This window comes from Paenibacillus sp. FSL H3-0310, from assembly GCF_038002785.1.
GTDB classification, from domain to species: Bacteria; Bacillota; Bacilli; order Paenibacillales; family Paenibacillaceae; genus Paenibacillus_AQ; species Paenibacillus_AQ odorifer.
In genome coordinates this window covers 3,055,881-3,113,551 of record NZ_JBBODC010000001.1, presented here as the reverse complement: position 1 = coordinate 3,113,551, position 57,671 = coordinate 3,055,881, and the positions used below count along the sequence as shown (strand labels likewise).

Genomic DNA, 57,671 nt, shown 5'->3' with positions numbered 1-57,671 from the left:
CTTTAGGAACACTTTTGAAGGAATTAGTACCGGAATGGAAAATTAAAGTATTTGAAAAGCTTGAAAAAGCAGGGGAAGAAAGCTCTAATGAATGGAATAATGCAGGAACCGGGCATGCGGCGCTCTGTGAGCTTAATTATACTGTTGAAAAGCCAGACGGATCTATAGATATTAGCAAAGCTATTCAGATTAATGAACAGTTTCAGCTTTCGATGCAGTTTTGGTCTTATCTTGTAAATCGCAAGCTGATACATACTCCCCAGGACTTTATTATGCCGTTACCTCATATGAGTTTGGTGCAAGGGGAGAAGGATATAGCTTTTTTAAAGAAAAGATTTGAAGCGCTCTCAAAAAACCCATTATTCCAAGGGATGGAATTTTCTGCTGACTCTAAAAAACTGATGGAATGGATTCCGCTTATTATACAAAATCGTCCTGCGAACGAATCCATTGCGGCTACAAAAATTGACTCTGGAACGGATGTTAACTTTGGTGCTTTAACGCGTATCTTATTTGAGCATTTAAAGAGTAAAAACGTCGATCTTCACTACAAACATAGTGTCAATAGTATGAAGCGCAACAGTGCTGGCTTATGGGATCTAAAAATCAGAAATGCCAGCGGTAACATTGAACAACATACAGCGAAATTTGTGTTCATTGGTGGCGGGGGAGGAAGTCTGCACTTACTGCAGAAATCCGGTATTCCTGAAGGAAAACATATCGGTGGATTCCCAGTAAGTGGTATTTTTATGGTGTGTAATAATCCGGAAGTTATTGCGCAGCATCATGCCAAAGTATACGGCAAAGCTAAAGTTGGAGCCCCTCCAATGTCCGTACCGCACTTAGACACAAGATTTATCGACAATAAAAAATCACTGCTATTTGGACCATTTGCCGGCTTCTCACCTAAATTTTTAAAAACGGGCTCAATGTTTGATTTAATAACTTCTGTGAAACCGGATAACCTCATAACAATGCTGTCGGCAGGTGCTAAAAACATGTCATTAACAAAATACCTGATCGAACAAGTGCTGTTATCGAAAGAAAAACGTCTGGAAGAACTGAAAGAGTTTATCCCCAATGCCAAAATTGAAGATTGGGATCTTGTTGTAGCTGGTCAGCGTGTGCAAGTTATCAAAGATACAGAAGCTGGCAAAGGCACACTTCAATTTGGTACGGAGGTTATTAGTGCCGCTGATGGTTCGGTCGCAGCATTGTTAGGGGCTTCCCCTGGAGCTTCTACGGCTGTTCACGTGATGCTTGAAGTGCTTAACAAATGTTTCCCTCAATATATAAAAGAATGGGAACCCAAAATAAAAGAAATGATTCCTTCTTATGGCTTGTCACTAATGGATAATCCCGTGCTTCTGCAGAAAATTCACACTACAACAGCAGATACACTGGGTTTAGGTGGAAAAGAACATGTTTTTAATCAAAAGGTGTTTTAGTAATAAAGGAGCTGCCGAGAGGCAGTTTTTTTTTTGCTCAAATCTGAACTATTGACACAAAAGTGTATTACACGTATAGTACATAAATGAGATGTATGAACCACTTAGTACACACACTTAGTATATGGAGTTGGTTGTATGACAGAAGAACAGAAATCAGGCGTCAGCTTTAATATTCGTGAGCCGGTATATATTCAAGTTGTGCGTCATTTCAAGGAACAGATCGCCACAGGGCAAATCGGAGCGGGAGACAAAATTCCTTCACGGCGTGAACTGGCATCAGTAATGAAGATTAATGCGAACACGGCGCAGAAGGCATATAAGGAAATGGAGGAACAGGGTTTGATCGTAACAGAAGGGAATTCCCCGAGCCGAATTACACAGGATCAGCAAATACTAAACTCGATTCGAGCTGAATTAATCGAAAGTGCAGTGGATATATTCATCAGCTCCATTCAGAATATTCAAATTCCAGTTGAAGAACTGGTAGAGATCATAAAGACAAAATATACATCCGAGCGCAAGTTATCTCCAGAGGGTGGTGACACAAGATGATCCAAGTGAATCAGATGGTAAAGAATTATGGATTCAAGAAGGTACTAAATGGCGTTAGCTTCACTGCTGCCAAGGGAGAGATTACCTGCCTGATCGGAATCAATGGTGCCGGGAAGTCAACAGTGCTGAAGTCCATCATGGGACTGACACCATTCAAAGGGGAAGTTTTAATCGATAATGTATCACTAACACCTGCGATGTATGAGAAAATCACTTTCATTCCAGATTCGTTAACGATGCCCTCTAATATGCGAATTGCTGATTGCTTGAGCTTTATGGCTGACTTTTATCGGAATTGGAACGCTGAACGTGCAAAGGAAATGCTTAAGTTCTTCCGACTGAGCTCTTCAGATCGCGTATCCTCATTGTCGAAAGGGATGGCTGCGAAGGTGAATTTGTTGCTGGGACTTGCCTTGGATTGTGATTACATCCTAATGGACGAGCCGTTCTCGGGAATTGATATGTTCAGCCGCGAGCAAATTACTGATGTGTTCACGAGTGAATTGATCGAGGATCGTGGTGTGATTATTACAACTCATGAAATTAACGATATTGAGCATTTAATTGATAAAGCGGTCTTGCTACAGCACGGGAAGGTAGAACGTGAATTCTACTGTGAAGAAGTTCGCGAGCAGGAAGGTAAGTCCATTACGGACGTAATGAGAGAGGTGTACTTGAAATGAGAGCTTTTGTGAAGCTATTGAATTTTGAAATGAACCGATTTGCCAAAATATATATTGGACTCATGGTGCTGACAGTTGCCTTGCAGCTTGCAGCAGTCACCATCGGTGCTAATCATTGGCTGGATTCTGCGAATGAGGCAATGAGAGTGAATCAATGGACGCTTGAGCAATATCACAATGTGACTGGATATATTCAGCTAAACAGTATGATGTATGCTCGCTATAATGGACTTCTATATTTCGGACCCATATTTTTGAGCATAACAGTGTTGCTAATATATAGCTGCTTCATCTGGTACCGTGACTGGAGAGGTAAAAATACGATAGTATATCGCCTGCTCACCTTGCCATCCAATCGGGCGAATTTGTATTTTGCCAAGCTGGTTACGATCTTGCTATTCGCATTTGGACTTGTTGCCCTGCAAATTGTGCTTGTGCCACTGGAGCGTTTGATAGCACAGTCGATTCTTCCTGCTGAACTATATCGGAACATCTCGGTATTTGATTATTTGAAGTATCCTACTGTGCTTAAAGTTCTGGTTCCGCCCTACTTTTCTGAGTTTGTTCTATATTATGGACTGGGCATTACGGGCTTGATCGTCTTGTTCACAGCGATTCTAATGGAGCGGAGCTACAGACTGAAAGGGATCGGCTTTATCATATTATACTTAGCGGTTCTGGCCGGATTAGCCTCAATACCCTATCTTATGGGTTATAGCAGATATGATAGCTACTTCTATCCCGGAGAGATCATAGGTGCTTGTCTCGGATTAATAGTGATTATTGCTGGAGGTTCGCTTTGGTACAGCTTATATCTATTGCGTAAGAAAATATCGGTATAATTGAAGGGGTATGGAGGTTAAGGAATGAGAAAATATATGGTTACCGCCGTTCTTGTAGTGTTCTCGGTTGTTACAATCGGGACGTATTATGTACAGGCCTCACAAGAGACACTACCTAATTATAAGCTGACGATGGTTCAAGGGGATGCTTCCCTCGTTGAAGGTATAGCCTTATACGGAAATTATCTGACTAAGGATAGTGTTTTTGGCATCAAACGAGCTAATATCACTACAAATGGTACAGATTATCCAGATGAAAAGTTAACGATCAGCCAAAGCTTAAACCGAAGACCAGTGAACACACAATTGGATAAATGGAGGGATCAGCATCGTCAGTTCATGCGTGGGAAGAAGAACTTAGCTGGGTTCTATGAAAATCAGGATATGCTTGCTTACGTGAATTGGACCGTAGATAAGCAGCAATCAAATGATCCATCAGCGAAGAAAAATGCTAGACTCAGTATTTCTGTGCTTAATAAGCAAAAGGATAATACGCAGGAAATCAGATCCGATATCAATGTGGATCATGATATTTCAGATATCTATGTACAAAATGTACAGCTTGTTGATCAAGAGCTTGTTGCAATGGTGTTTTTGAATCACGGCGCCAAAGGTTATGTAACTGAACCGCAGATTATCCGTGTTAATCTAACAACAAAGGAGATTACGAATGAGCCGCTCGTATTACCAGGAGCTAAATCTGAAGCAGCAAATGGGGATAATCAATTCGTTAGGTTAGCCAATCAAAATCTGGATCACTCGGATCAATGGATTTTAACGGTTAGTAAAGATAATCATAAAAAGGCATATCAAGTAGATGTTGCAACAGGACAAATCTCGCCGCTCGCGTTCCAAGGGCATGAAATGTTATTGAATAATATTATGAATGCGTATGGACAGAAAATTTATTTCCTGCAAAAAGCTGTATCGGGTAAGGAGAATATAGGATTTACTGTTATTTCTTACGATCTCGTGAGTAAAGAATATGAGACTACTCTGAAGAATACAAATATAGATTTAAGTGAAAACATTACCTATGATTTTAAACAAGACTATCTCTATATTGTGGGTTATAAGAATATGGATAATAAGTACTTCAAAGGTAATCGTCTATATGTATTCAATTTGACAAGCGGTAACCTTGAATACGAAGGAAAAGCAGTATCTACAGAGGCTGCAAATCAGGCTGAAGATGAAGCTAACATGGATTTGAATTTTATCGATCTTGGTCAGTATTAGAATTACTTGTAGAATAGAAAAATAGAGATAAAGAGATATGAAAAGGTGAAATAAGCCGAGCTAGTGACTTCAAAAGTCAATTAGCTCGGCTTTTTAGTCGAAAGTTATAAAACAACCAATAATAACTGTATATCGATTAAAATATATTGTAAAACGATAAATAATATGATAAATTCAATTCACAATAAATCTGTGAGGTGTGTTTATTATGGAAAGAGGATCAACACTTTTTTTAAGGGCAGCGGTTATTCTTATTGGTATCCCGGTGCTTGCCTTGTGCATATTTGTGGTGCCGGAAATAGCGAGTTTCGCAGCAGAACTGTATCCGGATTATAGTTTATTGAAATATCTCATTGCCATTGATTTGTATGCCTCGGCGATACCTTTTTACTTTGCACTGTATCAAGCTTTTAAACTGTTAGGCTATATTGACAAGAACAATGCTTTCTCGGAAATGTCTGTACAGGTTTTAAAGAAAATAAAATATTGTGCAATCATCATCAGTTGCTTGTATGTAGTTGGTATGCCACTCTTTTACCTCATGGCGGAGAAAGATGATGCCCCAGGGATTATAGTCATCGGCTTGATTATCATTTTTGCCTCCATGGTGATTGCCGTTTTTGCTGCAGTTCTACAAAAGCTTTTAAAAGAAGCTATTGATATAAAATCAGAAAATGACTTAACTGTCTGAGGTGAAAACAATGGCGATTATAATTAATATCGACGTGATGCTGGCCAAAAGAAAAATGAGTGTTACTGAGCTTTCGGAGAGAGTTGGAATAACAATGGCTAATCTTTCTATATTGAAAAATGGAAAAGCAAAAGCGGTGCGATTATCAACGTTAGAGGCAATTTGTAAGGCTTTGGAATGTCAGCCTGGAGATCTATTAGAATACAAAAATGATGAGGAAACATAAGAATGAAGTCAATAACACAATTGCTGCATTTCGGATATCATCAGGCGATGAGTTGCATATTTCCAGTTGCGATTTTTGGGACTTTAGCTCTTTCTAACATAATAGAAATGCCTTTTCTTTACCGTTATGATGCCATTCTTCTAATACTGCTTACAGTGCAGTACCTCATGTACCGTACTGGATTAGAGACGCTGGATGAAATAAAAGTAATCTGTGTGTTCCACGTTATTGGTTTATTGCTGGAAATCTATAAAGTAAAGATGGGTTCATGGGCATACCCTGAGCCAGGGTTTACGAAGGTGTTTGGTGTACCCCTCTATAGTGGATTTATGTATGCAAGTGTCGCAAGCTTTATGTGCCAGATATGGCGAAGATTGAAAATGGATATGACCGGTTGGCCGGGGCTTGCTTCAGCGGGATTGTTGGGAGGAGCCATCTATTTAAATTTTTTCACACATCATTTCATTCCTGATTTTCGTTGGTGGCTGACAGCGCTTGTGGTTGTTGTCTTCTGGAAAACATGGATCATTTATAGGGTACGGACGGTTACCTATCGAATGCCCTTGACACTGGCCTTTTTTATTGTAGGATTTTTTATCTGGTTAGCTGAAAATATCGCTACATTTTTTAATGCATGGAAATATCCTGATCAATATCAAACGTGGCAACTGGTTAGTTTCAGTAAGATCAGTTCGTGGTTCCTTCTAGTGATCATTAGCGTCATTATAGTTGCCCAGCTTAAACATGTTAAGGCTAGCCGTAATCCGATAAATTCATAATTGAGCTGAGTTGGGACAATACGGTTGATTTGACGAATAAATCATTCGTTTGTTACAATGACGGCATCAATTAGGAAAAGGATGAGGACGATGGTTCGTCGTTTGAAAAGGTTTAAGAATGTCGCTACTGCATCAAGCTTCTAAGTATAAATGAATTACATTACTTAGAAGCGAGGGAAAGAAAATGAAACAACATCAGTTCAGCCACTGGTCTGAAATTAAGTATTTAAAGGATATTGTCACCAACCCAATGATTGAGGTAGGAGAGTACTCTTACTACTCTGGTTATTACGATAATCTTGATTTTGAAGATGGGTGTGTCAGATACATTTGGGGTGATGAACAATCAAGAAAGTTGTTTAATCCCAGTGAAGATTATGGTTGGCATTTAGATAAATTGATTATAGGAAATTATGTTTGTATTGCTAGTGGTGTAATTATTCTCATGGGTGGGAATCACAATCATCATCCTGAATGGATTACCGTGTATCCTTTTGTAGACCAGATTGCAAACTCTTACGAATCCAAAGGGGATACAATCATTGCTAGTGATGCCTGGATTGGGATGAATGCAATGATTATGCCCGGTGTGAAAATAGGCGAAGGTGCTATTGTTGCGGCAGGATCAGTTGTTGTAAAGGATGTCCCACCGTATACGATAGTAGGCGGCAATCCTGCTAAAGTGATCAAGCAACGGTTTACAGATCAAGAAATCGAAAAGTTAAAGGAAATGCGCTGGTTCGATTGGAAACGTGAGAAAATTGAACAAGCCACGTCTATCTTTTCCAGTTCATCTGTTGATCAATTATATGACTTTTACCTTAAAGAAATAAAAAAATAACAAAATCAGAACAGGCTGCCGGTATATTCGGCAGCCTGTTCTTTTATCTGACAGGTTCGTTTAACAATAATTGTTTTTTACCAGATTAATCCTAATTAGTATGTTAATATAGGAATGGACTCATTTAATAAGTTAGGAGGAAATTATATTATGGCCTTACCTTTACAAATCCGTCGAATGACACAAAACGATATTGATATTATACATATGGGGTTATCTGAGCATGACGTAAGCCAACCTCTTGATTATGTCCAACGTTGTTGGCAAGAAAATCAAAATGAAAAGCGAGTTACACTTTTAGCTTTTTGTGAAAATGAGTTTGTTGGATGGGGACATGTGGTATACAGGTCGGAATATCCTTATTTTGCAGAGAATAATATACCTGAAATTCAAAACTTTGACGTCATCCCGCCATTTAGGAAACGTAGGGTAGGAAGTGTATTAATTGAAGCTCTTGAAAAAGATGCTTTTACTATATCTAATACTATTGGTATTGGATTTGGATTATACGCTGACTATGGAACCGCACAACGGATGTATATAAAGCGTGGTTTTATCCCTGATGGGCGAGGAATCATGTACGATAATAAGCCTATTGAGCCTGGGGCACATGTTTGTGTGGACGATGATCTCTGCCTTTATCTTATAAAAACTATTGAGCAATAAAAGCAGCTCTTGTACGGGGGGAGATAGATTCTGAAGTATATCGAATTTGGTATCGGCAATACATGGCTTATTAGAACTGAAACGGAGTTAGAGGATGGAACGGAATATGAAGAAAAAGGCATAGTGACACCGGTAAAGTTCCGCTCGTTATATTTTAGGATTTGGATTGGCAAAACTGTAATCATTCTAGACTTAAAACAAGGCTTGAAAATATGTAAGAAGAGTCGTAAAACGTTGAAGATTATTTTTGGTATAACAAGTCTTTAGGTTAAGTATGACAAGGTTGCCGTCTAAATGAACAAATGGAGGAGACCTGACACGAGACTTAGTGCTCTACCTGAGAATTATTAAAAACTCAAAATATAACGACAAGCGAGGTTTAAATGGATAATCCAGAGAATTTGACCCAAGCGCTGTCTAAGTTTTATGAAGAACTTGAACGATCTGATTTACCGGTTAATACTTTTATGCTATTACGTAAGGGAGAAGTTATTACCGAGTTTTATCGTCAACCGTACCGCAAAAACGTTCCCCAGGTTTTATTTTCTCTAAGTAAGAGCTTTACATCTATTGCAGCAGGCATAGCATGGGATAACGGTTATTTTGAATTAACGGATAAAGTGGTTTCTTTTTTCCCGGATCAGCTTCCTAGCTCAATTTCACCTAATTTAGAGAAGATGACGATACATCATCTTCTTTCCATGAATACAGGACATAACAATAGTATCTATGGTGCGATAGCCAAGCAAAATGATTGGGTTCGTGCCTTTTTAGCTTTGGACGTAGAAGATGAACCGGGAAGTTATTACAATTACAATACACACGCCACTTATATGGTTTCGGCTATTATCGAAAAGACGACTGGAGAAAATCTTGTTGATTTTTTAATGCCAAGATTATTTACGCCATTGGACATAGAAAGACCAGAATGGGAGACTTGCCCGTTAGGAATTGTTGCTGGTGGAATGGGACTAAGCATACCAACAGATGGAATCGCGAAATTTGGCCAGATGCTCCTCAATCAAGGGGTTTACAATAGTCGTAGAATTGTTTCGAAAGATTATTTAAAGCTGGCGCTAAATGAACAAAGCGATAATCGTTGGGGACAAAATAAGGCTGACTGGTCAAACGGATATGGTTATCAGTTCTTTATGTGCAGGAATGGATGTAAGATGGGGAATGGAGCTTTTGGTCAATTGTGTTTCATTGATCCGAGTCAAGAGATTGTGATTGCTGCAACTTCAAGTTTTACCGAGATGAAGAAGTTACAGGATTTTTTAGATATCATATATGCAAAATTACTGAACTTTGATTGGCCAACGGTTGCATCTAACATTATAAAACCTCCTACATTTACCTCCTTAGTAAACAGGATAGTTAAAGTAGATTATAGATCGTACAGTGGAATTTATATCTTTGAAGATAATAAGCATAAAATCAAAGAATTAACACTGAAGTTTGAAGATGAGCACCTTAGTTTTTCTTTACTTTACGACGATCATTTAGATGAATTTCCGTTCGATTTTTTAAGGCCTACCCATGCAAAAAGTTTATTTATTAAAGACTTATCCCTTAGTGAGCAGGAAGTTTGTACATCTGCAAGCTGGCAATATGATGATTCCAAATTAATCCTCACGGTAAATTACATTGAAACCCCTTACGTAGTTGATTACACTTTGAGTTTTAGCGGTAAAAAAATTGAACTGCATATGCATAGGAATCTTTCCTTAGAGGATAGAGAAGACATAACTGTTATTGGTTGGGAGGGATGAAATGACCAAGGGTAAAGGTTGGATAGCTGTTTTATTTTTGCTGTTTTCTTTAGTTTTTGTGGGAATCACACATCAGGGTACTATGTTTGGGGATTACCTCTTCAGAACCATTGGAATTCCGCCTTGGAGCGAACCTGCGACAAACCATGGTTTACATTATTCAGCAATATTCGGGATCATTTTGTTAATTTTCAGTGGGAGTTTAACTATAAAGCACTTTAGACAGTGTTATAAAAAATATGTAGGCAGAACCGTTTTGCTTGCTATCATCATTTTCATTATATTATATCCATTTCTAACAGAACGATTGTATTATCTTGTGAATATGAACAATGATGGAATTGAAGTTGTGGATTTTCTGGAAAAAGATTCGCACTGTATGTACGGTACTCAAGAGGATATTGTGCAGGTTCAATGTACAATCAGGCTAATCAACTATGGCGGGCAAAATGAAACCGTTATGATCCGTCCAATCTTTCGAGAGTACGGTAATCCTCAAGGGATCTGGTCATTCGCAGAGGTTCAGCCGCAAGAGATTACCTTGTTACCAAGATCTAATATTAAACATAACATTCACTTTGAGAGTAAGTCTGACGCTCGGATTGCTGAATTCGGGGCGAACGGTAATACCGATTATTTTGGTGTGGAGTTCGTCAAGGATGGACATAAAAAGGAAGTCATTAGGGACTGAATTAATAAAAAGATTCATGTCAGTATTAGTTTTGATATTATTACAGCTGAGTAGTAACGGAAGGGAAGGTTTCCAGTGACTCAACGACTGATAACAAAAGTGAACCAGCGCCTCGATAGTGTGCGTGTGCTGGTTCAAGAAATGATCATGTCTATAGGTAGCGAACAATGGAAACAGGAAGCGTGTGTTCACCTGTACGGAGTGTCTAGTTTCGCTTCATTGCTTGCCATGAAAAGAGAACAAAATCAGGAATTGGCAGCCATTATAGGACTGCTTCATAATTATTATTTCTTCAAAACCGGAGTCAAGGAATTTCCAGGTCCCAACAGTGCTGATACCGTAAGGCCTTTATTAAGAGACTTGAATATGTTTACCAAAGAAGAGCTGACTCAAATTCTAAAGGCAATCTTCCATCAAGGGGACAGGAATAAAGTTCAGGGTCCCTATGAAGAGATTCTAAAGGATGCTCAAGTTCTACAATCATATTATCAGAATAGGAATTGTATCTTAATGCCTCAGGACAATACTAGACTTCGGAATTTACTTCGTGAAATGACGATTCCAGAGGATTTTTTGGAAGAGATAGATTACAGTAGCGGGGCTGAAGTTCTCCAGCCTACGGATAAACGAGGTAAGTTAGCTAATATTGCTGAAACATTTGGAAAAGAAAACATTGTTGGAATACCAGGAAACGAACGATATCAAGAAATCTGTAAATATTGGCCTGACCAAGGGATTTATAAAGTATTACAAAATAATTGGTGCGCAGCATTTGTATATTACTGCTGCATGCAAGCTGGATTTCTGCTGCCGATTCGATATCCGAATGCTGATTTTCGATTAGCTGGCGTAGGGGCTTGGTTAGAGTGGGCGCAACTACCTGAGACCGCATTTTTTTATTTTGACGGGCAAGAGGGGTTTACTCCTCAGCGTGGTGATATTGTGATTTATGAAAAATTGCTAACTAATGACCCTCACGATCATACAGGTATTGTTTTAGCATGCGATGACAAGGAGATCTTAGTTGCTGAAGGAAATAGGGATAATCAGAATTATTCCAGTGTTTTCTACAGAGATCGCTGGCATTGCGTATATGGCTATATCCGTATCGCTAATGACTATGAATTTGAGTTTAATGGTGAGTATACTCCAATTAGTTGAGGGGAGTTCATTCGGATGATCACAGTTAAGAATATTATGGCTGAGTATTTATTAATGTCTAACCCTAATTTTGAATTGTTTTCAGAACAAGCTCTGGAAAAAAAATACGCTGCAACAGCAAAAACATCTATATAAAACTCCGGTTTTTATCGTTACTTTTGAAGCAAAAAATGAGCCAGCTTGGGACAAAGATTCTTGAGCTTCTTCTCTTTTAAAAAGCGAACAAACTTGCCTTTTAGCAATGTTAGAGTTATCATAGATTTCTAAAGTCGTTAATGGAGGTGCTGAATGAAATATTCCCAAGCGACAGATTATGCACTTCATGCAATGCTCTATATGGTGACGGTGGCGTCTGATAAGCCGGTGGGTGTTCAATTGCTTGCTGAGAAGTTAGGTGTTTCCCAAACCTATCTGTCCAAAATGATGACTAAGCTAGTGAAGGCTGGATTGATTCAATCTGCACCTGGTGCTAATGGCGGTTATCGTCTCAGACGCAAGTCGGAAGAAATCTCTTTTTTGGATATTATCCATGCAATCGAAGGAACGGCTTCCTTTTTTGAATGCAGTCTAGATCACGGAAGTGAATGTCTGATTCAACAGGTTGTGATTGACGCTGAGCGACAGATGGAGCAGTACTTAGAGAACACGAAAATTGCAGATTTGGCAAAAACGATGAAGGCGGAGTAAAGATCCGTTCTTTTTTCGGGGTTATTAGAGACAATATAAATCCGTAATGACTTTAATGTGGGTTTTGATACTAAAATGTGAAGTTTAAAACAATGGAGGATGATTACATTGACTGAAGAGCAAAAATTAAATGCCAAGAGGGCAACCTATGAAAAAACCACTCATATTTCGATTCCCTCTTATGATTCATTATTTTCAATGATCCAATCTTATTTTCGCTTCGAATTAGGTGACATCCCTGTATCTATGCTCGTGGTCGGTGCGGGGGGAGGAAATGAATTTTCGGCATGGGGGCCTTCTAACCCAAACTGGACATTTACTGGAGTGGATCCTTCGGAAGATATGCTTAAGATCGCGAAATTAAAGATAGATGAACTGGGCTTAGAGAGCCGTGTCAGTCTGATTTCTGGGACAATTGATGATCTTCCTCAGCAGGACTCAAAGTTCGATGTGGCAAGTTGTATTTTGGTCCTTCATTTCATCCATGATGTTCAAGAAAAATTGAAATTGCTTCGCTCCATAAAGGATAATCTGAAACCGGGTGCTCCATTTGTTCTCGTAAGTGCATATGGAGATTTGGATGATCCTGAACTCCACGACAGAATAAACGTATGGAAAAGCTTTTGGGTTGCAGGGTATGAATCTCCCGAAGCGTTTGATAATGTAAGTAGCAATATTACGAAAATCTCTTTCCTTCCTGAAAAACAAATTGAAGAGTTATTGAAAGAATCAGGCTTCAGGAGAATCACTCGATTTTATTCTACTGGAATTATGGCAGGCTGGATGTGTCACGCGGAGTGACTTGAATACTTTCGGACCCAGATGACGTTATTTGTATATATTTAGGCGTTGGAGCATGATTTCGGACTCCAGTGCTGCTATTCCTTAAATAGAGGGTGATATATGGTGATTATCATGCTCATAGCGACTATGGAGTCCGCGAGCACCCTTAATATAGGAAAAAGTAGCGTATAAGGTCAACTGTGTCCTATAGTGCGATTCATAAGTGTGATTAGTACTTAATTAAACCAAGTTTAAGGATTAGATCAGCGATCAGGTAGCTTCAAAAAGTAGGGGGTGCCCAACAGCCATTGTATGGCTATGGACACCTCATTGTTTTTAACGAAAGTGACTAATCTATACATGAAGCTTGTAACGATTTGCTTTGCTTATCCGCTGAATGTCTGCAAGTTCCTCCGAAGTGAGTGGAGCTACATCAGCAGCCATTACATTGCTTTTTAATTGCTCCAGACTGCTTGCCCCAGGAATAATAACAGCTACAGATGGATTAGCTAGTGGATAATGAAGCGCTGTTTGTGCAAGATTGCGAGAGTCACTAGTTTCCTGCGAAAGCTGATCATGCAAATTCAGAAGTTCCTCACTACTGTAATCTAAGTAATTCTTCTCCGCCTTGCTGCGACCACGCTCTGATAGAATGCCCCCTGCTAGAGGCCCGCGTGCGATCATGCTAATTCCATGCTTTGCTAGCAGAGGAAGGATTTCTTCCTCAGGACGTCGATCTAAAATGCTATATTGGCTCATAACACTTACGATATTTGATTTTTTCACATATTCTCTAATTACATTAGGACGAATAGAAGAGATCCCATAATAGCGGATAAGACCCTCTTGCTTAAGTTCTTCAAAAGCTTCAATCGTTTCGTCAATTGGATCTTCAATAGTGCCGCCATGCAGCTGGTATAGATCGATGTAATCGGTTTGCAGCCGTTTAAGACTATCTTTGACTGCATTTTTAATATAGGCTTTTGAAGGGTCCCAGCTCCAGCCTTCTTGGCCGGGAATTCTGCGGTTGCCAACTTTTGTGGTCAGGATTACATCCTGTCGACGTTGACGAATGGCTTGGCCAATAATTTCTTCATTACGGCCCTCATCATAAAGATCTGCTGTATCAACAAAATTGATTCCTTGATCGAGTGCTTCATGAACAATGGAAATGGCTTTCGCCTCATCCGTACCCAAAGACATACAGCCAAGTCCTATCTCACTTACATACAAATCGGATTGTCCTAAACGATTTTTTCTCATAGCGCATTCCTTTCTACTTCTGTTGTTGTTATATTATAACGTTTTGGAGAATTGAATTCTAATGGTGCTTCGGACTTCCATTGACTTTATGATCTTTTGGCTTTATCGTCATAGCATATATTCTTAATTAGATGAAGATAGATAGGGAGAGATTGGATCATATGGAACAAGCGATGTTTGCAGGCGGATGTTTTTGGTGCATGGTGACACCGTTTGAGGAATTACCAGGCATTCATGGAATTGTATCGGGATATGCGGGAGGGATAACTGAGAATCCAACCTACGAAGAAGTCAAAACCGGAACAACGGGGCATTACGAGGTTGTGCAGATTACGTTTGATCCAGCGCTTTTTTCATACGAGAAGCTGCTTGAATTATATTGGCCTCAGATTGACCCTACCGATGATGGTGGGCAATTCCAGGATCGAGGAACTCAGTACCGGACAGCGATCTTCTATTATAATGAAGAACAGCGTTTAGCAGCTCTTGCCTCGAAGGAACAGGTTGCGGTCAGTGGCAGATTCTCCGGTCCAGTCGTTACGGAAATTCTTCCGGCGCCAACTTTTTATCGTGCAGAAGAGTACCATCAGGATTATCATCATAAGAATCCCAAGCACTACAAAGAAGATCGGGAGCAATCCGGTCGGGATACTTTTATCGCTAAACACTGGTAAGTGTTGAAAAAACTTTAAACCAAGAGCATCCTGAGTCATTCATGGCTTACGGGATGCTCTTTTTGCATTATATACAAATTTTATTTATTTTAAATTCTACATACTTTCCACACATTTGTAGACTAAACTACTCTAAATCAAGCGAGAACATCATACAGGAGGGTTTAGGATGAAAAAAATCATACCATTTGTTGCCGTTAGTTTGCTTTTGAGTACAGTGTTAACAAGCTGCCAATCAGGCAATAATGTTCCATCTAAGGTTAATTCGCAAGCTAGTTCTGCAACGGTGGAGCAACCATGGATAGCTACGAAGAATACTACTCGTATTAACACTTCAGATCCGATTCAAGCCGCAGTGTTAGTTTCTCAGACTTTATGGACTGCGCAAACAAAGAATAATAGACCTTCAAGTGTAGTTTTGACGGATGTGAGTAATTGGCAGATCGCCGCAGTTAGTGCAGATTTGATTCATCATCCCAGTAATGGGCCTGTACTGTATACTACAAAAGAAGGGGTTCCTGAGGTTACTCTCGCTGAACTTAAGCGACTGAATCCAATAGGTGCTGAAGGCAATAAAGGGGTTCAGGTAGTGCTTGTTGGGCCTATGGCATCCAATGTCGAACAACAATTAAAGGCCATTGATTTAAAAGTAGACCGGATAGAAGGGGATGAGCCAGCGGCAGTAGCTCAGGCTATAGATACTTATTACGCCAAAGCAGCGGGTGAACTTCCAAAGTCGGTCATTATTGGTTCTATGGATAGCCCTGAGTACACGTTGCCAGCAGTGAATTGGATCGCACATATGCCTGAACCTCTTCTCTTTGTAACCAAAGACGAAATTCCTAACTCAACGGTCGAGGCTTTAAAAGAACGTGGAGGTAGCGCAACCATTTACATCCTAGGACCAGAAGACATTGTCTCAGCAGATGTAGAAAAGCAATTAAAAGAATACGGAACAGTTCTCCGTATAGCTGGAGAAGATGTTTTTAAGAACGCTATAGCTTTTGCAAGTTTTAAGGATGCCAATAACGGATTCGGCTGGGGAATCAATACACCCGGTCATAACCTGTCTTTGTTAACCACGGATTCAACGATGCTCGCTATCGCCGCTGCGCCTTTTTCTCATTTGGGGAAACATGCGCCGCTTATTTTTACGGAAAAAGACGGGCTGCCAGATTCAGTAATGGAGTATATGATGGAGCTTCAACCTAAATTTCAAGATTCACCAGCAGAAGGTCCTTACAATCATGCTTGGATAAGTGGGGATAACCTTACAATAAATGAGCGAGCACAAAGTGAAATCGATGACATGCTAGAAATCTCACCTGCTGCAGGAGGCAATCCGCATTCCGGTCACTAACCATCATCAGAGGCTGGCATCATTTAGGGATGATGTCGGCTTGTTCTGTGTTTTTTTTGTATAATGAGAAGAACTAGGTCATAAAGAGGGTGAACGGCTTGAATAAGCTACAGATACTGATCGTAGATGATGAATGGAACATGCGGAATTTATTGCGGATTTATTTAAGTAAAGAAGGGATGTCTACAAAAGAGGCGTCAACGGGTCATGAGGCACTCCAACTGTTGAAACAACACAGCTTTGACCTAATCTTGCTGGATGTGATGATGCCGGATATGGATGGCTGGCAGGTCTGCAAGCTGGTGAGGGAGTCAAGCTCTATCCCAATTCTAATGCTAACCGCACGTTCTGAAACCAAGGATAAGGTACGTGGTCTCGGTATAGGCGCAGATGATTATCTTACTAAACCGTTTGAGCCGGAAGAATTAGTGGCTAGGATTTATTCTCTGCTGCGGCGTTCAGCACTTACTTTTGTTCAACAACCTCAGGAAAAGGTGCTCACATACCCTGATTTTAAAATATACCCAGAAGCTAGGGAGGTACATATTCAGGATACATCCATTGAATTCACGCTCAAGGAGTTTGATCTACTGGCCACTTTGGCGCAAAACACTACCCGGGTTTTTACGAGAGAAGAACTGGTGGAGCGATTATGGGGGAATAATTATGAGGGGGAGAATCGTGTTATTGACACTCATATTAAGAATATCCGCGAGAAACTACATAAAGCAGGCCTAGCCTATAATCCGGTTCAGACGGTGTGGGGATTAGGTTATAAATTTCATGCTCCCGGTAATCAGGTATGAAAAATAACATCATCGGACTTAAGCTCGGTTTTGTTATTATGTCTGTTTTTGTGGTTGTTTTGCTTGTTCTTGGAATTACTATAGACCGGATGTTTACAAGCTTCTATTACAACGAGATGCAAAAAGAGACGGAGGAACTCACCTCACATTTTATTGGAATGGCGGAATCGCAGGATAGTTCAAACGAGCAGATGATGAGTACCTTTGCAGAATTTTCGGATGTCAGTATCTTTAATATCTCGAAGGATGGCCATGTGATACTCCACTCGGGTGCACATGATCGTATGGATCGTTCATTCATCCAAGCTTCGGATGTTAGCCGGATTTTCGCTGGGAAAAGTGTTGATTTTGAGTATAAAGATCCTGCTGGATATTCTTATTTTATCATTGGAAAACCAATAATGGAGGGGGATACAACTCAGTCTGCACTTTATGTAATGTCCTCTACAGAGAGTATGAAGCAATCTTTGGCTTCCATCCGGAACCTGCTGCTGATTGCAGGAATAGGGGCTTTTATATTGGCTTTAGGGATCACTGGTGTGATCGCCATGATTTTGTCCAGACCTCTGATCAAGATGCAAAAGGCAACCCGGAAAATCGCGGCTGGCGAGCTGGAAACGAGACTGTCTATACGTAGTAACGATGAGATTGGTTTTTTGGCAGAGGCCATAAATGATCTGGCTGTCGATCTGCAACGATACAGGGATACAAGGCAGGAATTTCTGGCAAATATCTCACATGAGCTGAGAACGCCCATTACATATTTGGAGGGGTACACCAAGGTTATAAAAGATGGACTTTACGAGACCGAAGGGGAAAGAGATCTATACCTGGACATCATTCATCAGGAAGCACATCGGCTCCAGCATCTGGTGGATGATTTATTTGAACTGGCAAAGATGGAGGAAGGAAAGGTTACACTTACCCAAGAGTGGATCGATCTCAGTAAGCTAGCGGAACAAGCCGTGCGCAGAGTTGAACTGAAAGCAAAAGAGAAGGGATTACACCTGAAGCTTCAGCTTAGCGGAGATGCGTATATGATCCGTGGAGATCAAAAACGTATGGAACAGATTATAATGAACCTTCTGGAAAATGCAATTCGTTATACGGATGAAGGCGAGATTATTGTTCATGTGGAATTTGCAGCGGATGCTGCAACTCTAATAGTTGAAGATACAGGAATAGGTATTCCTGAGAAAGAGCTTCCCTATATCTTCGAACGTTTCTACCGGGTAGAGAAATCACGTTCAAGACAATACGGTGGTTCAGGTCTGGGGCTTTCCATTGTTAAAAAGCTGGTGGAATTGCATGGAGGCAAGATTCGAATGATGAGTCAGCCTGGAGCGGGTACTCGTTGCGAGGTGCAACTATTTAATCTATCTAAATCCGAATAAATGTAAGTAAAAAGAGACTTCAGATACAAAATGAGGTCTCTTTTTTGCTTGTTTATAATGTTATTGATTCGACTCAAGCTCTTCAAGTGCCCATTCGCAAAATTGTATAGAGCTCTCCATATCAAGCACACGTTTGTGGATCAGTAAATAACGTCCAAAAGTGGTGGCTTTTAACTCACGAGTCTCACCGCATTCATCACGCAAGACTTCGTTTGCTTTGAGCAAAACCTTGTATCGCTCCAGCTCACTTTTACAAAACTCTGCACGTTTTAGCAATAGGTCCTTGGCTTCTTCCGGGTTGGATAGCCATAAGCTATACAGCTTAAAATGCAGCTCATCCCGCAGCACCGGAGGCTCTGCAGTAGTTTCCACCCATTGCCGCAATTGCTCCAGTCCTGCTTTCGTAATGGAGTATTCTTTTTTATCCGGTTTATCGGTCTGTTCAATGAGCTTAAAGGTGATATAACCTTGCTGCTCCATGCTCATTAATAGAGGGTAGATCTGACTATGTCCAGCACGCCAGAGCGGCTTGATATTCTGAGTTAATTCATATCCAGACAATGAGTTAGCGCTAAGTAAAGCTAGAAGTCCATAAGACAGTGTATTCATTACTATAAAGCCCTCCAGTTATTATAAATCCGTTTTCATTGAATTTTTCGGGCATATGTCATCATTGACATATTGATCGTACGATTATAACATTATTCAAGTCACCTTATATATGTAAAAGTAGACATATAAAAAATAATGAGGAGGGGAAGCATGGAAGAAAATCAAGCAAGCAAAATACATTTTTGGCCGATCATGATTGCCATATTCTTCGGAAATTTCGTCTCTGTCTTAAGTACAACGACGATCAACATTGCTGTTCCTCTTTTAATGGATCATTTCAATACGAGTCTGAACACCATGCAATGGATGGTCACGGGTTTTATGCTGGCGACAGGAGTAACCGCACCACTCGCGGGATATCTCGGAGGAAGATTCAGCTATAAAAGGCTTTATCTTTTCGCCTTGATGGGATTTACCATGTTCTCTTTGCTTTGTGCTTTGGCATGGGATCCAACATCATTAATTGTATTTCGGATGCTTCAGGGTTCGTGCAGCGGTCTCATCATGGCTTGTACGATGACCATCATATTTCAAGTAATACCGGGAGAGCGCAGACCTTTTGCAGTAAGCCTCTGGTCGCTATCCGCGATGGTCGCGCCAGCCATAGGACCAACGTTTAGCGGGTGGCTGCTCCAATATGCCAGCTGGCATTGGTTATTCTTAATTAACATCCCTATTGGAATCATAGCTGTTATTCTAACCCTAACGTTAATTCCATATTATCGAATGAATATTCCGAAGTCATTTGATATTCCTGGTTTCCTTACCGTTGTCCTCGGTAGTTTATCATTATTAACTGCATTTAGCCAAGGCAATAGCTGGGGATGGACTTCGTGGAAAACCTTATCGTTAATCCTTTTGGGAGTTGTGTTGTTAGTTTTGTTTGTTTTGCGCGAGCTGAAGGCGGAGGTACCTCTGCTGAATTTGCGTGTATTCCGTAATCGCCGTTTTACCGCCATGCTAAGTATCTATAGTTTGGTTACGATTGCGATGTATGCCGGAACCTATTTAACCCCTTTGTTCTTACAAACGGTAGAAGGGGCTACAACGCTTAAAACAGGGCTGATTTTATTGCCGTCCTCGATCCTCCTTGCCTTGCTGAGTCCAATCGTAGGTAAGCTGTATCCAAAGTTCGGACCTGTGAAGTTGATTTCTGCGGGTATTTTATTTATATTCATCGGTTTATTCATGCTTAGTCGGCTGCAAACGAACATATCTTATAGCTTTATTATGTGGGCGATGGTCGTTCGTAATCTCGGCATTGGACTAGCCAATGTTCCAAGCAGTACAGCCTCAATGGAGGAAATTCCTGTCGAATGGTCTGGGCATGCTACGTCGATCAACAACTGGGTTCGCAATGTGTTAAGCTCACTTGGGATTGCAGTATTCACCTCACTGCTGTCGAGTAGATCCTTACTCCACTCTAAAGAGTTGATCAGCTCCGGTGCAAGTAATACAGATTCGATACGTTTGCTATCGTTCACGATGGGTGTGAATGATGTTTTTGTGGTAGGTTCCATTATTGTGTTGTTTGGATTTCCACTGATGTTTTTATTACGCAAGAAGCGTACTGTGGTAACTGTACAAAACGCAGGATAACCGGTACGATACAAAAAGCAGATCAAGGTTTTATCCTTGATCTGCTTTTTGTCTTAGATTACGTTTTGTTAATAAACTTTAATGCATCATATCGCCCATTCCACCCATACTCCCTACAATTTCCGGATTAATCATCCCGAATATCATCGCGATATGCGCCACGACCAAGAATCCACTAATAAGCAGAAAATGCAGCTTCATCTTGTGCTCTTCCGATCGTTTACGGGCAATCAGACCAAGATCTAACAAAGCCAGTGGCAATAAGAAGAGTACTCCGCTTAAATAGAAGCCCACGGCTACGATATCAACCCATGTGTGCCATTCCCCATTCACAGACAAAGGAATAAACGCAGTTGGGAACAAGTAGAGGAATACACCTGTGAAATATATCCCTGCGAGTATGCTGCAGACTTTGTTGAAGGATCGTAGTGGGCCTGTTAGATTCTTGGTGAACAAAATAATAAACTCTGTAATGGTAATCGTCTCAGCAAAAATCACGGGGATGGCCATGAATATAATCAAATTCCAAGGCTGGTTGTCCGCTAGCAAAGACATGTAATGCGTCATGTTCATAAGATACTCCTCCGATAATATGTAATAGCTTCAGTTACTTATCGTATTCGAGAAGTATGTGGAAAGTATGTGGAAACGAAGGTATGATAAATATATGCAATAATAACAGTCGAGGGGAGCAAGACAACCGTGGGAAGAGGATTACAAAACATTTTATTTGATTTAGATGGTACTTTAACAGACCCCAAAGAAGGCATCACCAAAAGCGTAGAATACGCTTTGAACAAATTTGATATACAGATCGAGCATTTGGATGAGCTTCTTCCTTACATAGGTCCTCCGTTATATGATTCATTTATCGAGCTGCACCATTTCACTGAGGAACAAGCGCTTCAAGCGGTTGCTTTTTACCGGGAGCGTTACAGTGCCACGGGATTATTTGAGAATATGGTGATTGAAGGTATACCCCAATTGCTGGAGGGACTTAAGATGAATGGATACTCATTGTATGTAGCAACCTCCAAACCGACTGTTTTTGCAGCACAGATTCTTGAGCATTATAAGCTCAATCATTATTTCAAACATATCGGAGGAAGTAATCTGGACGGTACCCGTTCTAAGAAGCAAGAGGTTATTCAGTACGTGCTTGATGAGAATGACATACATCCAGAGGAAGCGGTAATGATAGGAGATCGTAAGCATGATATCATCGGTGCTATTGGCTGTAGTGTTGAATCCATTGGAGTGACTTTTGGTTATGGTCCCAAGGAAGAGCTTGAACAAGCCGGAGCAGACCATATCGCCTTTCGTGTGGAAGAAATTGCAGATATCATTCAGCATATTTCATTGAGAGAACGGTGCACCAAATGAGTGTTATGAATACTGAAATACTTGACGGGAAATCGATTAAGCTGGTTCCAATAGATGAAAGTCATGCAGAAGGATTGGCGAGAGTGTTAAGAAATCCAGACATCTGGGAATTTACCTGGCGAAAAATAACGTCGGACGAGCAGGTGCAAGGATTAATCTCAACAGCTTTAGCGAATCAAAAGAACGGTTCACAAATTACCTTTACTATCATTGATAAAGCAACGGAGCGAATTATCGGAACCACTCGTATTATGCATCCGGATTTGGTTCATCGTAACGCTGAAATTGGATGTACCTGGATCTCACCAGACTATTGGAGAACTAGTGTGAACACAGAAGGCAAGTCGCTGCTGCTACACTATTGTTTTGAAGAACTAAAGCTGATCCGCGTAGAATTTACAGTGGTCGCGAACAACTTGAGGTCACAAAGAGCAGTAGAACGAATAGGGGCGGTTAAAGAAGGGGTTCTGCGTAAGCATAGAATCAAGTCTGACGGATCGATTCATGATAATGTGGTCTTTAGCATATTGGATACCGAATGGCCTGCTGTAAAAGAGAATCTGCATTATCTGATAAATGATAAATACGCATAAGTATAGATGAAGCAAACAAACGGGCTAGGGGCCGTTCCATAGGGAGCTACACTTCATCTATAATTGATGAATCAGAGTGATGACGGAAGCAATTTGTTAAAGCAGAGTGAGCGTTTAATTGTATTTTGTACAACTATAATTCCTTAATTGGTCGGGGCATAGATATAACTGTATTTAGTACATCTATATTCCTCATTTAATTCCTTATAGGTGGATTTTCAGGGTTTTAATTGTACAGAATACAATTAAAACAAGAATAGTTACTTTTGCATACGGAATAAGTGTACAGAATGCAGTTATTTCGCATTTACCCTATATCACTCTCCATTATCTCATTCGAATCCTTTAATTTCGGTACCAGAAGTATACCAAGAGGGAATGACCGGAAGCTACGTTCTGTCTGAAAGGATTTCTTCAAGGCATCAGACTTGCAACTCCTGCTTAGTGAGGATGAATATACTTGGTGGATCAGCGGATGATTAAGCGAGTTAAGCCAGAGCGTATAAGGATTTGCCCATAAATTTGCTTAAACACCCCCCACAGATCAAAAACACCAGGCAGTGATACTCCAATCCCGGAGAATCGCTACCTGGTTTTTTTTAATAACAGAGACCGCTACAAATTCTAGAAAGAGCTGCTTGGAGCAGCGCCTTCTTTTATGATTCAGCCAATAGGCTGCTTATGGTTATTGTTTAGGACTTACAAGGATTTTCACTTGATTTTTTTCTTTCAAAAGAGCCTCAAACCCGTGATCAATCACTTCATTCAGTTTAATTCTCTTAGTAACAAGTTTTTCAGCAGGGAAGTACCCTTGTTCCATCAAGCTAATTACAGCTGGGAAAACATCACGGTAACCAATGATACCAGTTAAGTTGCGTTCTTTAAGTACGATATTGTTTGGAGTAATCGTAGCATCTTTTTCGAAAATACTAACGATCATGATTTGTCCACTCAATTTAGTGGAATTAATGGCTTGGGTTAGAACGGGAGGTACACCTGTCACTTCAAACGCAACATCTACGCCACCATCGGTACGTTTTTGAATTTCTTCGACCACATCATATTGTTTAGGATCGATTACAATACCACCAAGTTCTTCAGCTTTACTCTTACGTTCCTCGGAAAGTTCTACCACATAGATTTCAGCTGCGCCGGATGCTTTCAAAGCTTCAATGACCAGCAAACCGATTGGGCCAGCACCGAATACTACAGCTTTATCTCCAACCTTCAGTTGACTGGAACGAACAGCGTGTAGAGCAACGGCAGAAGGTTCCACCAGAGCACCTTGTTCATAGGATAAGCTGTCTGGAATTTTGTGCACCATATGTTGGTCTGCTGCGACGTATTCTGAGAATCCACCGCCACCACCAGCCAAACCTAGGAAGCCCATTTTTTCACAAAGATTATATTTACCTTGTCGACAAGCCACACATTCACCACATGCAAAAACAGGCTCGACGACGACGCGATCACCAACATTAAACTTGCTAACGCCTTGACCTACTTCTACGATTTGTCCAGAGAATTCATGTCCCATTACGACTGGAGCTTTTTCACCAGTAAGGGGATGATCTGTTCCTTGGGGAATGAAAATAGGGCCGGCTACATATTCGTGAAGATCGCTGCCACAAATTCCGCACCATTCGATTTTGATTTTCACTTTTCCTTCAAGGGCTGCTGGTTCTTCAATCGTTTCTAACCGTAGATCTTTGACGTTATGCCATCTTAATGCTTGCATATCATTCATCTCCTAGATTAATAATTAAATAATAAATAGTATTTTATTTCTGGAAAAGAGGAAACGTTTCCGAGAACAAATATGTCACATAATTTTCATATTGTCAAATTTAAATAATGAAAATATTAATATCGAAAATTAGTGAAATATTTCACTAAAACAGAGTTATATCAAGCCTTTAGGCTCACAGTGGCAGCTGAGATAAGTATTCTTCTATGTACTATTATGTTATAATCTATACATTGGAATTTTGATTTTAGATGAGTGGAATAGAGATAAATACGAAAACGATTCCGGAAATAAGGGGACTATCAGAGTGGCTAATAAAAACAAAGTAACCATAGAGGATGTAGCGAAACGGGCGGGGGTAGGTATTGCTACTGTCTCAAGAGCCATTAATAATTCAGAGGGAATTAGTTCCAAGACTAAGGCGCTAGTACTGCAAGTGATTGAGGAGATGGGTTTCACTCCAAATACCTCTGCGCAAAGCCTCAAAATCCGCCAAACGAAGCAGATTGCTCTGGCCGTTCCTGACATTCGCAACGCAATTATTCCGGATATCGCCTGGTCCGTAGAGCAAGCCGCCAAACAACATAGCTATCGGGTAATTCAAATTAATACTTCTGGCAACCCGCGCACTGAGCTCGAAACGATTCGTGAGGTCAAAAAATTACATGTAGATGGACTCATTATCATGCCTCTTGCTTATCCAAAGACCATGGTAGAGTTAATTAATAAATCGAGTGTTCCGGTCTCCATCATTAACTACGGGAAAAGAATCACAGAAAATGTGAAAGCTGACGTCGTTAGTTTGTCACGTTTTGAAGGACAATTAGTGATGGAGCATTTAATCAATATCGGTCGTTCTAGAATTGCATATGCAGGGGCACAAAAAGATCTTATTGAAGATCGTTATCTTGCTTATCAGCAAGCTTTAAATCAAGTGGATATTTCGCTTGTTTATTTTGGAGAAGACTTTTCCTTGCAAACTGGACTACAAGCCGCTGACTATTTCTACAGCCTGACGCATATGCCAGACGCTATTTATGCAGTGAATGACATGGTGGCCATAGGTATTGTGAATCGGTTTAAAGAATTAGGCGTTCGTGTTCCAGAAGATGTGGCGGTGGTTGGGGTAGATAATAACGCATGGACTACTATCACAACGCCTCAGATTAGTTCAGTTTCCATCATGGGGAATGAAGTGGCACGATTAGCCACACAGCTTCTTTTGCAACGTATTCAGGATAATATTACCGGGGAGTATCAAAGGGTGCAGCTTGATCCGCGATTAATCGTGCGAGAGTCAAGTGTTTCGGTTAGACGTAGTACGAATTAAAGACCTTAAGTTTGCGACTACTAAGAATGAATAGGTTGTAAATCCTTTAAATCCTGCTAGACTTAATACAGAGTAATTTGATTGGAAATTAAGAAATGAGGTGCGGATCATTATGGCTAATATTTATAAGAGCTTAACCGATCTGATCGGAAATACACCGTTATTAGAGATTTCAAAGTATAGTAAAACCCAAAACGTAGAAGCAAGGGTTCTTGCCAAGCTGGAATCTTTTAATCCTGCAGGTAGTGTTAAAGATCGTATTGGATATGCAATGATCAAAGATGCGGAAGAGAGAGGTCTCATTAATAAAGATTCTGTCATTATTGAGCCTACTAGTGGAAACACTGGGATAGGACTTGCTTTTGCAGCTGCTAGCTTAGGGTATTCACTGATCATCGTCCTACCAGATACATTTAGTATTGAACGCCGTAAATTAATGCTGGCATTAGGTGCTGAGCTTGTGTTAACACCGGGAACTGAAGGAATGAGCGGAGCTGTAAGAAAGGCAGAACAATTAGCTGCGGAAATTCCAAATTCATTTATTCCCCAACAATTCAGCAATCCTGCGAACCCGGAAATACACAGAACGACTACAGCAGAGGAGATTTGGCGGGATACCGATGGAGATGTTGATATTTTCATAGCGGGTGTTGGTTCTGGAGGCACTATCTCGGGTGTTGGGAAAGCGTTGAAAGAAAAGAACCCCGCAGTCCAAATTGTCGCCATCGAGCCGTTTGACTCTCCTGTTTTATCAGGAGGCCGTCCTAAGGGACATGGGATTCAGGGCATTGGAGCAAACTTTATTCCTGAGAATTACGATAATGAAGTAGTGGATGAGATTTTTCAGGTGAAAAATGATGATGCCTATAGCGTATCACGTGCACTTGCGCGAACAGAAGGATTGCTGGTGGGTATCTCCTCCGGAGCAGCTGTTTACGCAGCTACACAAATCGCTAAGCGTCCTGAGAATAAGGACAAGACCATCGTGGTGATTCTGCCGGATACCGGTGAACGTTACTTAACCACTACGCTGTTTGATTTTTAACGGAACATGAGCGCTAGATCCAAGGAATTGGCTTTAAAAAGCAAGCAAAAGGTTCAGCTATAGGCTGAGCCTTTTTGTTGTTGGAGTATTGGCTGTATATCTCCAGATAACGGGTATCTCAAGTAACTAAGAAGTTTAAGAGGGATTCAAAAACTCCCATTATTATAAGTAGCTAAGAAGTTCAAGGGGGATTCCAAATCTCCCATTTTGTATAGTAGCCAAGGAAGTTCAGTGTGTTACGGACCGTATTGCAGCTATTTCGCCATTTAATCTCATTTTGCTGCGTTATCGGACTGTATGGCACTTATTGGCCAACTTTTGTGGATAAACAGTGTGGTTTTGAGTAAATAGCTGCAACTGAGTCCGATAGCCTGCCGCAAACGCTCAAATAAACAGAATAACGTCTCCTGAGTCCGATGAATCGGCGAAAAGTATGTTATCCAGCAGGGGGATTCCAAACCTCCAATGTACCTCAAGTAGCTTAGGAAGTTTAAGAGGGATTCCAAAACTCCCATTATTTCAAGTAACTAAGAGAGTTCAGTGTGTTAAGGACCGTATTGCAGCTATTTCAGCATTTCAGCTCATTTTGCCGAGGTATCGGACTGCATAGCACTTATAGGCCAACATTTGCGGATAAGTGGTGTGGTTTTGAGTAAATAGCTGCAACTGAGTCCGATAGCCTGCCGCAAACGCTCGAATGAACAAAATAACGTCTCCTGAGTCCGATCCATCGGCGAAAAGTATGTTATCCAGCAGGGGATTCCAAAACTCCCATTATCTCAAGAAGCTATGGAAGTTCAGTGTGTTACGAACCGTATTGCAGCTATTTCGGCTTTTAATCTCATTTTGCTGCGTTATCGGACTGTATATCACTTATTGGCCAACTTTTGTGGATAAACAGTGTGGTTTTGAGTAAATAGCTGCAACTGAGTCCGATAGCCTGCCGCAAACCCGCAAATGAACAAAATAACGACTCCTGAGTCCGATCCATCGGCGAAAAGTATGTTATCCAGCAGGGGGTTCCAAATCTCCAATGATCTTGAGTGTGATCCATCAACACAACACGATGATTGCCCCTAAAGCGACTTGCACGCCTCAAATCACCCGCCTCACAAACTCTAAGCGTTTTTTCCTGTTGTGTAATTTCCAGTTTAGAATAAAATGGAACTATTCCACTAACCGCGCGTAACCGATAAATAAGAGAGATAATGATAGATCAGGAGGTACATATGAACACGAGAACTCTAAAAATACTGCTACATACCACACTTGCTGCCTTATTGTTAAGTGTATTGCTTTTGCCGGCTGTAAGTTTAGCCAAAACTGCTGTACCTAAGCATACAGGGTCATTTTATGTGAATGATTTTGCGAATGTGATTGACGAGAAAGCAGAGAATTACATGGTGAACTACGGCATTCGATTACATCAGGCTACTGGAGCTCAAGTTGTGCTTGTAACTGTGGATTCTACTGAAGGGGTTTCGATGGAAGAGTATGCAAAATCGCTTTTCAATAGCTGGGGTGTGGGGGCTGCGGATAAAAATAACGGTCTGCTGCTGCTCCTTTCTATAAAAGATGATGATTATTGGGCGGTACAAGGTAAAGGTATAGAGGAATCATTGCCTAACAGTAAGATTAAAGAGATTCTTTCACAATATCTTGAGCCGGATTTCGCAGCTAAAACATACAGTAATGGTGCTAGGAAGACGTATGGAGCTTTTATTCAAGCTATGGGCGGCACTTGGGCAGAAAATGTTGGCACCAAAAATTACGTATCCGATAATGCGGGTGTGCTCAAAAAAGTAACTAAAGACTATCTGAACGATTCCAGCAACAGATATAAAACAACAACCGGAAGTGGAATTTATGTGGTCACCGTAAAAAATGCTGGAGATAAAACATTGCAGGACTATACCTATATGAAGTTTGCTTCGGTAGGTGCGGGTCCTAAGGATGTTATGCTGGTATTGGACATAGGCGGAGACAACTATCATGTTCTACAAGGCAAGGATATCGACAAGGTTTTAACCAATGAGGCTATTAGTAATATTTTAAATACCGTGCTTGAACCCCAATTTGTGAAAAAAGATTACGGAACGGGAGCTACAACGACAGTTAATTCGTTCTACAGCTTCTTGTTAGCGAGAGCGGATCATCCGCAAGGAGTCACAGGAAACAACGGAAACAAAGTTAATCCTGGAACTACAACGAATTCTGGTACTTCCTCTACTACAGCTACAAGTGGAGGTGAGGCGGTTAGTAAAAGCAAGGCTTTTCTAATTTTCTCAGCGATTTTTGGTTCGCTTATCTTATTTGGATTTACTGCTTCACGACGCAATAGATATATAGAAATGTATGGTTTGCCATTTAATCCATATAGCCAAAGGAATATACGCCGTTATGGTCCTTGGCATGGTCAAGCGGATTACGGTTATGGCAGACGCTGGCACAGACGTTATTATCATCACCACCATAGGAATACAAACAATTCGCAATCAAGTTTCTGGGGAAACAGTGGTGGCGGAGGCTCTACTAACGGTGGCGGTGCAGGACGGTATTCCTCAAGCAACGAGAACCATGGTGGTGGAGGTTCCAGCAGTGGTGGAGGAGCAGGAAGACATTCTTCAAGCTCATCCAGCCGCAGCTACTCAGATGATGATGATGATAGAGGCTCATCAGGTGGTGGCGGTTATTCCGGCGGTGGTGGCTCATCAGGTGGCGGCGGTAGCGCTAGCGGCGGCGGGGGAGTAGGAAGACATTAGAATTTGATTAGCTATATGTGAGCAGGTAGCCAAGATATTGGAAACCTGCTCGTTTTTTTGTTTTTGAATGCTGACTATTACTCAAACAGAAACTTTTAACGAAAATCATCGTCTATGATAAGGACGAGTTGTACATATTATCAAATTAGTAATATTTAGGGAGGAATACTCAGAAGTGAGCACTTCATCATTACCTCAACGTTCCAATGCACGCAATAAGAAACCTGTAAAGAAACCAATAAAAAAGCGGAAGAAACGGAGTTTTTTTCGCACCTTATCCAAAGTTTTTTTATTCTGCTTATTCTTAATGATCGCTGCTGGTGGATGGCTTTATTTTGCACCCTCGGCTCAGAACTTACGTTATACAATCGCAGATACGCTAATTACAACACAACATCGCTATATGGCTAAATATATTATAGGTGAAGATCAACTGAAGGACCGGGTAACCGAATATACCGCCCGTTTTGAAGAGATGGGGGACGAAATAGATACACATACGATCGCTCCCGAACCTGAGGTGGTAGAGAAGCCGCTTGTCGAGATTGAGAATGTCTCAGGCAGTGGCTATACCGGATATGTAATGATTGTTAATGATCCAACCAAAGTCCGGCTAGGAATACCTAATAAGATTGGTTCAGGTGAAAAAGTAACCAGTATGGTGAAGCGTACAGGCGCTATCGCTGGAGTTAACGGTGGTGGGTTCGCTGATCCGAACTGGAAAGGTAACGGGTTTAAACCCATAGGAATTGTAGTCTCACAAGGTAAGTTATATTACAACGGTCTTGGCGGTAAAAAATCTACACAGATTGTTGGTCTGGATAAACAAGGAAAAATGGTTGCAGGGAATTATACGCTAGATGAGATTAGTAAAATGGGGGTTCAGGAGGCAGTTACTTTTAGCCCGCGGCTAATCGTCAATGGCAAAGGATTGATTAAGAATGCAGCAGAAGGTTGGGGGATTGCACCTAGAACAGCAATGGGTCAGCGGGCAGATGGCGCTATTATTTTTGTGGTAATTGACGGACGACAGCCTACTTATAGTATTGGAGTGAATCTCTATGATGTGCAGCAAATTTTGCTTAAGCATGGAGCTGTGATAGCGGCTAATCTGGATGGTGGATCTTCTACGGTACTAGTAAAAGATAATGAGATTATGAATAAACCCTCATCCCAATATGGTGAGCGGTATTTGCCTACAGCTTTTTTAGTTTTTGAGCATCCAGAACAGGTTGATATGCCAAATATCTGGAAAGGACTAGATCCTGCCAAGATTGATGCTGGGAAAAAGAGAACACAATAAGTACGCGTTATTGGGCACATAATAAGGATTATCTTGGAATGAGATGTGTATTTATGCTACGATATCAGCTAGTATGAAACAGAATGTAGTACGAATAGGTCTGGAACAGGGGGAATAGGAGTGACGTTGCAGCAGCTCCGCTACGCTATCGAAATTGCAAATAGTGGCTCCATGAATGAGGCGGCAAAGAAACTCTTTGTTTCTCAACCGAGCCTGTCCAATGCTATTAAAGAGCTTGAAAATGAACTTGGGATTACCATCTTTGAAAGGACGAACCGTGGAATCAGCATTTCTGTAGAAGGAATGGAATTTCTCGGATATGCCCGTCAAATCATTGAACAAACAGAGCTTATGGAGAATCGTTATACTGGGAAAAAGCGTAGCCCAATCTATTTTTCCATTTCGACTCAGCATTATGCTTTTGTGGTAGATGCTTTTGTGAGTCTCATGAAGCAAAGTGATGTCTCAGAGTACAACTTCAGCTTGAGAGAGACGCAAACCTACGACATCATCGAAGATGTGCGTACTCTCCGTAGCGATTTGGGGATTCTTTATATTAACGAGAGCAACTATAAGCATATGAATAAGCTGTTCAGTGACGGTAATCTGAAATTCACGCCACTTTTTAATACTGACCCACATCTTTATGTTAGAACTGGACATCCGCTTGCCCAGAAGGAAAGGATCTCGCAGGACGATATTTTACCTTTTCCGTATATTACTTTTGAACAGGGTGAGAACAATTCACTTCACTTCTCGGAGGAAATGTTAAGTTTTTCTCAGATTGAGAAGAATATTAAAGTGAATGACCGGGCAACCTTGACCAATTTATTAATGGGCACGGACGGTTATACAGTGGGTACAGGAATCATGGCATCCGATCTGAACGGTAATGGACTGAAGACGATTCCATTTGAGAGTAATGAAGTATTCACGGTTGGTTGGATTGCGCATAAAGATCGTAGACCTAGTGTGATGGCATCCAAGTATATAGAAATCTTAAATGACTTGGTTTCCGGAAGTTATTTTGATCTTAATCATTTTTTACTATAGCTGTAGGAGGATCGGTATGATTAGACCCGTAACTGGCACCCAGAGAAATGCTCCACCCTTTCGCTATGATATCGTCGGCAGCTTCTTGCGTACGGAAGAGATTAAAGCAGCCCGCCTCCAATATGAGAATGGTGAAATTACAGGTAGTGAGCTTTATGAAATAGAGAATATTGAGATTGCTAAACTACTGGAATTAGAAAAGGAAGTAGGATTATTAGCAGTAACAGATGGTGAGTTTCGCCGTTCCTGGTGGCATCTTGATTTCTTTGTCGGAATTAAAGGAACTGAAAAGATTAACTTAAACCAAGGGAATGGAAGAGCCGAAACGGTTCAGCGTGCAGAATCATTCCGAATTGTTGACCGGATTGCCTTTGAAGATCATCCCATGCTACAGCAATTTATAAAGCTCAAGGAAATGGCGGGAGACCGGATACCCAAAATGACGATTCCATCACCTGCCCTATTTCACTTTGTGGAGGAGTTTAATGGAAATGAAGTTTACCCTGATAAGGAAACTCTATTTCAAGATATCATCGCGGTTTACCAAACTGCGATTCAAGCCTTTTACGATGCAGGCTGCCGTTATCTTCAGTTAGACGACACAACTTGGGGAACGCTGAGCAGTGGCCGACATCGCGCCCATTTACGCAGTAGAGGTACAGATCCCGATCAGTTAGCAAAGGATTACGTTAGGCTGATCAATGAGAGTATTGCGAATCGTCCGCATGATATGACCATCGCGCTGCACGTTTGCCGAGGTAATTTTCGCTCCACTTGGTTCGCTGCTGGCGGTTATGAGCCTGTTGCCGAGGTGCTTTTTTCCAATACCAAAGTTGATGCCTTTTTCTTGGAATATGATAATGAACGAGCTGGCGATTTCGAGCCCTTACGATTTATTAAAGACCAATTTGTAGTGTTGGGATTAGTAACGACCAAACATGGGGGTCTGGAGAGTAAAGAGCAGCTTAAGGCAAGAATCGAAGAAGCCGCACAATATGTAGATATTGAAAAGCTGTGCCTTAGCCCTCAGTGTGGATTTGCTTCTACGGAGGAAGGAAATATTCTAACTGAAGAAGAGCAGTGGGATAAAATACGCCTTGTGATCGAAACCGCCCGAGAGGTCTGGTTATAATTAAATAAGCTAATTTGGTGGCCTGCTATAGCGTAAGCTTATGGTAGGCCATAGTTTTTAGGAGTTACCCTGTCCTGATTGTACAGTGCTATAGTGAATTCAACAGAAAAGCACAGACAATAAAGGAGGACGAACCCCTATGAGTACCATCCAAAAAGGAAAACAAAGAACTGAAGTGCCATTCAGAGTAGATATCGTTGGCAGCTTCTTACGTCCGGAAACGATTAAGAGAGCTCGTGTCCAATATCAAAATAATGAAATCTCCGCTGATGAATTGCGCAAGGTAGAAGATACAGAGATTGCCAGAGTTGTGAAAAAACAAAAAGCGGTTGGATTAAAAGGTGTAACGGATGGAGAGTTCCGCCGCTCCTGGTGGCATTTAGATTTTATGTGGGGCCTTGAAGGGGTAACAAAGAAAGTCAGCCCAGTGGGCTACCTGTTTAATGGTGTAGAGACCAGAGCGGAAACTGCAGAATTATCCGGTAAAATCCGTGGGACTAGCCATCCAATGATCGCTGACTACAGACAATTGGTTAGCATAGCGGGAAATGATGTTGTAGCGCGCCAAACGATTCCTTCGCCAGCGCAGTTCCTTGCTGAACTTCAGCGCAATCAAAAGACTACTGTAGCTGTTTACGACAAGCAGGATGAACTTGTGGCTGATATTGCTGCAGCTTATCGTGAAGTTATTCGTGATTTCTATGAGGCAGGTTGCCGTAATCTGCAATTGGACGACTGCACATGGGGTATGCTTTGTGATAAAGGATATTGGGAAGCCCGTCAAAAAGAGGGTGTAGATGTTAACGAAATCGCTAAGTTATACGCATTTGTAAATAACGAAGCGATAAAAGATCACCCAGCAGATATGGTTATCACGATGCATGTATGCCGTGGGAACTACGCGTCCACTTGGGCAGCATCCGGCGGATACGAGCCTATCGCAGAAGTGTTATTTGGAACGGTGGATGTAGATGGTTTCTATCTGGAGTTCGATACGGATCGGGCCGGAGACTTTGCACCCCTTAGATTTATTAAAGATCAACAAGTAGTTTTAGGTTTGTTCAGTTCGAAGTCAGGTGAGCTTGAGAATAAAGAAGAAATCATTGGACGGATTAAAGAAGCTTCGCAATATGTGGATATCAATCAGTTGTGCCTGAGCCCACAATGTGGTTTTGCCTCTACGGAAGAAGGAAACCATCTGACAGATCAACAGCAATGGGATAAACTGCAGTTTATTAAAGAGATTGCAGATGAAATTTGGCAGTAATCTATAAAAAATTAGCAGGCTCCTGATTGAATCAGGGGCTTTTTCTATCTGTATTGTGACAGCTTAGAGGATTAACCTACTACTGCACTTTACTAGAGCTATCGAAGAAGGGTATAATAAGTAACAATTGTTTTTAATTCATGTTGAAAGAGAGCGGGAACAATATGGGTCGTAAGTGGAATAATATTAAAGAAAAGAAAGCTTCCAAAGACGCAAACACAAGTCGTGTTTATGCAAAGTTTGGTGTTGAGATTTATGTAGCAGCAAAGAAGGGCGAACCCGATCCAGAAGCGAACCGGGCCCTGAAAGTTGTATTAGAACGTGCAAAAACTTACAATGTACCAAAAGCGATCATTGACCGTGCGCTTGATAAGGCTAAAGGTAGCGCTGAAGAAAATTATGAAGAGCTTCGTTATGAAGGATTTGGACCTAGCGGTTCAATGATCATCGTTGATGCGCTAACAAATAACGTTAATCGGACAGCTCCATTGATCCGTTCAACCTTCAGTAAGAATGGCGGAAATATGGGTGTCAGCGGATCAGTAGCTTACATGTTTGACTCTACGGCCGTTATAGGTGTGGAAGGTAAAACTGCTGATGAAGTAATTGAAATGATGTTTGATGCAGAACTTGATGTACGCGATGTGCTGGAAGAGGATGATGCAGTTATTGTTTATGCAGAACCTGATCAGTTCAATGCAGTGCAAGAAGTATTCAAGAATGCAGGCATCACTGAATTTACTGTTGCTGAGTTAAACATGCTTCCACAAAACTATGTGGCACTCCCAGAAGATGCTCAAGCTCAATTCGAGAAATTGATTGATGCTTTGGAAGACCTGGAAGATGTTCAACAAGTGTATCATAACGTAGATTCAGAAGAAGAATAATTTAAGTTTTATAAAGGGCGATGGAGTTCGCCGTAACTGTCTCTCTGGGACTAATGACTCCTACCAGTGTGAGCTTCCCTGGTAGGAGTCTGTTTTATTGTTGAGACTAATTTATTTTGTCCTTAGGAGCTGTCGAGATGAATCCATGGTCTACCCGATGGTTTGAAATCACTAAGAAGCGAAGTTATTTTGCTCTTTGGAGTACATTTATCAAATGGATTGTGCTCGGCAGTGTAGTTGGTATTTTATCCGGCACCGCCTCTGCTTTTTTTCTAAAAAGCTTGGATTACGTAACAGATGTACGTTTAGAGCATCCAGGGCTACTTTATTTGTTGCCTCTTGGGGGAGTATTTGTTAGTTTCCTATATATGCGTTACGGAAAAAACAGCGCTAAAGGAAATAACCTTATTATAGAACAAATTCAGGATGGTAACGAGACCATTCCATTACGGATGGCACCCTTAGTATTGTTCGGGACACTGGTAACCCACTTATTTGGTGGATCCGCTGGGCGTGAAGGGACAGCTGTTCAAATGGGCGGAAGCCTTGCGGAATGGTTCGGAAAGCTGATTAAAATCAGTCCTCTGGATCGTAAGATACTGTTAATGTGCGGGATCAGTGCAGGCTTTGGTTCTATTTTCGGAACACCGCTGGCTGGAACCTTATTTGGTCTAGAGGTAGTAACCATTGGACTTATTAGCCAACAGGCATTACTTCCATGTTTTGTGGCTAGTTTTGTTGGTGATCTGGTCACCACTCGATTGTGGGGTGTTCATCATACACACTATGTAGTGAACGAATTTCCAGCTTTAAGTTTAATGATTATTCTAAAAGTGGTATTGGCCTCTGTAATTTTTGGTCTCGTGAGTATGCTTTTCAGTGAACTGACTCATTTTCTAAAAAAAATCTTCACCGCCAGGATAAGCAATCCAATGATAAAAGGTGCCGTAGGTGGATTAATTATCATTGCCTTAGTATTCCTTGTAGGGTCTCGTGATTACTTAGGCCTCGGAATTCCGTTAATCAAGGATTCTTTTGAGGGAGATGTCTCGCCGTTCGCTTTTTTATGGAAGCTGATCTTTACCGCCTTTACCTTAGGAACAGGATTTCAGGGTGGTGAGGTTACTCCGTTATTTACGATTGGTGCCACACTAGGAAATGTCTTGGCTGGAATATTACATGTGTATGGACCCTTTTTAGCTGCCCTCGGTTTTATTGCTGTCTTCTGTGGAGCTACTAGCACGCCTATCGCTTGCTTCTTAATGGGGATCGAGCTGTTTGGTTCGGAAGGAGCCATATACATGTTTATCGCTTGTGTGGTGAGTTATTTATTCTCCGGACATAGTAGTATTTATACTTCACAGCTTATTGGTGTATCGAAGAGCCAGTTCATTACTATTCCTCAAGGGACTAGGATCGGTACGGTCAAACGCGCCCGCAAAAAATAACAGCACCTCTCGGATGGTGGTTGACAAGTGCGGATACACGATTTAAAATGTAGCCAAACGAAGGGATGGTTCAACATGATTCATGTGGAAACTGAAAAATTATATACCAGAAGCTGCTCCGAACAATCGGATACAAACGATGAAACGTTGTCCGGAGCTTAATCAAAAAGCGAATCGCTTTTTATATCATCGAAAGCTAGCTAGGTCATTTTAGTGTGATTATTCATGCTTATTTGATTACGCCATCTTCCGATGTTAATGATTAAGAGGCTGTAGACAATTTTCGTCTACAGCCTTTTGTGTTTATAATGTTCAGTTTCCAAACTGACAATTATCTATTTGTGCCGTCTATTCGTGCACTAATAAGCAGAAGGCTTGCGCCCAAGGGCGCGGTGTCTTCTGCTTTTTTTGTGCTTAAAAACAATTATAGAAAAGAGGAAAGCAAATGAGTTTACTTGAGGTTTCTAATGTATCACATGCTTTTGGAGATAAAGTGCTGTATAAACAGGTTTTTTTGGAAGTCTACAAAGGGGAGCATGTAGGTGTAGTGGGTCAGAATGGAACAGGGAAAAGCACATTGATTGGTATTCTGACGGGCGAGGTGATTCCTGATGGTGGAACGATTAAATGGCAGCCCAATATCAAAATAGGTCATCTTGATCAATACGCGGTTATTGATGGGTCAAGTACCGTTCAAAGTTATTTAAGGAGAGCGTTCACTGAATTATACGAAATGGAAGAAAAGATGAATGCACTTTATGCGGAATGTGCTGTTTCTGGCAATGAAGTGCTTTTGCAGAAGGCAGCAGACCTTCAGGAACGACTTGAGGCGCTCGACTATTATTCTATCGAGAGCAATATCAGTAAAGTGGTTACGGGGCTAGGACTAAATGCAATGGGGATGGACCGTCCTATTGATCAGCTTAGTGGGGGGCAGCGAACCAAAGTTATATTGGCAAAGCTGTTGCTTGAACAACCTGATGTGTTATTGCTCGACGAGCCCACCAATTATCTCGACACCACGCATATTAACTGGCTTGCTGAATATCTGATAGCGTTCGATCAAGCCTTCATTGTGGTCTCTCATAACTACACTTTTCTCGATAAAATATCAACAAGCATTTGCGATATTGAAGGGGAAACGATTAAAAAATATCATGGCAAATATGCTGATTTTTTGAGACAGAAGGAGCATTTTCGCGAAAGCCATATCCGGCAGTACCATGCACAGCAGAAAAAAATTGAAGCCACTGAGCAATATATCCGGAAAAATGGTGCTGGTGTTAATTCTAGAATTGCCCGTGGCCGTCAGAAGCAGCTGGATCGTATGGAGAGAATCGCTGCACCGACGTTTGTCACTAAAGCATCTATCCGTTTTCAAGAGCTTCCTGTTAATGCACAAGTTGCGCTTAGAGTAGACCATCTTGTGGTTGGTTACGATAAGCCTCTGCTGCCAAAATTAACATTTTCCATTCGAGGAGGACAAAAGATAGTCATAGCAGGCTTTAACGGCATAGGAAAATCAACATTGCTGAAAACATTAGTTGGTCAAATCCCCAGTGTTGACGGGGCATTCCGCTTTGCCGAACAAGTCTCTATTGGTTACTACGAGCAAGATTTAATTTGGGAAAACGATAACATGACACCTATAGAAATCGTCGCATCGTTTTATCCAAAATTGACTATTAAGGAAATACGTCGTCATCTAGCATTATGTGTTGTAAAAGATAGTCACGTTACACAGCCTATCCGTACACTCAGCGGTGGCGAACAATCCAAAGTTAAGCTGTGTCTTTTATTGCTTACAGCATGTAATTTCTTAATCTTAGATGAGCCCACTAATCACTTAGATGCCGAAACAAAAGATGCTTTACAGAATGCTTTAATCCAATTTAAAGGTACAGTGATTCTAGTTTCTCATGAGGAGCAATTTTATCAAGGGTGGGTGGATCGTGTAATCAATATTGTGGATGAAAATAGAAATAGAGAACTAAAGTATAGCCATAGATAAGGTTAACTAGTAACATAAAGTTGTTCCAAATTAATACAATCGTCTTCAAATGGCTTCCTGGTTTAAGTGAATATTAAGGAGGGCTCCAATCAGACATGTACATTAATAAATCTTCGTTAGCTCAGTTTGCTCAGGGCAATAAGACCTCAGATGTGACCATGGATAGATATCTTACACAATATTTAGATCTTTACGATAAGGTAGAACCACACGTGCGTGCTTTTGTGCCAGAGGAGAACCGAGCAGATAGAATAAAAAATGAAGTGGCTAGGGTAAAAGAGAAGTATTCGGAATTTCCTAAACCATCGCTATATGGAATACCTGTTGGAATCAAAGATTTAATTCACTTAGACGGGTTGCCTACCTGTGCAGGGTCGAACCTTCCCCCACAAGCTTTGACGAAGTCTGAGGGCAGTTTTATTCAAAAGCTTCGGCAAAAAGGGGTTTGGTTCACCGGCAAAACAGTGACGGAGGAATTTGCTTATGCCGGACCTATCACAACCCGCAATCCTCATCAGCTGGATCATACGCCTGGCGGCTCTAGTGCAGGCTCTGCTGCTGCGGTTGCCGCGGGTATCTGTCCATTTGCGATAGGTACACAAACCTTGCGTTCTGTTATGGCACCTGCTTCATTTTGCGGAGTGGTCGGCTTTAAACCTAGTTATGCGCGTATCCCTATAGATGGTGTCCAATTGATGTCGCCATCTTTTGATACGTTTGGATTTTTCACTCAGGATATGGAGGGTATGGACTTTCTCGCCGCGGAGCTAGTAACAGAATGGAAACCATTTAATGAAGCTCGTAAACCTGTGCTAGGGATACCCGAAGGTGTATACATGACATTATTGGAGGATGACACCAAGATAACCTTTCAGAAGCAGCTTAAGAAGCTTGAGGAAGCAGGGTTCAGCATAAAAACAGTTGCGATGCCGTGGGAAGATAGCTTTATCTACGGAGATGCCATGGTGCGGTTTGTTCACGGAGAAATGGCGCAAGTCCATCATTCACTATTTGATATTTATAAAGATCTTTATGAGGATACCGTACGGCAGGCTATTTTATCTGGACGAACCATCACTGAGGAAGAACTGGAAGGATATCGTAGCGGACAAATCAAGCTCAGAAATGATCTATTAGATGTGCAGAAGTCACAGGGGATTGATCTGTGGGTTTCGCCGGCTCAGGCAGGAACAGCTCCGCTGTGGGGTTCACGAACCGGATGGACCGGAATGACGGCCATTTGGTCATATGCTGGAGCGCCTGCGGTGAGTATTCCAGCTGCCTCTATAAACAACATGCCATTAGGATTTCAATGTATCGGGGCATATGGCAGGGATGAAGAGTTAATTTATTTGAGTAAAGTGGTTTCTTTAGCGCTTCAGTGATTCTATGGCTTTAGAAATGGATCAATTGTTGTATTTTGTTCTAAAACGTAATCGGTAGATTACACAGTAGGTCTTCGTTTTATTTGAAGATCTACTTTTTTTTGTATAAAGTGAGAGTTTTTTTAATAGGGATCGTCTATATAGTATCGTGCTTCAAGGAGGCTTCAGGGTGAAGGGACATGTACCGAAAGTTGAAAAAGAGGATGAGAGGCTATGGATCCAAAATGTTCTCGATGGACATAAAGAAGACTATTCGTATCTTGTAAATCGATATAAGAATAAAATTTATGGGCTTTTGCGAGGAATGGGAGCCAATCATCAAGATGCACAAGACATAACGCAGGAGACGTTTATTAAAGCTTACCGCAAGTTGGCCTCACATGATTTGGATAAGAATTTTGCGGCGTGGCTATATGCTATCGCGACTAATTTACTGAAGGATTTGTGGAAAAAAGACCGACCGACAGCGAGTTTGCCGGACGACAATGCCGAATATTCTCTTTCGGATAATCCAGAAGAAGAATTAATGCGATCGGAGCATCGCACAGAGCTGCTTCACCTGATGCAGAAGCTCCCGTCTAATTATCGTACGGCTTTACTGCTTCGTTATACCAATGATTTAAGCTATGAAGAAATGTGTATGGTTCTAGATGTTCCATTAAGCAAGATTCAAAATGATTTATACCGGGCTAAACAGCGTTTGAAGCAGCTAATTACACTCCAGGAGGTGAAGACCGATGAGGTGCTTAAATTCCTATGAGATCGAAGAATATATTTTAAGCAAATCTATCTTTCGAGATCAAGCCGTAGCTGAACATATGGCAACTTGTACGCATTGTAATATGATCTACGAAGCAGAGCTTGAGGAACAAGCTGAATGGTCGCAGGCTATGTATGAAGAGCGCTTACCAGATTCATTTACTGCTCAAGTAATGGCTTCTTTGGAACAAGTAGAGCTTGAGGAATTTACTCCAACACAAAGGAATCGCAAGCATCCGAAGCGCAATAAGTTGCTGAGATTATTTATGGGTGCGGCGTTGTTACTGGTTGTGCTAAGTGCCGTGATCTTATATTCCGTTCCTACACTGGCAGAGACTTTACGTTCTCTTTTTGTAAAAAACAACATGGACATTGGCCTTCTACGAGCACAAGAATTTGGGTTGGTAGAGCATCCTAATATTAAGGTGAAGGATAAGGGCTACACAATCAAAATAGATGAAGCAGTTGCAGATCCTACACGGGTAATTGTTGCGTTACAGTTGTTTGGACCAGATGGAAAGCATGATAAAAAGCGGTTGGCCCTTAATGATGGGAACAGTATTGCGATTAAGGATGATCAAGGGAAGGTTGTTGGGGAGTTATACGATATAGGATTTACCAGTGACTTTTACTATTTGATCGCTAATTTCACTGAACCTCTGCAAACTGATCGAATTACGGTCGAAGGTCATATTACTGAATTGGGAAGTGAACGCAAGAACATCCCTACTCTTAAAGGCGATTGGAATTTCAATTTTTCGATGGATATGACAGAAGCGAATAAACAAACAACCTCCATGCCACTAACGGGTAGCTACACCTCCCCGGACGGTTTAACAGTGACCTTGAAAAAATTAACTCATATGGTGCAAGGTGTTCGTTTTGAGTTTGATACGCAATTGAGTGAAGAGGCATTGACCCGTTCTCCTGACGAACTATGGAAGCAACAGGGCTTGAAATTCCATTTTGAGGATACAGCAGGCGAAGAGATTCACAGTGTTAATGCTAGAAAGTTTCCTAATAAGAATAGCGTGATGTCCTACTCTAACCTTCCCGGGGCAACAAAGGGACTTATGCACTGGAGCTATACGTTTAAATATTTACCTCAGGATACGCCTTATACTTTCGTATTGGATGGATATTTCATCCCAGAGAAGGATGGTTCTAGTGTACAATTTGAGCCTGCCAAGTTGAAAGAACAGCCGATTCCCTTTGCATTTGACGGGGATGAACTGATGTTAAATGATTTTACAGTGGAGTCGTCTCCCGATAACAATGTATCAGCGAAGGAAGGTGTATTACATTTTAGCGGAAGATTGAGAAATGAGTTTATAAATAGTGAATGGATATTTAAGACACTAGATGGCAAGGAGTACAAACTCACTGAACAAGGAGCTTTTACTACCAAAGGGGGAGGATGGAAAGATGGTTATATTGAATTTATCGAGTCTCAGTCAAATAATCAAAAGAAATATTTTCAATTCCGTGCCGAAGGCCTTACACAAATTCCCGAGCAGCTTCAATTAGTACGCACGATAAACAATCGAATGTATTCTAATGTAGACTGGTCCGTTCCTATCATGGAAGCTAGTAAAAAAGAGTAAATATAGTTATTTGGTTTCCGGATTGTACAAGCAAATAAGGGGGAATAAGCATCTCATATACTATCACAATCGAAAAGAGGTGGTAGTTTATGACTGCTGCAGAGAAGAGAAAAATTCAAAGAGCTTTGAACGCATTGCGTAAGCAAAGAGTGATTCTGAAAGAAAGTCTTAAAAGAATTGAAGCCATTCTTTGCAGGTTGCCTATTGGCAGTCGTGAAAGATTTGAATTGTTAGCAGTAAGAGACTCAATAGTAGAAGCGCTTCGACTAAATGCAATTGCCATTAGAAATTTAAAAGATGCTACTTGTTCTTGTTAATTACCCTAATACCAGTTCTACGCAGTTTTTGCGTGGAGCTGGTTTTTTTGAAATAATAAGATTCAAACTATCCGTTATGATACTATAAACTTAATATGTCGATAACGTAAAAAAGAGAGGAAACCATTTATGACCAACAAACTATACTACAATTCTACATACCAGACTGATTGGCAAACCCGTGTGACTGAAACCATAGAACGAGAAGATGGTCTTTATGTTCTTTTAGAGGAGACGGCTTTTTATCCGCATGGTGGTGGACAACCCTGTGATCTTGGAGCAATTCAGGGAATCCCTGTGCTTGATGTAATCAGTGAGGAAGAGCTTGTACTGCATAAGCTGGAACGTTTACCTAATGAGGAATCGGTAACTTGTCAGATCGATTGGAATAGAAGATTTGACCATATGCAGCAGCATAGTGGCCAGCATTTGCTCTCAGCGGTTTGTCTAGAAAAACATAACTTTATGACCTTAAGCTTTCATTTAGGTGAGGACTATTGCACTATTGATATAGAAGTTTCAGAACTGTCTGCTGATCAACTGTACTCCATAGAGAGAGAAGTTAATCGGCAGATTTACTTAAATCACAATATTCTCAGTTATTTTGTAACAGGGGAAGAGGCTGCACAGCTTAAATTGGTTAAACAGCCAAAAGTGACAGAGAACATCCGGATTGTTGAGATCAAAGATGTTGAATACAACGCTTGTGGGGGGACACATGTGTCCTCAACAGGTGAAATTGGGATAATTAAGCTTTTGAAAGCTGAGAAAATAAAAGGGAACACACGGATTTATTTTAAATGTGGATATCGTGCTTTAGAGGAATTTAATACTAGTCAGCAAATCCTTGGTACACTATCTTCCAAATTCAACACAGGCAAAGATGAGATTATTGATCGAATTGAAAAATGGGAAAATGAACAAAAGCTGCTGCAAGCTGAAATTTACCTGCTTAAAGAAAAAAATGACGACTATGTTGTGCAAGAGCTTTTAAATGAGCAAGCGGGAAAGATGATCGCACAAGTATTTGAGGATAAATCGCTAAAAGATCTACAGAGCTTAGCTAATAAGCTGACTTCGAAATGTGATCTTCCTGTATTATTAGCTACTTCTGCGGAGAATAAGGTTGTGTTTGCGCAGAACGGGAGCACGGAGATTTCCTGTGGAGCTTTTTTCAAAGCTCATCTAGGCAGCTATAATGGTAAAGGCGGGGGCAGCGATAAACTGGCGCAAGCAGGATTCCCAACTTGGGAGGATGCTTTGGCATTTTATGAGTTTGCTAGAGGGTGAGAAGAAACTTTTTCCATTATCTTCCGTCTAATTACATATGATTATAATGTCGAAGGAGACGGATAGATATGAATAAATGGAAGGTAACGCTAGGGATCTTTGCAGTTTTGATTTTAAGTACTGGGTATGGAGCGGTATCTGCGCAAGCAGACAAGCAAATTCAATTTAACTATAAAGAAATTGGAATCAGCAGTAAACAAGTGATCGCGGAGAATACAACTTTTGTACCCTTGAAATCACTTGCAGATGCTATGGGTTATACGTTATCGTGGGATCAAAAATCCAAAATGGCCAAGCTGGTACGTCCAGAGCGTGAAGTCATCTTCACCGCGGGTACTGCAACGTCAAAAGTGAACGGGGCAGCGATGGCATTAACAAAATCTCCTCGTATCATAAAAGGTTCGTTGTACTTGCCATTGGTCTCTGCAGTCAGTGTACTCGGGGGTAAAACCGCGCTTAATAAAACGGATGGGGTTATCCAAATCGTAGATGAACCTAGATTTGTTGCTGCTTCTGTAGAAGGTAGATCCTATTGGATATCTCAAAAAAACGCTAATTTATATTACCGGGCTACGGCAGCCGGGAAACCAGTAATTATTGGCCAACTACCCCTTAAGGAGTCAGCTTACAATCATGGATTTGAGATTAAAAAACTTGGAAATGGCACGGACTTACTCCAGTTAACGGACAATCACTATGCAATGTTTAATGAATTCAGCAACAGCTATCAGGTACTAGTTCAAGCAGGTACAATAATTAAGCAAATGGATTATCATTATATGATCTCTGCTTATCCACATGCGCCTCAAGTACCTTCCACTCAGGTGTATATGACCGATGGGAAGAATGTTCAGTATATTACTAAGGATGGCGGTTTGGGCAAGTTGTTTGAGATGGAGAAATTAACCGGGGCAACCGGTGATTTCATAGTGGAGTACGCCGCGGAGGATGTAGCACTTGTTCGCTTATTAGATACAACACAATTATATATTGTCTACAGCAGTACAGGAGAAATCGTCAATCTCAGTGAACAACTGATTACTAGTGAGGATCGTAAAGAATGGGATAAAGTAAATGATGGCAGAGATCAATACATTCTGAGCAGAATGTTAGGGATGAAAAGCCGTAAGGGGAATGTGCTTACATTCACCTATACGCCAATCCTTGAGGAAAAAGCAAAAACAGTGACATATACACTTCTAGCGAAATAATTCGGAATCACATCAATATAATTAGCACAAAAAAAGAGCGATGTTGGCCAACGCTCTTTTTTTGTGTTTTAGATTATTTCGTAGTCATCATACTTCCACCCTTAATCTGAACGGGTTGATCATTAATAGATACCCAAACATCTATGGCAGAATTGTTGCGGATAATCGTTTTGTCGGCACTTAATTTCAGTGAATACAGGGCAGTGACATAATCATAAATCTCAATATTAGTAGCGTACCAAATATCTGAATGTCCACCTGCTTGTTGGCAAAAAGTTTCTATTAACTCCCAATTGTTCTGCTGTGCGAACTCATAGCTATGGCCCCAAACATAACAGAGTCTTAGTTTCTGGGAGGGTCCTTCCATGGTGAATCGCTCCCAAACCTGATGCAGATCTTCAATATGGTGGCAGGTTGGATGCCATTCCATGAAATTAAGAGGCATATCAAACTGTTTGGTAGAGTGAACAGTGCGGCTGTATTCAATTCCAACGGACTGAAGTGGTGCAATTATCTCCTGAGAGTATGTACCGTAGGGGTAGGACATGCCTCGCACTGGATAATCCACCAGCTTTTCCAATCGTTTACGGTCTTCGAACAACTCTTCAATTACCATCGGTAAAGGAAGACGCTCTAGATGTGGGTGAGTAACGGAATGGGCGGACACTTCATGATTCCTGAGCGAATGCTTAACATCAGCGGGCGATAAGAACCCAGGTGCATTGATCATTGCACTATTTAAATGGAAGGTCCCTTTAATTCCATATTGATCAAAAATACCAGCCAAGCGGATATCGTGTTTCTGGCCGTCATCATAGCTCATAGTGAGCGCCTTTGATAATCCGCCTGGGAATAAGTTGAATTGAAGTTTCATGAATTCACACTCCTATAATTTGGTGAGCTTGAAAGTACTTCTTCCAATTATAAACAATTAACGTTATAATCAGATTCCACGTTTGAAAAGGAAAGAGTTTTCAGTGAAAAATATACACTTAAGGAGAGATGCTATCTGCCTGACTTTCTCTACGTTGTAAAGCTACTCTATGTAAAAGACAAAAGAAACTCACTTTTATATTTTATCACTAACCTGCTGAGCCCACCAATTCTATTTGCAGAGCTGTTCATAACGAAATATGTGGTTGACCTCATTCAGAACTTCACGACTAACGCCTACCTACATATCTTACTATTGGTAAGTTCACTGATGTTAATTTTATATCTGGCTGGCATCAATGGTTCTCTTCGAGCCATTTCTGTAACCAATTTAACGGCAACCAGTATTTATGAACTGGAACATAGTATTTTGGCTAAGACCTCTAAATTATCGACGGCTTTATTGGAAGATCCCGCAACAAAAACGATTAGAGAAAAAGCAAAACGGCTTTCCCTGATCGATTTGTTAGATCAATGGACCGGGGTGACAATCCACTTTATAACATTGATCGCACTAATCGTAGTCCTATCCTGTTATGGCTTTTATATCCTGGCAATGTTCATTTTAGTAGTACAAATTCTGCAGCTTTACCTCATCAGATGGATGTCTCGGAAAGTAGAGGCCATTTCAGCGAATCAAACCTCCTCTGTACGAATGATTAATTATATCGTTGATTTGCTGGTTAGTAGAAATACCCTCCCGGAAGTAAGAATGTACGGAATGTCCTCCTACTTGGTTACCACAATGAAAGAGCTCTTTAATGGAAATTTCAAACAAATGCACCGAAAAGTTATTTTATCTGAGACCTTAAGCTTCTCCCAAAGTATAATTATGACTTTATTAAACGGGCTTACGATTGCTATTTTAGCAATTACGCTTGGAGGTAGCGGGCAGAGCGCCGGACTTTTCGTATTATTACTTCAGATATCTAGTCAATTATTTATTGTCATTCCTGCACTAACAAGGATGTATTCTGATCTGACCAAAAGTCGCGTGCGCTTCAATGAGTATAGTGCGTATTTGGAACTTGAAGAGCAAGTTCAAAGAGATCCGGAAGATTCCATAAGGAATACCGATGCGATGCAGATCACAATTCAGCAGTTGAATTATCGTTATGCAACCAATGCACAGGACACGCTTAAAAATATAAACATGACCCTCAAACCTGGTGAACGAGTTGCTTTTGTAGGTGAGAATGGTTCAGGAAAATCCACGCTCATCAAGCTGATAGCAGGGTTATACCATCCAACAGCGGGAAACATCCAATGGTTTAATGGAGAGCAGGAAGTTCTGGCTCATAACGTCACAAAGGGTGTGAGAGTTGTATTTCAGGATTTCACTAAATTACATAGACCAATTCGAGAAAACATAGCCATGGGGAATATTGCTGCCATGTATGACGATTCAAGATTATTAGCTGCGATGAGAAAAGCAGAAGCCGATTCTTATGGTGTTGCGTTGGACACTTTAGTAGGTCCACAGTTTGGGGGGATCGATCTGTCTGGTGGACAATGGCAAAGACTTGCGATTGCACGTGCTTACCTCAACAACGGCTCGCTTACGATTTTTGATGAACCTACTGCAGCCCTTGATCCTTACGCGGAACAGCAGGCGTTTGAAACCTTTATGAAATTAGGAGAGCAGCAGACCTCCATTATTGTGACACATCGGCTATATATGTCCAAATTTGTTGATAGAATTTTTCTGTTTGAGCATGGAGAAATCGTTGAAAGTGGAACACATGAAGAATTAATGATATTGGATGGTAAGTACAGGGGAATGTTTAACCGCCAGTCCTCTTTATATGGCTGAGAAAGGAGAGATTCTGCTGAGAAGAGACCTTAAGAATATTTTAACGATACTGGCACGGATGATTGGAAAAAGTCCAGTAATCTCAACAATAACGATCATAGTTCCTATAATCAGTGGATTATTAACTTTTTACTCGTATTCTGTTCAAGTTCATATCATTAATGCAGTAGCTGCTGGTGCGATAACCTTTATTCCGATTCTATGGTTTGTTTTAATTCATGGAGTACAAGCCTGTTCATTGAGTATAACCAACATAATGAAAAGTCGAATGAATGCGGAACTAACTCTCGCTTTCCAATCCGAGCTGATAGATATTGCAAACCAAGTTGACTTTGAGGATTTTGATGATGAAGAGTTTGGGAACAAGCTGCAAAGAGCTAAAACAATAGTTGGAGAAGATTTAGAGGGAATTACTGGTTTTTTGGTGTCCAGTGTAGGAAATATCTCAGGACTTATAAGTATCATCTGGTTATCGGCTACAAGTGGATATTTTTTAGTCACACTGGTGGTGGGTTTAATGATCGTATCTACTTTATCTTTTCGAATGTTTACTGAGATTAAAGTTAGAAGAACAGGGCGAGAGCTTACTTTTGACGGAAGAATGGGGGATTATCTAGCTGTAACTTTGGAAGATCCTAATGCGATTAGGGAAATGCGAATCTATAACTCTATCTCCTATTTTACGGATCTCTGGGCAAAGCTTATGAAGAAGCAGCATGATAAAAGGTATAGTGCGAGGAAATTCGAAATCAAAACAGGGATGATTGTGGCTATGGTTCAGACGAGTGCTATTTTTATCGTATTGGTCTATCTGTTAAGTAAAATGGGGGAGTCAAATACAGTTACTGTGGGGACAATCTCAGTATTATTTCTGGCTTTGTTAACTTGTGGTGGTAAAATCATGAGTTTGACTTGGCCGCTAAGCAAGCTTTACATCAGCAGCAGTAAATTATATGACTTAAATGAAGTGCTTACCTATAAAAATAGAGATTTCCAAAAAAATAATATCAATAACAGCTCTGAAGCTATGCTTCCTATTACCGTTTCAAATGTCTATTTTAAATACGCCAAATCCAGTAAGTATGTTTTATCTAACATCAATATGGTCATAAAGCCCGGTGAGAAAATAGCCATCGTTGGAGAAAATGGAGCAGGAAAGTCTACCTTGATCAAATTGTTATTAGGGCAGTACACTGCTAGTTCTGGATCTATTTACTGGAAAGACAGTCCAGAACCTCAAGGTAAAGTATCCGTCGTGTACCAGCATTCTATTAAATTCGAAATGACACTAAGAGAAAACATCCTGTTGGGTGATGCCAAATCTTCGCCGGACGATGTGAAAATACTAAGTATTCTGGAAAAATGTGAGCTGATGGATTTGTTTTACGAATTAGGGGGACTAGATGTAAGGTTAGGTCAAATGCTTGAAGGAAGCAGGCAGCTATCAGGCGGACAGTGGCAAAAGCTGGCGATAGCGCGTGCGTTATATAATGATGCGGATCTTCTAGTGTTTGACGAACCTACTTCTGCGATTGATCCGAATGCTGAGATGCAGATCTATACACAATTATTAGATATCTGCCAAGATAAAGCTGCGATCTTCATTTCACATAGACTGGGCTGGGCGAAAAATGTTGATACGATCTATGTTATTGATAATGGAAGTATAGCTGAAGTGGGGCAGCATCAAGACTTAATAAATAATAAAGGGATTTATGCAGATATGTACGTTTTACAATCATCTTGGTATAACTAAAAATGCTTAGCATAGTAGTTTTTACCTTAATTATATTCATGAGGTTTACTAAAAAAATCCACAGCAAATTTCCGGAAATGTATAGCTGCTTGCGATAAAAAGTGCTTTCTGCTCCATGCGATGCCAAAAGAGCGTTGACATAGCGGATCTGTTATTTTTAATTGAACAATTTCTGTATTTTGACTTCTTCTGCCTAAGGAGAGAGGGAGGGTGAAGGTGATTCCTAGTCCCATTTCTACTAGGGTTTGAATGGCGCTTACTTCTTCAAGCTCGAACGTAATTTGAGGTTCAAATCCAGCTTGTCGGCAAAATTCATCTGAAATTTCACGGAAATTATATCTAGAAGATAAAGAAATGAAATTCTCACCTGCAGCTTCTATCAAAGAAATACTCTTTCGATTAGCAAAGCGATGATTCTTGGGCACAGTTAAACATAATTCTTCTTCTGCTAAGGTATGCCACTCGATATCTGGTCCGGTAACAGGTGTAGATGATATGCAAAAATCAATCGCTGCACTCTCTAAATCATTTCTCATTTCTAACGCAGAGCCGAGCTGGCGTTGGATGATCCGTACATGCGGATGAAGGGTAAGAAATTCTTTTAGTAAAGTGGGCAATACATACGGGAGTGTGGCCGCAATGGAAATTACACCATGTTCAAGTCCAGCCATATCTGTGAGCTCACGCTGTCCTTCTTCAAGTTCCATAAAAGCTTGCTCGACACGTTGCAGATAGGTTTTTCCGAATTCGTTCAATTTTATATTTCTGCCTTGTCGCTCGAATAAGGGAACACCTAAGTTTTTCTCTAAACGCTGTATGGAATTACTAAGGGAGGGCTGAGATACATTTAATTCTTTTGCGGCCTTAGTCATGTGTTCATGGCGTGCAACTGCCTGAAAATATTGAAGCTGAAGGAATTCCATAACAAAAACCTCACTTTACTTATAACTCTAATGTGATCTATCGATCATATAATATGTATTTTACTTAATTAATTTTCAGTCCTATACTATTGTAACATATAAAAAGTTATAGGTAGGATGGAGAGAGTCTGTTGTGATTAGAGAGAAAATATGGACCCGGAATTTTATTGTTGTTTGCTTAAGTAGTTTTTTTATGTTTCTGACCTTTTACATTCTGGCAACTGCATTCCCGTTATACGTAAAGGAAAGCTTACACGGGAATCAGCAGCAAATGGGGTTAGCGATTACTATCTATGTAATAGGGGGAGTATTGATCCGTCCTTTTTCGGGACAATGGGTCGATAAATTCGGCAAAAAGAAAATGGCGGTTATTGGGCTAACCATATTTCTAATCGCCTGTATTGGTTACTTCGGATCTAATGGAATTGTATTATTCCTGGTAATTCGTTTCCTTCACGGAATGAGTTATGCTGTTGCATCGACAGCTACTAGTACAATAGCCTCGACGCTAATTCCTTATTCACGTCAAGGAGAAGGCATCGGTTATTTTAGCATGTTTATGAGCATTGCTATGGTCATTGGACCCGCATTGGGTCTTTTTCTCTGGAAAGATGAGAATATTAATGTACTACTGTTAGGCGTGTGTGTGATTGCCGCTCTCTCGCTGTTATTCACGTTAGGTGTTCGGATGCCAAAAGAAGATAAGGCTAACGTTATTGAAGCTGTTAAGGAACCTGCTAAGACGCGAAAAGGGCTTCGCTGGAGAGACGTAATCGAGCCGAAAGCCTTGCCGATATCACTTGTCGGATTTACGCTTGCTTTTTCCTACAGCTCCTTGTCTGGATTTATAGCTTCTTTTACGAAAGAAATTCATCAATCACAGCTAACTGGTTATTTTTTTGTGGCTTTTGCAATTATGATTGTATTGTTTCGCCCGGTTATAGGTAAAGTATTCGATAAATATAATGAGCATATTCTCATCTATCCCGGAATTCTAATCTTCGCCGTTGGATTGCTTAGTTTAAGTCAAGCTCGGTCTGGTTTGATGTTAATGATGTCTGGTGTCATTATGGGAATTGGATATGGTGCACTTATGCCATGTTTCCAGACTCTTGCGCTTAAATTAGCGGCTAAAGATCGTAGAGGTAGTGCGAATGGGACCTTTTTCTTGTTATTTGATTTGGGTTATGGAGCGGGCTCCTATTTCATGGGTTTAATTGCTTCTTATACGGATTACCGAATGATGTATGAGGTTGCAGGGGGAGTAACACTTCTTTCGCTTGCTGCGTACTATTTGCTTCATCATGTACCTCAGGCCAAAGCTAAGCTGCACATACAAAAATCAAATATAGACGTTGTATAAATAGATGGTCTTGGCTGTATGATATAATTATTAGAAAAAAATATGGGGAGAACTGTATGACTACAATCATTGATAAAATTGCATGGATTCATATTCAGAATGGACAAGTTTTGTGTGCGCGTTCCAAAGGGAAAGATACCTATTATTTGCCTGGAGGAAAAAGAGAAGCTGGAGAAACAGACGAGGAGACGCTCGTGCGCGAAATCGAGGAAGAGATCTCTGTTCGTATTAAACCAGAAACCATCTCCTATTTTGGAACCTTTGAAGCGGAAGCTCACGGTAAAGAGGAAGGCGTCATAGTTAAAATGACATGTTATATCGCGGATTTTGAAGGTACACTTAGTCCTGCGTCGGAAATTGAAGAGTTATCCTGGTTATCTTATAAGGATAGAAATCGTGTTTCAGTCGTTACACAGATCATTTTTGATCAATTGCATGAGCATAAATTACTTTCCTAATCCACAATTTAAAGTTCTGAAAGCCCGTTTTAAGCCTAAGAGATGGCTTGAGGCGGTCTTTTTTTTGAAAATATACGAAAGGCTTATAGGGGCAACAACATCGTTTATTTTGCTTTGGGACAGATGTCCTTTTTTAAAGGCCTGAATTGCTTTTTAATATGTAATAGATCGAAGTTGAGGAGAGAGAGAAATGAGAGGAATTATATTTGCGTTTTTAGCGGGGGCTTGTATCACTCTGCAAGGAGTATCTAATGCTCGAATTAGTCAAGATATTGGGACTTGGCAAGCTGCGACAATTACACAGTTAACAGGATTTATCATGTCGTTACTAATCCTCTTATTTGTTAGAGATGGGAAATGGCAAGGAATAAAAGAAGTAAAACCATTATATCTAATTGGCGGATCTTTTGCCGCAGTCGTTATTTTCAGTGAAGTCACTGCCATTCAACAGATTGGCGTTACTTTTACTATATCGACATTGCTGATTGCACAGCTATGCTTGACCTTCTTAATTGATATTAAAGGCTGGTTTGGGATGGAAAAACGACAAATGAGACTCCCACAGTTTATTGGGATAGGGTTGATGATTGCGGGAGTAGTGATTTTGAAATTCTGAGAATACAATCAACAACTGGAGGAGTTACGTTATGATTTTAGGGTTAATATTAGCGCTTGTCGCGGGTTCATTCGTTAGTTTACAAAATATTTTTAATACGAAGGTTAATCAAAAGGTTGGATCTTGGGCCACAACGACGTTAGTATTAGGGTTGGGTTTTCTGGCTTCCTTTATCATGAGTCTTATCTTTGAAGGCGGCCGAATATTTACTTTGCGAAATATGGAGCCTTGGTACTGGATCAGCGGATTGATCGGGGTGGGTGTAGTAATCTGTCTCGTGCAAGGCACCAAACGTCTTGGGCCAACCTATGCGATCTCGATCGTATTAATCTCTCAGCTTGGGTTTGCTTTATTGTGGGATTCCCTCGGCTGGTTAGGGCTTGAAAAGGTTCCATTCACCTGGAAGCAGTTGGTCGGAGTACTCGTGATTGTTGGCGGTATTCTAGTGTTTAAGCTAGGTGGTGCCCGGGAGACTCAAAAGTCGGCTTAATTTATCCTCAGACTCATGTTTGTCAAAATAGAAGTGATGGCAGTCACACGAGAGTGAAAGCAAATCAATCTATACTTTGGGAAAGTAGTAACTCAATTATAAATAAGGAGCAGATCATCCAATGTTCATACAATTGAACTCTCTAACTACAGAAAAGTTAAATGAAAACCTTGGTGAACGACCAGGTTATTTTAAATTGTTCTTCGATACAGAGGGCTGTGGTTGTAATGGCGTGATCGTAATTCAGATTATTAGTGAACCCCATGCTACAGATATTGAAGTTCAGAAAGAGCCCTTTACTTTTTTTGTGGACCGTCAACAGGAATCTTTATTTGATGAACAGATGCGACTTGAAGCAGATGAGAATTACCCGTCATTCAGATTAAGTAGTGATTCGGGCCTGTTAGGAAGCAATATTCGAGTAAAAGATATTCGCTGAGTAGAGCACTGCTACTAAAAACCAGAGCATTTGAGATCATCTCTCAATGCGCTGGTTTTTTAAATTTCGTTCCTATATATGGCACTTGCAATTCGTTTCTTACCCATTGGGTTTTTTCATAAAAGCTATATGGTCTATTTTGCTGTTAACCAGTGTAATTAACTGTTCTGCCATATAGCTCGCCGAATATTTGAAATTGACTTCAGCCCAGTGCATAATAACACCTACTGTAGCAGACATTTGGTAACTCAACATAATTTCATAATCCACAGGAGCAGCATCAGCTTCTATCTCAATTCGCATATCCTCACGCATGGATTCCCGTAAACGGTCGAACAGTTCAACAGTCATTTTCCCTCGTTCCACTGCGGATAAGGCTAAAAACTCCGCTTTATGCCCCTCAATATATTCGAACAGCTGCAGAATGGAAGGGAAGACCTCCGTTGCCTCAATACGTTCCAATCCCTCATAAGGGTCTAATAGCGCCTCACCTATACCCTGTAGAAATTCATCATGTATTTCCTTAAGCAAAGCCTCTTTACTCTCAAAATGCTTATAAAAAGTCCCTCGATTGTAATCCGCTCGATTAGTCACGTCCAAAATCGTAACTGAATCATAACTATTTTCCAATATTAGCTCAACGAATGCAGATTTCAGAGCTTGGCGTGTTCTTCTGGTTCTTCTGTCCTCATGTTCTTCCTGTATCAAAAAAACTACCTCCAGCTATGATCTTTTTATCGTTCATTTATAGTTCTTACTTTAAAAGTAACAAAAGATCAGCTAATGTTCAAGATTTAGACATAAGTAAACACGGAGAGCAAGTATGTTGGTTAGGCGATATTACTTAAAATTCTGATTATTGAATAGGTTAACTAATGGGGTGTACTCTAGTAATAGAGATAGGTTATCCCATCTCCTAAGACTATAATATATAGCCAATTCATAACAAAGGATGCGAACATACAATGAGTGAATCAAATGTAAAAACTGCTGTAATTACTGGAGCTGCAGGTGGAATAGGTAAAGAGCTTGCCCGTCGATTGTCTGATCGTAAACTGAATCTTGTACTTGTCGATCTGAATGAAGAAGCGATAAAAAATGTCATCCAAGATTTAGGCTTAAATGAATCTAACTCTTTAGCTGTAGCTGCGGATGTCTCTAATGAAGAAGACGTTCAGAATTATGTTAATAAAGCGATAGAGAAATTTGGAACCATTGATTATTTTGCAAACAATGCCGGAATTGAAGGTCCAGCAGGTCAAATCGAAGAGCTTAACGTTAAAGCACTTGATCTTGTATATAACGTCAATGTACGTGGTGTATTTCTTGGACTACACTATGTAATTCCTGTGATGAAAAAACAAAACTCAGGCGCTATTCTGAACACTTCTTCTCTGGCAGGACTCATGGGTGCACCAGGCATGGCCCCTTACATTATGTCTAAGCATGCTGTAATTGGTCTGACTCGCGTAGCTGCAAATGAGCTTGCACCACTTGGTATTCGTGTTAATGCGGTACTCCCAGGAACGATCAATACACAAATGATGCGTAAAATTGAGAATAATTTCGGAAGCGCAGAAGAATACAAGGCAGCTAACGAAGCTGCAACACCTATGGGACGCTACGGAGAACCGCAAGAGGTTGCCGCTGTGATGAACTTCCTTCTGTCGGATGAGGCTTCATTCGTAACGGGTTCTCTATATACAGTCGATGGTGGTATGATAGGTCAATAATGCAAGCTGATTTCGATCATTAAGGATACTTCAAATAAAGGATTGGGCCTGTGCGTCAAGCATTGGGTCCAATTCTTTTATTTAGGATACCCGGATCGGATTTTATAATAAGCAATATGCTGAATTATCTTATAGAATATACAAAGGGGATTTAATCTTTTTAAGTATTGATCAGTGATTTAGATAAATTGTTGGCGAGGAGTGTTCATATGCATGAATTATCTCAACAGGATTTTAATGAAGTGAAACCGTTACTTACAGGTGCTCCTATTCATCCTGAAATTCTCTCCATTATCGAGGGAAATAATCCGGGCTGGATTTTTGTAGATCAACTTGTAACACCAAAAAGCGCGTTGGTATGGAGTAAGGGGATGCAAGGATTTTATATTATAGGCGATCACACCAATGAGTTATTTATTAAGAGCTTAGATAGTTATATATCCAGTCATATTGCACCGAGGATGAAAAAGCTTGGGCTGGAGTATTTTGAAGTCTCAGGTCAACACAATGAATGGAATCTGGCATTGATGTTTCCTTCTAGGAAGCTATATCCTTTTGAACAAATGGTGTTCAAGTTATTCCACAAGCCCGTTGAGTCCCTTAATAATGCGATTAGAATTATAAATCTTAAAATGCTGGACTGGGAGGACTTAGATCTAAAGAATATAGAATTTGTACATGATAATATTGATTTATTCTGGTCATCGAAAGAAGACTTTAGGGCAAAAGGCTATGGATATTCTGCTGTTGAGGGAACTGAGATTATGGGTGTATGTTATTCTAGTTTCGTTACGGAGGATACACATGCTATCGGAATTGAAACTCTCTCCAAGTATCGGAATAGAGGAGTGGGGACTCATTTAGCGGCCTTAGTAGCGGAGGATATACTTACAAATGGTTTTACACCTTACTGGGACTGTTCATTAGATAATGAAGCTTCCCGAAAGCTAGCTCTCCGTTTAGGATTTCAGCAAATTCATCAATATAAGTGTAGTGCTTTTTCAATATGACGGTTTCGCAAATTATTAGGTTAGGATGAACATTATGAGAATATTGCTCGTAGAGGACGATAGAACGATTGCTTCAGGACTTGAATATTCCTTGCAGCAGGATCATTTTGAAACTATTTTATGTTATGATGCAACCTCTGCTAGGAGGGTGTTGGCGGAGCGGTTATCTGAAGTAACACTTTGCATTTTTGATCTCTCTCTACCGGATGGCAGCGGATATGATCTGTGTAAGATCGTGAAGGAGCGGAGCGATATTCCGGTCATCTTTTTAACTGCGATTGATGACGAAGTTAATGTAGTGATGGGACTTGATATGGGAGCAGACGATTACATAACTAAGCCATTTCGGATTCGCGAGCTGTTATCACGCATTAAATCGGTGTTAAGGAGATATAACAAGCAGGCTCAAACTCCATCTAATTTTGAACTAGAGAATATACGGATTAATACGTTTGAAGGAAAAGTTTATAAGAACGGCGATGAAGTTCTGCTAACAGCATTAGAATATCGTCTGCTTCTGATATTTGCTAATCATGTGGGACAAGTCCTTTCCAGAAATCAGTTGTTAGAGCGGATTTGGGATGTCGCCGGAGAATTTGTAAATGATAATACATTGTCTGTGTATATTAAACGCTTAAGGGAAAAGTTAGAGGATAACCCGCAAGAACCCACATTGATCAAAACAGTACGCGGTTTAGGGTATAAGGTTGGTGATTAGATGTTACGAAACAGAGAATTTAGATGGTTATTACTAACGATGTCTACGATCAGCCTTCTGGCGATTATAGTAACGGCATTTATTTCATCAGGGGCGATGGGGATCACCGCGGTAACTTCA

At 40.7% G+C, this 57,671-nt stretch carries 57 protein-coding genes and 1 riboswitch (2 of these 58 cut by a window edge); of the genes, 50 read left to right on the top strand and 7 right to left on the bottom strand.

Going from position 1 to position 57,671, the window contains the following annotated elements:
- From MHH63_RS13940 to MHH63_RS13865, 16 genes are all read left to right on the top strand, one after another.
- A protein-coding gene (locus tag MHH63_RS13940) for a malate:quinone oxidoreductase (RefSeq protein WP_341171682.1) crosses the window boundary here: on the top strand, positions 1 to 1,448 show its 3' portion. 61 nt of this gene lie to the left of the window's left edge; only the last 1,448 of its 1,509 coding nucleotides appear in the window; its start codon lies beyond the left edge, outside the window; its stop codon occupies positions 1,446 to 1,448.
- Between the two features lie 138 nt (positions 1,449 to 1,586).
- Positions 1,587 to 2,003, top strand: a complete 417-nt coding sequence (locus MHH63_RS13935) for a GntR family transcriptional regulator (RefSeq protein WP_076129346.1) — start codon at positions 1,587 to 1,589, stop codon at positions 2,001 to 2,003.
- Positions 2,000 to 2,686, top strand: a complete 687-nt coding sequence (locus MHH63_RS13930; RefSeq protein WP_248548199.1) for an ATP-binding cassette domain-containing protein — start codon at positions 2,000 to 2,002, stop codon at positions 2,684 to 2,686. The genes MHH63_RS13935 and MHH63_RS13930 overlap by 4 nt, the downstream gene beginning before the upstream one ends.
- On the top strand, positions 2,683 to 3,528 hold the full coding sequence (locus tag MHH63_RS13925) for a hypothetical protein (RefSeq protein WP_248548200.1): 846 nt from the start codon (positions 2,683 to 2,685) through the stop codon (positions 3,526 to 3,528). The genes MHH63_RS13930 and MHH63_RS13925 overlap by 4 nt, the downstream gene beginning before the upstream one ends.
- Before the next feature lie 24 nt (positions 3,529 to 3,552).
- Positions 3,553 to 4,767 (top strand): hypothetical protein, encoded by a 1,215-nt coding sequence (locus MHH63_RS13920; protein ID WP_076194266.1) that lies wholly within the window; start codon positions 3,553 to 3,555, stop codon positions 4,765 to 4,767.
- Positions 4,768 to 4,975: 208 nt separating this feature from the next.
- Positions 4,976 to 5,458, top strand: a complete 483-nt coding sequence (locus MHH63_RS13915) for a DUF2975 domain-containing protein (RefSeq protein ID WP_038570783.1) — start codon at positions 4,976 to 4,978, stop codon at positions 5,456 to 5,458.
- Between the two features lie 10 nt (positions 5,459 to 5,468).
- A complete protein-coding gene (locus MHH63_RS13910; protein WP_076129351.1) occupies positions 5,469 to 5,684 on the top strand; it encodes a helix-turn-helix domain-containing protein in 216 nt (71 codons plus the stop codon).
- Between the two features lie 2 nt (positions 5,685 to 5,686).
- Positions 5,687 to 6,463 carry a DUF817 domain-containing protein gene (locus MHH63_RS13905; RefSeq protein WP_076135041.1) on the top strand — a complete coding sequence of 259 codons (777 nt, stop codon included), beginning with the start codon at positions 5,687 to 5,689 and terminating at the stop codon, positions 6,461 to 6,463.
- A 184-nt stretch (positions 6,464 to 6,647) separates the two neighbouring features.
- Positions 6,648 to 7,304 (top strand): CatB-related O-acetyltransferase, encoded by a 657-nt coding sequence (locus MHH63_RS13900; RefSeq protein ID WP_340012554.1) that lies wholly within the window; start codon positions 6,648 to 6,650, stop codon positions 7,302 to 7,304.
- 150 nt (positions 7,305 to 7,454) lie between these two features.
- Positions 7,455 to 7,970: a GNAT family N-acetyltransferase gene (locus MHH63_RS13895; RefSeq protein ID WP_341171681.1), complete on the top strand. Its 516-nt coding sequence runs from the start codon at positions 7,455 to 7,457 to the stop codon at positions 7,968 to 7,970.
- 30 nt (positions 7,971 to 8,000) lie between these two features.
- Positions 8,001 to 8,237: a DUF3977 family protein gene (locus MHH63_RS13890; protein ID WP_076219092.1), complete on the top strand. Its 237-nt coding sequence runs from the start codon at positions 8,001 to 8,003 to the stop codon at positions 8,235 to 8,237.
- Positions 8,238 to 8,353: 116 nt separating this feature from the next.
- Positions 8,354 to 9,742 carry a serine hydrolase domain-containing protein gene (locus tag MHH63_RS13885; RefSeq protein WP_076305070.1) on the top strand — a complete coding sequence of 463 codons (1,389 nt, stop codon included), beginning with the start codon at positions 8,354 to 8,356 and terminating at the stop codon, positions 9,740 to 9,742.
- 1 nt (position 9,743) lies between these two features.
- Positions 9,744 to 10,433: a hypothetical protein gene (locus MHH63_RS13880; protein ID WP_076302003.1), complete on the top strand. Its 690-nt coding sequence runs from the start codon at positions 9,744 to 9,746 to the stop codon at positions 10,431 to 10,433.
- A gap of 99 nt (positions 10,434 to 10,532) precedes the next feature.
- Entirely contained in the window at positions 10,533 to 11,594 is a 1,062-nt protein-coding gene (locus MHH63_RS13875) for a CHAP domain-containing protein (RefSeq protein WP_341171680.1), read from the top strand.
- Positions 11,595 to 11,882: 288 nt separating this feature from the next.
- Positions 11,883 to 12,281 (top strand): RrF2 family transcriptional regulator, encoded by a 399-nt coding sequence (locus MHH63_RS13870; RefSeq protein WP_076306767.1) that lies wholly within the window; start codon positions 11,883 to 11,885, stop codon positions 12,279 to 12,281.
- Positions 12,282 to 12,389: 108 nt separating this feature from the next.
- Positions 12,390 to 13,082: a class I SAM-dependent methyltransferase gene (locus tag MHH63_RS13865; protein WP_445321758.1), complete on the top strand. Its 693-nt coding sequence runs from the start codon at positions 12,390 to 12,392 to the stop codon at positions 13,080 to 13,082.
- 336 nt (positions 13,083 to 13,418) lie between these two features.
- Here the strand turns inward: MHH63_RS13865 and MHH63_RS13860 are convergent, their stop codons facing one another.
- A complete protein-coding gene (locus MHH63_RS13860; RefSeq protein ID WP_076302005.1) occupies positions 13,419 to 14,327 on the bottom strand; it encodes an aldo/keto reductase in 909 nt (302 codons plus the stop codon).
- Between the two features lie 161 nt (positions 14,328 to 14,488).
- Between MHH63_RS13860 and msrA the strand changes: the two genes are divergently transcribed.
- From msrA to MHH63_RS13840, 4 genes are all read left to right on the top strand, one after another.
- Positions 14,489 to 15,001: a peptide-methionine (S)-S-oxide reductase MsrA gene (gene msrA / locus MHH63_RS13855; protein ID WP_076302006.1), complete on the top strand. Its 513-nt coding sequence runs from the start codon at positions 14,489 to 14,491 to the stop codon at positions 14,999 to 15,001.
- Between the two features lie 169 nt (positions 15,002 to 15,170).
- Positions 15,171 to 16,361 (top strand): ArsR family transcriptional regulator, encoded by a 1,191-nt coding sequence (locus MHH63_RS13850; RefSeq protein WP_076302007.1) that lies wholly within the window; start codon positions 15,171 to 15,173, stop codon positions 16,359 to 16,361.
- A gap of 98 nt (positions 16,362 to 16,459) precedes the next feature.
- The gene (locus MHH63_RS13845) at positions 16,460 to 17,167 is read left to right on the top strand and encodes a response regulator transcription factor (protein WP_179089399.1); all 708 of its coding nucleotides are present in this window, start codon (positions 16,460 to 16,462) and stop codon (positions 17,165 to 17,167) included.
- Entirely contained in the window at positions 17,164 to 18,561 is a 1,398-nt protein-coding gene (locus tag MHH63_RS13840; protein ID WP_339248636.1) for a sensor histidine kinase, read from the top strand. Before MHH63_RS13845 ends, MHH63_RS13840 begins: the two co-directional genes overlap by 4 nt.
- Positions 18,562 to 18,621: 60 nt before the next feature.
- Here MHH63_RS13840 and MHH63_RS13835 read toward each other — a convergent pair whose 3' ends face one another.
- Positions 18,622 to 19,170 (bottom strand): PadR family transcriptional regulator, encoded by a 549-nt coding sequence (locus MHH63_RS13835; protein ID WP_076302009.1) that lies wholly within the window; start codon positions 19,168 to 19,170, stop codon positions 18,622 to 18,624.
- Positions 19,171 to 19,323: 153 nt separating this feature from the next.
- On the opposite strand from MHH63_RS13835, the gene MHH63_RS13830 reads away from it, so the two are divergent.
- Entirely contained in the window at positions 19,324 to 20,772 is a 1,449-nt protein-coding gene (locus tag MHH63_RS13830) for an MDR family MFS transporter (protein ID WP_076302010.1), read from the top strand.
- A gap of 78 nt (positions 20,773 to 20,850) precedes the next feature.
- Here MHH63_RS13830 and MHH63_RS13825 read toward each other — a convergent pair whose 3' ends face one another.
- Positions 20,851 to 21,345, bottom strand: a complete 495-nt coding sequence (locus MHH63_RS13825; RefSeq protein WP_076129365.1) for a DUF6803 family protein — start codon at positions 21,343 to 21,345, stop codon at positions 20,851 to 20,853.
- A 129-nt stretch (positions 21,346 to 21,474) separates the two neighbouring features.
- On the opposite strand from MHH63_RS13825, the gene MHH63_RS13820 reads away from it, so the two are divergent.
- The gene (locus MHH63_RS13820; RefSeq protein ID WP_076129366.1) at positions 21,475 to 22,155 is read left to right on the top strand and encodes an HAD family hydrolase; all 681 of its coding nucleotides are present in this window, start codon (positions 21,475 to 21,477) and stop codon (positions 22,153 to 22,155) included.
- Between the two features lie 5 nt (positions 22,156 to 22,160).
- Entirely contained in the window at positions 22,161 to 22,748 is a 588-nt protein-coding gene (locus MHH63_RS13815) for a GNAT family N-acetyltransferase (RefSeq protein WP_254848863.1), read from the top strand.
- Positions 22,749 to 23,433: 685 nt separating this feature from the next.
- On the opposite strand, the gene MHH63_RS13810 is transcribed toward MHH63_RS13815, so the two are convergent.
- Positions 23,434 to 24,486 carry a 2,3-butanediol dehydrogenase gene (locus MHH63_RS13810; protein ID WP_076129368.1) on the bottom strand — a complete coding sequence of 351 codons (1,053 nt, stop codon included), beginning with the start codon at positions 24,484 to 24,486 and terminating at the stop codon, positions 23,434 to 23,436.
- A 316-nt stretch (positions 24,487 to 24,802) separates the two neighbouring features.
- Between MHH63_RS13810 and MHH63_RS13805 the strand changes: the two genes are divergently transcribed.
- The 16 genes from MHH63_RS13805 to MHH63_RS13730 all read left to right on the top strand — a co-directional run bounded on the left by MHH63_RS13805 (position 24,803) and on the right by MHH63_RS13730 (position 45,299).
- Positions 24,803 to 25,825 carry a LacI family DNA-binding transcriptional regulator gene (locus tag MHH63_RS13805; RefSeq protein WP_076185862.1) on the top strand — a complete coding sequence of 341 codons (1,023 nt, stop codon included), beginning with the start codon at positions 24,803 to 24,805 and terminating at the stop codon, positions 25,823 to 25,825.
- 112 nt (positions 25,826 to 25,937) lie between these two features.
- Entirely contained in the window at positions 25,938 to 26,870 is a 933-nt protein-coding gene (gene cysK, locus MHH63_RS13800; protein WP_076129370.1) for a cysteine synthase A, read from the top strand.
- Between the two features lie 1,229 nt (positions 26,871 to 28,099).
- A complete protein-coding gene (locus MHH63_RS13795) occupies positions 28,100 to 29,632 on the top strand; it encodes a TPM domain-containing protein (RefSeq protein WP_339282085.1) in 1,533 nt (510 codons plus the stop codon).
- A gap of 175 nt (positions 29,633 to 29,807) precedes the next feature.
- Positions 29,808 to 30,935 carry a phosphodiester glycosidase family protein gene (locus MHH63_RS13790; protein ID WP_341171678.1) on the top strand — a complete coding sequence of 376 codons (1,128 nt, stop codon included), beginning with the start codon at positions 29,808 to 29,810 and terminating at the stop codon, positions 30,933 to 30,935.
- A 120-nt stretch (positions 30,936 to 31,055) separates the two neighbouring features.
- Positions 31,056 to 31,988 (top strand): LysR family transcriptional regulator, encoded by a 933-nt coding sequence (locus tag MHH63_RS13785; RefSeq protein ID WP_076105621.1) that lies wholly within the window; start codon positions 31,056 to 31,058, stop codon positions 31,986 to 31,988.
- A 16-nt stretch (positions 31,989 to 32,004) separates the two neighbouring features.
- Positions 32,005 to 33,120 (top strand): 5-methyltetrahydropteroyltriglutamate--homocysteine S-methyltransferase, encoded by a 1,116-nt coding sequence (locus MHH63_RS13780; protein ID WP_076125848.1) that lies wholly within the window; start codon positions 32,005 to 32,007, stop codon positions 33,118 to 33,120.
- Positions 33,121 to 33,259: 139 nt separating this feature from the next.
- Positions 33,260 to 34,387, top strand: a complete 1,128-nt coding sequence (locus tag MHH63_RS13775; RefSeq protein ID WP_341002482.1) for a 5-methyltetrahydropteroyltriglutamate--homocysteine S-methyltransferase — start codon at positions 33,260 to 33,262, stop codon at positions 34,385 to 34,387.
- A 164-nt stretch (positions 34,388 to 34,551) separates the two neighbouring features.
- On the top strand, positions 34,552 to 35,274 hold the full coding sequence (locus MHH63_RS13770; RefSeq protein WP_036678376.1) for a YebC/PmpR family DNA-binding transcriptional regulator: 723 nt from the start codon (positions 34,552 to 34,554) through the stop codon (positions 35,272 to 35,274).
- Positions 35,275 to 35,281: 7 nt separating this feature from the next.
- Positions 35,282 to 35,344: riboswitch (Fluoride riboswitch) on the top strand.
- Positions 35,345 to 35,411: 67 nt separating this feature from the next.
- Positions 35,412 to 36,722, top strand: coding sequence for a voltage-gated chloride channel family protein (locus tag MHH63_RS13765; protein ID WP_076125845.1), 1,311 nt, complete (start codon positions 35,412 to 35,414; stop codon positions 36,720 to 36,722).
- A gap of 445 nt (positions 36,723 to 37,167) precedes the next feature.
- Positions 37,168 to 38,733, top strand: a complete 1,566-nt coding sequence (locus MHH63_RS13760; RefSeq protein ID WP_341171677.1) for an ABC-F family ATP-binding cassette domain-containing protein — start codon at positions 37,168 to 37,170, stop codon at positions 38,731 to 38,733.
- A gap of 95 nt (positions 38,734 to 38,828) precedes the next feature.
- Positions 38,829 to 40,118: an amidase gene (locus MHH63_RS13755; RefSeq protein ID WP_341171676.1), complete on the top strand. Its 1,290-nt coding sequence runs from the start codon at positions 38,829 to 38,831 to the stop codon at positions 40,116 to 40,118.
- Between the two features lie 169 nt (positions 40,119 to 40,287).
- Positions 40,288 to 40,878: an RNA polymerase sigma factor gene (locus MHH63_RS13750; RefSeq protein ID WP_076302019.1), complete on the top strand. Its 591-nt coding sequence runs from the start codon at positions 40,288 to 40,290 to the stop codon at positions 40,876 to 40,878.
- On the top strand, positions 40,856 to 42,481 hold the full coding sequence (locus tag MHH63_RS13745; RefSeq protein WP_341171675.1) for a DUF4179 domain-containing protein: 1,626 nt from the start codon (positions 40,856 to 40,858) through the stop codon (positions 42,479 to 42,481). Before MHH63_RS13750 ends, MHH63_RS13745 begins: the two co-directional genes overlap by 23 nt.
- Positions 42,482 to 42,570: 89 nt before the next feature.
- Positions 42,571 to 42,798: a hypothetical protein gene (locus tag MHH63_RS13740; RefSeq protein ID WP_036678084.1), complete on the top strand. Its 228-nt coding sequence runs from the start codon at positions 42,571 to 42,573 to the stop codon at positions 42,796 to 42,798.
- Positions 42,799 to 42,927: 129 nt separating this feature from the next.
- Positions 42,928 to 44,088 (top strand): alanyl-tRNA editing protein, encoded by a 1,161-nt coding sequence (locus MHH63_RS13735; protein ID WP_341171674.1) that lies wholly within the window; start codon positions 42,928 to 42,930, stop codon positions 44,086 to 44,088.
- A 68-nt stretch (positions 44,089 to 44,156) separates the two neighbouring features.
- Positions 44,157 to 45,299: a copper amine oxidase N-terminal domain-containing protein gene (locus MHH63_RS13730; RefSeq protein WP_341171673.1), complete on the top strand. Its 1,143-nt coding sequence runs from the start codon at positions 44,157 to 44,159 to the stop codon at positions 45,297 to 45,299.
- Between the two features lie 73 nt (positions 45,300 to 45,372).
- Here the strand turns inward: MHH63_RS13730 and MHH63_RS13725 are convergent, their stop codons facing one another.
- A complete protein-coding gene (locus MHH63_RS13725) occupies positions 45,373 to 46,173 on the bottom strand; it encodes a polysaccharide deacetylase family protein (protein ID WP_076125834.1) in 801 nt (266 codons plus the stop codon).
- A 315-nt stretch (positions 46,174 to 46,488) separates the two neighbouring features.
- Here MHH63_RS13725 and MHH63_RS13720 point away from each other — a divergent pair, with 315 nt between their 5' ends.
- Together MHH63_RS13720 and MHH63_RS13715 are read left to right on the top strand one after the other, a co-directional pair.
- Positions 46,489 to 48,045, top strand: coding sequence for an ABC transporter ATP-binding protein (locus MHH63_RS13720; RefSeq protein WP_341171672.1), 1,557 nt, complete (start codon positions 46,489 to 46,491; stop codon positions 48,043 to 48,045).
- The gene (locus tag MHH63_RS13715; RefSeq protein WP_341171671.1) at positions 48,038 to 49,801 is read left to right on the top strand and encodes an ABC transporter ATP-binding protein; all 1,764 of its coding nucleotides are present in this window, start codon (positions 48,038 to 48,040) and stop codon (positions 49,799 to 49,801) included. The genes MHH63_RS13720 and MHH63_RS13715 overlap by 8 nt, the downstream gene beginning before the upstream one ends.
- A 26-nt stretch (positions 49,802 to 49,827) precedes the next feature.
- Here MHH63_RS13715 and MHH63_RS13710 read toward each other — a convergent pair whose 3' ends face one another.
- Positions 49,828 to 50,724 carry a LysR family transcriptional regulator gene (locus MHH63_RS13710; protein WP_076274443.1) on the bottom strand — a complete coding sequence of 299 codons (897 nt, stop codon included), beginning with the start codon at positions 50,722 to 50,724 and terminating at the stop codon, positions 49,828 to 49,830.
- 133 nt (positions 50,725 to 50,857) lie between these two features.
- Here MHH63_RS13710 and MHH63_RS13705 point away from each other — a divergent pair, with 133 nt between their 5' ends.
- The 5 genes from MHH63_RS13705 to MHH63_RS13685 all read left to right on the top strand — a co-directional run bounded on the left by MHH63_RS13705 (position 50,858) and on the right by MHH63_RS13685 (position 54,090).
- Positions 50,858 to 52,087 carry an MFS transporter gene (locus tag MHH63_RS13705; RefSeq protein WP_036678069.1) on the top strand — a complete coding sequence of 410 codons (1,230 nt, stop codon included), beginning with the start codon at positions 50,858 to 50,860 and terminating at the stop codon, positions 52,085 to 52,087.
- 56 nt (positions 52,088 to 52,143) lie between these two features.
- Entirely contained in the window at positions 52,144 to 52,545 is a 402-nt protein-coding gene (locus MHH63_RS13700; RefSeq protein ID WP_248548222.1) for an NUDIX hydrolase, read from the top strand.
- A 190-nt stretch (positions 52,546 to 52,735) separates the two neighbouring features.
- Positions 52,736 to 53,161 (top strand): DMT family transporter, encoded by a 426-nt coding sequence (locus tag MHH63_RS13695; RefSeq protein WP_076280686.1) that lies wholly within the window; start codon positions 52,736 to 52,738, stop codon positions 53,159 to 53,161.
- A 31-nt stretch (positions 53,162 to 53,192) separates the two neighbouring features.
- Complete coding sequence (locus MHH63_RS13690; protein ID WP_076125820.1) at positions 53,193 to 53,651, top strand: DMT family transporter; 459 nt, start codon at positions 53,193 to 53,195, stop codon at positions 53,649 to 53,651.
- Between the two features lie 121 nt (positions 53,652 to 53,772).
- Positions 53,773 to 54,090 (top strand): iron-sulfur cluster biosynthesis family protein, encoded by a 318-nt coding sequence (locus tag MHH63_RS13685; protein WP_076125818.1) that lies wholly within the window; start codon positions 53,773 to 53,775, stop codon positions 54,088 to 54,090.
- A gap of 99 nt (positions 54,091 to 54,189) precedes the next feature.
- On the opposite strand, the gene MHH63_RS13680 is transcribed toward MHH63_RS13685, so the two are convergent.
- Entirely contained in the window at positions 54,190 to 54,798 is a 609-nt protein-coding gene (locus MHH63_RS13680) for a TetR/AcrR family transcriptional regulator (protein WP_076184524.1), read from the bottom strand.
- 257 nt (positions 54,799 to 55,055) lie between these two features.
- Between MHH63_RS13680 and MHH63_RS13675 the strand changes: the two genes are divergently transcribed.
- The 4 genes from MHH63_RS13675 to MHH63_RS13660 all read left to right on the top strand — a co-directional run.
- A complete protein-coding gene (locus tag MHH63_RS13675; protein ID WP_076184525.1) occupies positions 55,056 to 55,823 on the top strand; it encodes an SDR family NAD(P)-dependent oxidoreductase in 768 nt (255 codons plus the stop codon).
- A 209-nt stretch (positions 55,824 to 56,032) separates the two neighbouring features.
- Positions 56,033 to 56,833 (top strand): GNAT family N-acetyltransferase, encoded by an 801-nt coding sequence (locus tag MHH63_RS13670; RefSeq protein WP_341171670.1) that lies wholly within the window; start codon positions 56,033 to 56,035, stop codon positions 56,831 to 56,833.
- Positions 56,834 to 56,867: 34 nt separating this feature from the next.
- On the top strand, positions 56,868 to 57,551 hold the full coding sequence (locus tag MHH63_RS13665; protein WP_341171669.1) for a response regulator transcription factor: 684 nt from the start codon (positions 56,868 to 56,870) through the stop codon (positions 57,549 to 57,551).
- On the top strand, positions 57,552 to 57,671 hold the 5' end (the start) of the coding sequence (locus MHH63_RS13660; protein ID WP_341171668.1) for a sensor histidine kinase. 882 nt of this gene lie beyond the right edge of the window; only the first 120 of its 1,002 coding nucleotides appear in the window; it begins with the start codon at positions 57,552 to 57,554; its stop codon lies beyond the right edge, outside the window. It abuts the gene before it with no gap.

Coding starts and splice junctions, on each gene's coding strand:
- MHH63_RS13935 (WP_076129346.1), top strand. CDS start 1,587: ATGACAGAAGAACAGAAATCAGGCGTCAGCTTTAATATTCGTGAGCCG.
- MHH63_RS13930 (WP_248548199.1), top strand. CDS start 2,000: ATGATCCAAGTGAATCAGATGGTAAAGAATTATGGATTCAAGAAGGTA.
- MHH63_RS13925 (WP_248548200.1), top strand. CDS start 2,683: ATGAGAGCTTTTGTGAAGCTATTGAATTTTGAAATGAACCGATTTGCC.
- MHH63_RS13920 (WP_076194266.1), top strand. CDS start 3,553: ATGAGAAAATATATGGTTACCGCCGTTCTTGTAGTGTTCTCGGTTGTT.
- MHH63_RS13915 (WP_038570783.1), top strand. CDS start 4,976: ATGGAAAGAGGATCAACACTTTTTTTAAGGGCAGCGGTTATTCTTATT.
- MHH63_RS13910 (WP_076129351.1), top strand. CDS start 5,469: ATGGCGATTATAATTAATATCGACGTGATGCTGGCCAAAAGAAAAATG.
- MHH63_RS13905 (WP_076135041.1), top strand. CDS start 5,687: ATGAAGTCAATAACACAATTGCTGCATTTCGGATATCATCAGGCGATG.
- MHH63_RS13900 (WP_340012554.1), top strand. CDS start 6,648: ATGAAACAACATCAGTTCAGCCACTGGTCTGAAATTAAGTATTTAAAG.
- MHH63_RS13895 (WP_341171681.1), top strand. CDS start 7,455: ATGGCCTTACCTTTACAAATCCGTCGAATGACACAAAACGATATTGAT.
- MHH63_RS13885 (WP_076305070.1), top strand. CDS start 8,354: ATGGATAATCCAGAGAATTTGACCCAAGCGCTGTCTAAGTTTTATGAA.
- MHH63_RS13880 (WP_076302003.1), top strand. CDS start 9,744: ATGACCAAGGGTAAAGGTTGGATAGCTGTTTTATTTTTGCTGTTTTCT.
- MHH63_RS13870 (WP_076306767.1), top strand. CDS start 11,883: ATGAAATATTCCCAAGCGACAGATTATGCACTTCATGCAATGCTCTAT.
- MHH63_RS13860 (WP_076302005.1), bottom strand. CDS start 14,327: ATGAGAAAAAATCGTTTAGGACAATCCGATTTGTATGTAAGTGAGATA.
- msrA (WP_076302006.1), top strand. CDS start 14,489: ATGGAACAAGCGATGTTTGCAGGCGGATGTTTTTGGTGCATGGTGACA.
- MHH63_RS13850 (WP_076302007.1), top strand. CDS start 15,171: ATGAAAAAAATCATACCATTTGTTGCCGTTAGTTTGCTTTTGAGTACA.
- MHH63_RS13840 (WP_339248636.1), top strand. CDS start 17,164: ATGAAAAATAACATCATCGGACTTAAGCTCGGTTTTGTTATTATGTCT.
- MHH63_RS13835 (WP_076302009.1), bottom strand. CDS start 19,170: ATGAATACACTGTCTTATGGACTTCTAGCTTTACTTAGCGCTAACTCA.
- MHH63_RS13830 (WP_076302010.1), top strand. CDS start 19,324: ATGGAAGAAAATCAAGCAAGCAAAATACATTTTTGGCCGATCATGATT.
- MHH63_RS13825 (WP_076129365.1), bottom strand. CDS start 21,345: ATGAACATGACGCATTACATGTCTTTGCTAGCGGACAACCAGCCTTGG.
- MHH63_RS13815 (WP_254848863.1), top strand. CDS start 22,161: ATGAATACTGAAATACTTGACGGGAAATCGATTAAGCTGGTTCCAATA.
- MHH63_RS13810 (WP_076129368.1), bottom strand. CDS start 24,486: ATGCAAGCATTAAGATGGCATAACGTCAAAGATCTACGGTTAGAAACG.
- cysK (WP_076129370.1), top strand. CDS start 25,938: ATGGCTAATATTTATAAGAGCTTAACCGATCTGATCGGAAATACACCG.
- MHH63_RS13795 (WP_339282085.1), top strand. CDS start 28,100: ATGAACACGAGAACTCTAAAAATACTGCTACATACCACACTTGCTGCC.
- MHH63_RS13780 (WP_076125848.1), top strand. CDS start 32,005: ATGATTAGACCCGTAACTGGCACCCAGAGAAATGCTCCACCCTTTCGC.
- MHH63_RS13775 (WP_341002482.1), top strand. CDS start 33,260: ATGAGTACCATCCAAAAAGGAAAACAAAGAACTGAAGTGCCATTCAGA.
- MHH63_RS13770 (WP_036678376.1), top strand. CDS start 34,552: ATGGGTCGTAAGTGGAATAATATTAAAGAAAAGAAAGCTTCCAAAGAC.
- MHH63_RS13765 (WP_076125845.1), top strand. CDS start 35,412: ATGAATCCATGGTCTACCCGATGGTTTGAAATCACTAAGAAGCGAAGT.
- MHH63_RS13760 (WP_341171677.1), top strand. CDS start 37,168: ATGAGTTTACTTGAGGTTTCTAATGTATCACATGCTTTTGGAGATAAA.
- MHH63_RS13755 (WP_341171676.1), top strand. CDS start 38,829: ATGTACATTAATAAATCTTCGTTAGCTCAGTTTGCTCAGGGCAATAAG.
- MHH63_RS13745 (WP_341171675.1), top strand. CDS start 40,856: ATGAGGTGCTTAAATTCCTATGAGATCGAAGAATATATTTTAAGCAAA.
- MHH63_RS13740 (WP_036678084.1), top strand. CDS start 42,571: ATGACTGCTGCAGAGAAGAGAAAAATTCAAAGAGCTTTGAACGCATTG.
- MHH63_RS13735 (WP_341171674.1), top strand. CDS start 42,928: ATGACCAACAAACTATACTACAATTCTACATACCAGACTGATTGGCAA.
- MHH63_RS13730 (WP_341171673.1), top strand. CDS start 44,157: ATGAATAAATGGAAGGTAACGCTAGGGATCTTTGCAGTTTTGATTTTA.
- MHH63_RS13725 (WP_076125834.1), bottom strand. CDS start 46,173: ATGAAACTTCAATTCAACTTATTCCCAGGCGGATTATCAAAGGCGCTC.
- MHH63_RS13715 (WP_341171671.1), top strand. CDS start 48,038: ATGGCTGAGAAAGGAGAGATTCTGCTGAGAAGAGACCTTAAGAATATT.
- MHH63_RS13710 (WP_076274443.1), bottom strand. CDS start 50,724: ATGGAATTCCTTCAGCTTCAATATTTTCAGGCAGTTGCACGCCATGAA.
- MHH63_RS13700 (WP_248548222.1), top strand. CDS start 52,144: ATGACTACAATCATTGATAAAATTGCATGGATTCATATTCAGAATGGA.
- MHH63_RS13695 (WP_076280686.1), top strand. CDS start 52,736: ATGAGAGGAATTATATTTGCGTTTTTAGCGGGGGCTTGTATCACTCTG.
- MHH63_RS13690 (WP_076125820.1), top strand. CDS start 53,193: ATGATTTTAGGGTTAATATTAGCGCTTGTCGCGGGTTCATTCGTTAGT.
- MHH63_RS13685 (WP_076125818.1), top strand. CDS start 53,773: ATGTTCATACAATTGAACTCTCTAACTACAGAAAAGTTAAATGAAAAC.
- MHH63_RS13675 (WP_076184525.1), top strand. CDS start 55,056: ATGAGTGAATCAAATGTAAAAACTGCTGTAATTACTGGAGCTGCAGGT.
- MHH63_RS13670 (WP_341171670.1), top strand. CDS start 56,033: ATGCATGAATTATCTCAACAGGATTTTAATGAAGTGAAACCGTTACTT.
- MHH63_RS13665 (WP_341171669.1), top strand. CDS start 56,868: ATGAGAATATTGCTCGTAGAGGACGATAGAACGATTGCTTCAGGACTT.